This is a genomic window from Pseudoalteromonas sp. S554 (assembly GCF_005930865.1).
Taxonomy (GTDB): Bacteria; Pseudomonadota; Gammaproteobacteria; order Enterobacterales; family Alteromonadaceae; genus Pseudoalteromonas; species Pseudoalteromonas marina.
In genome coordinates this window covers 57,672-99,032 of record NZ_PNDV01000038.1, presented here as the reverse complement: position 1 = coordinate 99,032, position 41,361 = coordinate 57,672, and the positions used below count along the sequence as shown (strand labels likewise).

At 39.5% G+C, this 41,361-nt stretch carries 38 protein-coding genes, 1 tRNA gene and 1 pseudogene (1 of these 40 cut by a window edge); 24 read left to right on the top strand and 16 right to left on the bottom strand.

Annotated features, from left to right (window positions below):
* Positions 1-202 precede the first annotated feature (202 nt).
* From tsaE to CWB65_RS10075, 10 genes are all read left to right on the top strand, one after another.
* The gene (gene tsaE, locus CWB65_RS10120; protein WP_008128374.1) at positions 203-667 is read left to right on the top strand and encodes a tRNA (adenosine(37)-N6)-threonylcarbamoyltransferase complex ATPase subunit type 1 TsaE; all 465 of its coding nucleotides are present in this window, start codon (positions 203-205) and stop codon (positions 665-667) included.
* Positions 668-746: 79 nt separating this feature from the next.
* Positions 747-2,042, top strand: a complete 1,296-nt coding sequence (locus CWB65_RS10115) for an N-acetylmuramoyl-L-alanine amidase (RefSeq protein ID WP_008128378.1) — start codon at positions 747-749, stop codon at positions 2,040-2,042.
* Between the two features lie 36 nt (positions 2,043-2,078).
* Complete coding sequence (gene mutL, locus CWB65_RS10110; RefSeq protein WP_138740509.1) at positions 2,079-3,917, top strand: DNA mismatch repair endonuclease MutL; 1,839 nt, start codon at positions 2,079-2,081, stop codon at positions 3,915-3,917.
* A gap of 10 nt (positions 3,918-3,927) precedes the next feature.
* Complete coding sequence (gene miaA / locus CWB65_RS10105) at positions 3,928-4,845, top strand: tRNA (adenosine(37)-N6)-dimethylallyltransferase MiaA (RefSeq protein WP_008128382.1); 918 nt, start codon at positions 3,928-3,930, stop codon at positions 4,843-4,845.
* Between the two features lie 81 nt (positions 4,846-4,926).
* Positions 4,927-5,190 carry an RNA chaperone Hfq gene (hfq, locus tag CWB65_RS10100; protein WP_006791241.1) on the top strand — a complete coding sequence of 88 codons (264 nt, stop codon included), beginning with the start codon at positions 4,927-4,929 and terminating at the stop codon, positions 5,188-5,190.
* 15 nt (positions 5,191-5,205) lie between these two features.
* Positions 5,206-6,495, top strand: a complete 1,290-nt coding sequence (hflX, locus tag CWB65_RS10095) for a ribosome rescue GTPase HflX (RefSeq protein ID WP_008128385.1) — start codon at positions 5,206-5,208, stop codon at positions 6,493-6,495.
* Between the two features lie 100 nt (positions 6,496-6,595).
* A complete protein-coding gene (gene hflK / locus CWB65_RS10090) occupies positions 6,596-7,756 on the top strand; it encodes an FtsH protease activity modulator HflK (protein WP_006791239.1) in 1,161 nt (386 codons plus the stop codon).
* A 14-nt stretch (positions 7,757-7,770) separates the two neighbouring features.
* A complete protein-coding gene (hflC, locus tag CWB65_RS10085; protein WP_006791238.1) occupies positions 7,771-8,649 on the top strand; it encodes a protease modulator HflC in 879 nt (292 codons plus the stop codon).
* Between the two features lie 211 nt (positions 8,650-8,860).
* A complete protein-coding gene (locus tag CWB65_RS10080; protein ID WP_008128387.1) occupies positions 8,861-10,174 on the top strand; it encodes an adenylosuccinate synthase in 1,314 nt (437 codons plus the stop codon).
* 111 nt (positions 10,175-10,285) lie between these two features.
* Positions 10,286-10,924, top strand: coding sequence for a tetratricopeptide repeat protein (locus CWB65_RS10075; protein WP_138740508.1), 639 nt, complete (start codon positions 10,286-10,288; stop codon positions 10,922-10,924).
* A 100-nt stretch (positions 10,925-11,024) separates the two neighbouring features.
* On the opposite strand, the gene CWB65_RS10070 is transcribed toward CWB65_RS10075, so the two are convergent.
* Entirely contained in the window at positions 11,025-12,866 is a 1,842-nt protein-coding gene (locus tag CWB65_RS10070; RefSeq protein ID WP_138740507.1) for a cation:proton antiporter, read from the bottom strand.
* An 831-nt stretch (positions 12,867-13,697) separates the two neighbouring features.
* Here CWB65_RS10070 and proB point away from each other — a divergent pair.
* Positions 13,698-14,804 (top strand): glutamate 5-kinase, encoded by a 1,107-nt coding sequence (proB, locus tag CWB65_RS10065; protein ID WP_006791232.1) that lies wholly within the window; start codon positions 13,698-13,700, stop codon positions 14,802-14,804.
* Complete coding sequence (locus CWB65_RS10060; protein WP_138740506.1) at positions 14,801-16,048, top strand: glutamate-5-semialdehyde dehydrogenase; 1,248 nt, start codon at positions 14,801-14,803, stop codon at positions 16,046-16,048. Before proB ends, CWB65_RS10060 begins: the two co-directional genes overlap by 4 nt.
* 58 nt (positions 16,049-16,106) lie before the next feature.
* On the opposite strand, the gene CWB65_RS10055 is transcribed toward CWB65_RS10060, so the two are convergent.
* From CWB65_RS10055 to CWB65_RS10040, 4 genes are all read right to left on the bottom strand, one after another.
* Complete coding sequence (locus CWB65_RS10055) at positions 16,107-18,314, bottom strand: two-component system response regulator (RefSeq protein ID WP_138740505.1); 2,208 nt, start codon at positions 18,312-18,314, stop codon at positions 16,107-16,109.
* A gap of 46 nt (positions 18,315-18,360) precedes the next feature.
* On the bottom strand, positions 18,361-21,222 hold the full coding sequence (locus CWB65_RS10050; RefSeq protein WP_138740504.1) for an ATP-binding protein: 2,862 nt from the start codon (positions 21,220-21,222) through the stop codon (positions 18,361-18,363).
* Positions 21,222-22,484, bottom strand: coding sequence for an ABC transporter substrate-binding protein (locus tag CWB65_RS10045; RefSeq protein ID WP_008128248.1), 1,263 nt, complete (start codon positions 22,482-22,484; stop codon positions 21,222-21,224). The genes CWB65_RS10050 and CWB65_RS10045 overlap by 1 nt, the downstream gene beginning before the upstream one ends.
* 151 nt (positions 22,485-22,635) lie before the next feature.
* Positions 22,636-22,711, bottom strand: a tRNA-Ala gene (locus tag CWB65_RS10040).
* A gap of 166 nt (positions 22,712-22,877) precedes the next feature.
* On the opposite strand from CWB65_RS10040, the gene CWB65_RS10035 reads away from it, so the two are divergent.
* Complete coding sequence (locus CWB65_RS10035) at positions 22,878-23,273, top strand: putative periplasmic lipoprotein (protein ID WP_039037961.1); 396 nt, start codon at positions 22,878-22,880, stop codon at positions 23,271-23,273.
* Between the two features lie 2 nt (positions 23,274-23,275).
* On the top strand, positions 23,276-23,776 hold the full coding sequence (locus CWB65_RS10030) for a prolyl-tRNA synthetase associated domain-containing protein (protein WP_008128252.1): 501 nt from the start codon (positions 23,276-23,278) through the stop codon (positions 23,774-23,776).
* Here CWB65_RS10030 and CWB65_RS10025 read toward each other — a convergent pair.
* The gene (locus tag CWB65_RS10025) at positions 23,743-24,891 is read right to left on the bottom strand and encodes an MFS transporter (RefSeq protein WP_008128254.1); all 1,149 of its coding nucleotides are present in this window, start codon (positions 24,889-24,891) and stop codon (positions 23,743-23,745) included. The two genes, CWB65_RS10030 and CWB65_RS10025, sit on opposite strands and share 34 nt — an antisense overlap.
* Before the next feature lie 196 nt (positions 24,892-25,087).
* Here CWB65_RS10025 and CWB65_RS10020 point away from each other — a divergent pair, with 196 nt between their 5' ends.
* From CWB65_RS10020 to CWB65_RS10005, 4 genes are all read left to right on the top strand, one after another.
* Positions 25,088-25,627 carry a DUF2058 domain-containing protein gene (locus CWB65_RS10020; RefSeq protein WP_006791224.1) on the top strand — a complete coding sequence of 180 codons (540 nt, stop codon included), beginning with the start codon at positions 25,088-25,090 and terminating at the stop codon, positions 25,625-25,627.
* A 180-nt stretch (positions 25,628-25,807) separates the two neighbouring features.
* Entirely contained in the window at positions 25,808-26,131 is a 324-nt protein-coding gene (locus CWB65_RS10015; RefSeq protein ID WP_008128263.1) for a c-type cytochrome, read from the top strand.
* Positions 26,132-26,271: 140 nt separating this feature from the next.
* Positions 26,272-27,039 (top strand): class II aldolase/adducin family protein, encoded by a 768-nt coding sequence (locus CWB65_RS10010; protein ID WP_006791222.1) that lies wholly within the window; start codon positions 26,272-26,274, stop codon positions 27,037-27,039.
* A 26-nt stretch (positions 27,040-27,065) separates the two neighbouring features.
* The gene (locus CWB65_RS10005; protein ID WP_008128266.1) at positions 27,066-28,241 is read left to right on the top strand and encodes a mandelate racemase/muconate lactonizing enzyme family protein; all 1,176 of its coding nucleotides are present in this window, start codon (positions 27,066-27,068) and stop codon (positions 28,239-28,241) included.
* A 72-nt stretch (positions 28,242-28,313) separates the two neighbouring features.
* Here CWB65_RS10005 and CWB65_RS10000 read toward each other — a convergent pair whose 3' ends face one another.
* From CWB65_RS10000 to CWB65_RS09965, 8 genes are all read right to left on the bottom strand, one after another.
* Positions 28,314-28,682: a hypothetical protein gene (locus CWB65_RS10000; RefSeq protein WP_008128270.1), complete on the bottom strand. Its 369-nt coding sequence runs from the start codon at positions 28,680-28,682 to the stop codon at positions 28,314-28,316.
* 51 nt (positions 28,683-28,733) lie between these two features.
* A complete protein-coding gene (locus CWB65_RS09995; RefSeq protein ID WP_008128271.1) occupies positions 28,734-29,573 on the bottom strand; it encodes an amidohydrolase family protein in 840 nt (279 codons plus the stop codon).
* The gene (locus tag CWB65_RS09990) at positions 29,570-30,298 is read right to left on the bottom strand and encodes an SDR family NAD(P)-dependent oxidoreductase (RefSeq protein WP_008128273.1); all 729 of its coding nucleotides are present in this window, start codon (positions 30,296-30,298) and stop codon (positions 29,570-29,572) included. The genes CWB65_RS09995 and CWB65_RS09990 overlap by 4 nt, the downstream gene beginning before the upstream one ends.
* Before the next feature lie 20 nt (positions 30,299-30,318).
* On the bottom strand, positions 30,319-30,807 hold the full coding sequence (locus CWB65_RS09985) for an FKBP-type peptidyl-prolyl cis-trans isomerase (protein ID WP_008128275.1): 489 nt from the start codon (positions 30,805-30,807) through the stop codon (positions 30,319-30,321).
* 66 nt (positions 30,808-30,873) lie between these two features.
* Positions 30,874-32,361: a LysM peptidoglycan-binding domain-containing protein gene (locus tag CWB65_RS09980; protein ID WP_033025226.1), complete on the bottom strand. Its 1,488-nt coding sequence runs from the start codon at positions 32,359-32,361 to the stop codon at positions 30,874-30,876.
* A gap of 55 nt (positions 32,362-32,416) precedes the next feature.
* Positions 32,417-33,439, bottom strand: a complete 1,023-nt coding sequence (locus tag CWB65_RS09975) for an MBL fold metallo-hydrolase (RefSeq protein WP_008128279.1) — start codon at positions 33,437-33,439, stop codon at positions 32,417-32,419.
* Positions 33,440-33,501: 62 nt separating this feature from the next.
* The gene (locus CWB65_RS09970) at positions 33,502-33,807 is read right to left on the bottom strand and encodes a cell division protein ZapA (protein WP_138740503.1); all 306 of its coding nucleotides are present in this window, start codon (positions 33,805-33,807) and stop codon (positions 33,502-33,504) included.
* A complete protein-coding gene (locus CWB65_RS09965) occupies positions 33,807-34,037 on the bottom strand; it encodes a cell division protein ZapB (protein ID WP_006791213.1) in 231 nt (76 codons plus the stop codon). Before CWB65_RS09965 ends, CWB65_RS09970 begins: the two co-directional genes overlap by 1 nt.
* 448 nt (positions 34,038-34,485) lie before the next feature.
* Between CWB65_RS09965 and CWB65_RS09960 the strand changes: the two genes are divergently transcribed.
* Positions 34,486-35,325 (top strand): 23S rRNA (adenine(2030)-N(6))-methyltransferase RlmJ, encoded by an 840-nt coding sequence (locus CWB65_RS09960; RefSeq protein WP_008128280.1) that lies wholly within the window; start codon positions 34,486-34,488, stop codon positions 35,323-35,325.
* A gap of 94 nt (positions 35,326-35,419) precedes the next feature.
* On the opposite strand, the gene CWB65_RS09955 is transcribed toward CWB65_RS09960, so the two are convergent.
* Together CWB65_RS09955 and CWB65_RS09950 are read right to left on the bottom strand one after the other, a co-directional pair.
* A complete protein-coding gene (locus CWB65_RS09955) occupies positions 35,420-35,986 on the bottom strand; it encodes a PhnA domain-containing protein (protein ID WP_008130442.1) in 567 nt (188 codons plus the stop codon).
* Between the two features lie 74 nt (positions 35,987-36,060).
* Entirely contained in the window at positions 36,061-36,810 is a 750-nt protein-coding gene (locus CWB65_RS09950) for a substrate-binding periplasmic protein (protein ID WP_008130444.1), read from the bottom strand.
* Positions 36,811-36,963: 153 nt separating this feature from the next.
* Here CWB65_RS09950 and CWB65_RS09945 point away from each other — a divergent pair, with 153 nt between their 5' ends.
* From CWB65_RS09945 to CWB65_RS09925, 5 genes and pseudogenes are all read left to right on the top strand, one after another.
* A complete protein-coding gene (locus CWB65_RS09945; protein ID WP_008130446.1) occupies positions 36,964-38,229 on the top strand; it encodes an EAL and HDOD domain-containing protein in 1,266 nt (421 codons plus the stop codon).
* A 2-nt stretch (positions 38,230-38,231) separates the two neighbouring features.
* A complete protein-coding gene (locus CWB65_RS09940) occupies positions 38,232-38,849 on the top strand; it encodes a paraquat-inducible protein A (RefSeq protein WP_006791208.1) in 618 nt (205 codons plus the stop codon).
* 59 nt (positions 38,850-38,908) lie between these two features.
* Positions 38,909-39,283, top strand: a complete 375-nt coding sequence (locus CWB65_RS09935) for a hypothetical protein (RefSeq protein WP_008130448.1) — start codon at positions 38,909-38,911, stop codon at positions 39,281-39,283.
* A gap of 149 nt (positions 39,284-39,432) precedes the next feature.
* Positions 39,433-40,800, top strand: a pseudogene (locus CWB65_RS09930) (TolC family protein).
* Positions 40,790-41,361: the 5' end (the start) of an efflux RND transporter periplasmic adaptor subunit gene (locus CWB65_RS09925; protein WP_008130455.1), read on the top strand. It continues 922 nt past the right edge of the window; 572 of the gene's 1,494 nt are visible here — the first part of the coding sequence; its start codon is at positions 40,790-40,792; its stop codon lies off the right edge, out of view. Before CWB65_RS09930 ends, CWB65_RS09925 begins: the two are co-directional and overlap by 11 nt.

Here is a 41,361-nt window from a genome sequence, read left to right as displayed (position 1 = left end):
ACGCATTAAGCTAAAACTAAAAGGCCTGAGTCCGATACAATATCGAAATCAGGCCTTGGTTGCCGCTTAGAAATGAGTCCAACTTATTGGGGTCACTTCATTTTGCCGGTTTTTTTATGCCTGAAACTTCAATTTATCGCCATAAATAAATAATCTGGTATGATTAGCTAATATGCGCTTTTAAGTTAATTTTGAGGTAATAATGACCCGTAGTTTTGAATCTCACTTAAATGATGAACTTGCAACTGTTGCAATGGGTGAGCAAGTAGCAGCAATTATTGAGCAAGGTGCTGTGATTTATTTACATGGTGATTTAGGCGCTGGTAAAACAACGTTTACACGTGGTGTGGTGCAAGGCTTTGGTCATACAGGTAAAGTTAAGAGTCCAACATATACACTAGTTGAACCCTATGAGCTTGACCGTGCAAACGTTTATCACTTTGACTTGTATCGCTTAGGTGATCCAGAAGAACTTGAATTTATGGGTATACGCGATTATTTTTCACCGCAGGCTATTTGTGTTGTTGAGTGGCCAGAAAAGGGGGGGGAGTTTATTCCTGTACCCGATTTAGATATAACGCTAAGCTATGTAGGTGACGAGCGTAAAATTGTGTTCAAAAGTACCAGTGAACGTGGTGCAGCAATTGTCGATAAACTAAAAAAATAAATAATAAAATAGTGAAGGCAGTAATTATCAAATGAATCGAGGCGCAGTTAAACTCTCAGTTTCTCTTATGATTTTCATCATGAGCTTTTCTTTGTGGGCACAAAACACGATAAATAGTGTGCGTGTGTGGCCATCTCCAGATAGTACACGCGTTGTATTTGATTTAGACGATAAACCCGATTTTAGTTATTTTATGCTAAAAAACCCAAGCCGCTTAGTGGTTGACCTAGAAAACACCAAAGAGCTTAAAGTACTACCCGGTGTGCCACCTAAGCACCAAATTGTTAGCAAATTACGTTACTCAAAGCCCAAAAATAAGCAAAGCGTTCGTTTAGTATTTGAGCTAAGCGCACCCGTAAAACCAGTGCTATTTGCGCTTGCGCCTACTGGTCCATACAAAAATAGGCTTGTGGTCGATTTATATAATAAAAGTGAACCAGAACCAGTGGCTTCACCTGCACAAAAAGCGGCAAAAAAACGTCAACTTAGCCAAGAACGCGATATTGTAATTGCTATCGATGCGGGGCATGGCGGAGAGGACCCTGGCTCAATAGGGCCATCAGGCACGTATGAAAAAACGGTTACGTTGCAAATAGCTAAGCGTCTTGAGCGAATGATAGACGCTGAGCGGGGCATGATTTCGCGTATGGTACGAAGTGGCGATTACTTTGTAAAACTTAATACGAGAACAAACAGAGCACGAGAGAAAAAAGCCGACTTTTTTGTGTCTATTCACGCAGATGCATTTACAAGCCCTGGTCCTAATGGTGCATCGGTATGGGTATTATCATTACGAAGAGCTAATTCTGAAATAGGTAAATGGATAGAAGATAAAGAAAAACATTCCGAGTTACTCGGTGGTGCAGCCGATGTAATGAAAGATGCGGCTAACGAAAAATACTTAGCGCAAGCATTACTTGATATGTCGATGGATCATTCAATGAAAACCGGCTTAAACGTTGCAGAAGAAGTAGTTAAAGAGCTACGAAAAGTTGCAAAGCTTCATAAAAAAGACCCGCAACATGCTAGCCTTGCGGTTCTTAAGTCGCCAGATATTCCCTCTATTTTGGTCGAAACGGGGTTTATATCTAACCCGCGAGAAGAAAAATTATTGAAAAGTGCAAATCATCAAGAGCGTTTAGCCAAGGCTATGTTCACTTCAATTAAAAATTACTATTTGAAAAACCCACCAGATGATTCGTTGTTTGCAAAATTAAAGTCGCAATACCCTACAAAACATAAAGTACGCCCAGGTGAATCTTTAAGTATGTTGGCAAGCCGTTATGGGGTCAGCATAAGTAAAATAAAAAAAGTAAATAAACTAAATTCAAACACGCTTTTTATTGGTCAAGAGCTCGACATACCACAGAGTTAATTACATAAATCTGCACGCAGTTTGCTAGGAAATATCATGAATATTGAAATACTACCTGCCCGTTTAGCCAACCAGATTGCCGCAGGTGAAGTGGTTGAGCGTCCAGCGTCGGTAGTAAAAGAGCTTGTTGAAAATAGCCTAGATGCTGGCGCTACTCGTATTCAAATAGAGATAGAGCGTGGTGGCCATAAGCTTATTCGTATTCGTGATAATGGCTCGGGTATAGGTAAAGAAGAGCTCACACTTGCGCTTTCTCGCCATGCGACAAGTAAGTTAAAGTCGCTTGATGATTTAGAAAATATTTGCTCACTAGGTTTTAGGGGCGAGGCATTAGCTTCAATTAGCTCAGTATCGCGATTAACCCTCAGCTCCAAACCAAAGACTCAAGACGCTGCTTGGCAAGCATTTGCAGAAGGCCGTGATATGGCTGTGCAAGTTAAGCCGGTTGCTCACCCTGATGGCACCACCATTGAGGTTAAAGATCTATTTTTTAATACCCCTGCACGGCGCAAATTTTTACGTACCGAAAAAACAGAGTTTACCCATATTGATGAGCTCATTAAGCGTATAGCGCTTAGCCGGTTTGATGTATCGATTACGCTGACTCATAACGAAAAAGTAGTTAGGCAATACCGCGCCAAAACAGATCCCGCTCACGCCATAACTCGCGTTGCACAAGTTGCAGGTAAGGCGTTTGCAGAGCAAGGACTTCATATTCAATCAGGGGAAGCAGGGCTTCAACTACATGGCTGGGTTTTACCGGTAGGCTCTGTAAATACAACGCAGTACACGTATGTAAATAATCGTATGATGCGCGATAAGCTCATTTTACACGCTATTCGTCAGGCATTTGAAGAAGTTAGTGGGGTACAAGAGCTACCAGGGTTTGTAATTTATATTGATATTGACCCACGCCAAGTTGATGTAAATGTACACCCAGCAAAGCATGAAGTACGTTTTCATCAAGGTCGCTTAGTACATGACTTTATTTTACAAGCCATCAAGCAAGTTGTGGTGCCATTGCAAGGTGAGTTTAACAATGAAGCGGTAACGACAGCTGATGATCATTTACCTGCATTTACTCATGCCATGCATCCGTCGACATCTAAAAATGAGACTAGCGGCGGTTACGATTATCCTAAATCTCAGTTACAACCAAATTACTCAGGTAGTTCAAGTTCAAGTACGGCTGGTGCGAAAAGTAGTGGTGGCGAATACAGAGCATCATCAAGTGCAAACCATCAAGACGTGAATGCGTTTTATCAGGGAGTGAGTGAACAACATGCTGCTCACTTTGATGTCGTGGCGCAAACCACTCAGCAAGATTCATCAGTACCTGATCAAAGTGCTGTGAGTATGGTGTCTATTATTAGTTTGCATGATGGAAACTGTGTCTTTAGTGCGCAGCAGCAGCTATTTTGCTCACATTTTAAATACGCCATAGTTGATGATTGGCATGAGCAAATTAAAGAGCAAGGTAGCCTTGAAGGTAAAGCATTGTTATTACCTGTCAGGGTTAATTTATCAAAAGAAGACTGTTTGCTAATCGAAGGGCAGCAATCGTGGTTCACGCTGCTTGGCTTTGAATTGGTGATAGAGAAGCAGTTTGTCATGGTTAAAAAGCTGCCTTCATGTTTGTATTTACTTGATGTAAGTAATGCTGTTAACGAGTTACTAAGCGCGTGTAAAAGGCAGTTTGAGAACATAGAAGATTGGTTAAAATGGCAGGCCGAATGTATACCGCCGCGCTTTTATGCTAGCAACGTATTTATAACTCAACAAATGCGCTTACAAAATAATGCGCAAACTATTGAACGCTTGCGTGAAAAAGCAGTTAAAATAGAGCTAAGTCAGTATTTAGCGCAATTAAATTAGGGTGTTCGTGTTGAGTCAATTACCAGTTATATTTTTAATGGGTCCCACTGCTGCAGGTAAAACAGCATTGGCTATTTCTTTGTGCGAGCATTTAAATACAGAGATAATCAGCGTCGATTCAGCATTAGTGTATAAAGGTATGGACATTGGCACTGCAAAACCTGATTCAGAAGAATTGGCTCGCGCTCCACATCATCTTATTGATCTGCTTGACCCGAGTGAAACGTATTCTGTTGCAGATTTTAGACGTGATGCAATAAAAAAAATTGATGAATTTCATCAACAAGGTAAAGTACCTGTATTAGTTGGAGGTACAATGCTGTACTTCAAGGCACTTATTGACGGTTTATCGCCTCTGCCTGAGGCAGACCCAGCTATAAGGGCTCAACTTGAAGCAGAGGCTAGTGAGTTTGGCTGGCCACACTTGTATCAAGAACTCGTAAAAATAGATCCACAAGCGGCACAAAAAATGAGTGAAAACGACTCCCAAAGAATTAACCGTGCGCTGGAGGTATATCGATTAACCGGTAAAACAATGACTGAACTGCAAAAGCAAAAGCAGCCACCTTTACCGTATACTTTTCATCAATTTGCCATCGCGCCGCAAGAGCGAAGTGAATTACATCAACGAATTGAAGAAAGGTTTAAAATAATGATAGATCAGGGGTTTGAAAATGAAGTTTCGGCCTTATATCTACGTAAAGATTTACATCACAATATGCCTTCTATTCGTTGTGTGGGCTATAGACAGATGTGGGATTACCTTGCGGGTGAAGTAAGTCATGATGAAATGGTATTCCGAGGTATTGCAGCAACCCGGCAATTGGCTAAACGTCAATTAACTTGGTTGAGAAGTTGGCCTGATGTTACTTGGTTAACAACCGGCGATGAAGAAAACTTGCATCATGTAGTAAGTTCGCTAAGCTAGTAGTAGTTGGATATGATTTAGCTTTATTAAATGAGTTCAGCCACTTAATTATAATAACACCTAGAACGAAGGAAGAATAACATGGCAAAAGGCCAATCGTTACAAGACCCATTTTTGAATGCACTACGTCGTGAGCGCATTCCGGTATCAATCTTTTTGGTTAATGGCATAAAATTACAAGGTAAAATCCAGTCATTTGATCAATTTGTTATTTTACTTGAAAACACGGTAAACCAAATGGTTTACAAACACGCAATTTCAACAGTTGTACCTGCTCGCGCAGTCAACTTCCAAGGTGTTCAAGGGAGCGATGACACTGAAGAACCAGAAGCTGGAAACTTTTAATTAGGAGCGTAATGCTTGTTTGACCGCTATGAATCCGGCGAACAGGCAATTTTAGTTCATATCGACTTACCTAAAGAAGGGGATCGTGAAGATCTTCATGAATTAGAGATGTTGGTATCTTCTGCTGGTGTTAGTAGTTTGGCGGTTGTGCAAGGCAGCCGTCAAGCACCACATCCGAAACTATTCGTCGGTACCGGTAAAGCAGAAGAAATAGCTGAGATTGTCAAAATCCACAATGCAGATGTCGTTATTTTTAATCATCAACTCAGACCGTCACAAGAACGCAACTTAGAGCGCGTTTGTCAGTGCCGTGTGCTTGATAGAACGACCCTTATTCTTGATATTTTTGCTCAACGTGCACGTACCCATGAGGGTAAATTGCAGGTTGAATTGGCACAACTTCGTCATATGTCTACTCGGCTGATCCGAGGTTGGACTCACCTTGAGCGTCAAAAGGGTGGTATTGGTCTACGTGGACCTGGTGAAACTCAATTAGAGACCGATAGGCGTTTACTGCGCGTACGTATTCAAAGTATTCGTGCACGACTACAAAAAGTGGCTGTCCAGCGTGAGCAGGGTAGACGCGCGCGTAACCGTAATGAAATTCCAACGGTGTCGTTAGTTGGTTACACTAATGCGGGTAAATCTACATTATTTAATCGTATTACAGATTCTGAGGTTTATGCTGCCGATCAGCTTTTTGCGACGCTTGACCCAACACTGCGTAAACTGGAGTTGGGTGATGTTGGTCAAGTGATTTTAGCCGATACCGTGGGTTTTATCCGTCATTTGCCTCACGATTTAGTGGCTGCATTTAAAGCAACATTGACCGAAACACGTGAAGCCGATTTGCAGTTACACGTAATAGATGCTGCTGATTCGCGAATTAAAGAAAATATTGAACAAGTGCAATCTGTGCTTAAAGAAATTGAAGCCGATGACGTTCCACAGCTATTAATTTATAATAAAATTGATGCGCTTGATAATGTTGCTCCGCGTATTGATCGAGATAGTGAAGGTCAACCTATAAGAGTATGGTTGTCTGCACAAACGGGTGAAGGGTGTGAATTACTAAGCGAAGCCATTAGCGAGTTGCTTGCTAAAAAAATGTTTAGTGAAACGCTTTTATTAACCCCTTTATACGGGCGTTTAAGGGCTTCACTTTTTAGCTTAAATGCGGTGCATGAAGAGCGATTTGATGAACAAGGCAATTGGCTACTAGATGTAAGAATGCCAATGGTTGAATGGAATCGCTTAATTAAAGAATTTGGTCCTGAAATTGTTGGTTTTATCAACCAAGATTAAAAATTGACGTTTAAATGTCGGTTTTTGTATGAGAAACGCAGTAGATTTGATAGATTTAACACAATTTCCTAATTTATTTAGATAACAATGGAGTATAGCTATGGCCTGGAATGAACCGGGTAATAATGGCAATGACAAAGATCCGTGGAACAATAAAGGCGGACGTGATCAAGGCCCACCTGATTTAGACGAGGTGTTCCGTAAGTTTAGTAACAAGTTCGGCGGCTTATTTGGCGGTAAAAAATCCGGCAATGGAAGCGGTGGCGGACTTGGCGGAGCCGGTATTTCATTTATCCTCATTATCGCCGCTATTGTGTGGGCGTTAAGTGGTATTTATACGGTTAAAGAAGCCGAACGTGGTGTTGTTTTGCAGTTTGGTAAATATGACCGAATTGCTGAACCAGGCCTGCGTTGGAAAATGACGTTTATTGAAACGGTTATCCCAGTTGATATCGAAGCCGTTCGTTCACTGTCGGCGTCTGGCTTTATGCTTACTGAAGATGAAAACGTGGTAAGTGTTGAGTTTCAGGTGCAATACCGTGTTATTGACCCATACCTTTACAAGTTTAGCGTAACGAATGCTGATAGCAGTTTAGAAGAAGCGCTAGACAGTGCACTGCGTTATGTTGTGGGTCATGCAAAAATGGACCAAGTTTTAACGAACGGCCGCGAAGAAGTGCGTCAAAACACATGGGATGAGCTTAACAAGGTAATCGAACCATACAATCTTGGTTTAATTGTTACTGATGTTAACTTTAAAGATTCTCGCCCACCTACTGAAGTTAAAGATGCGTTTGATGATGCGATTGCAGCACAAGAAGATGAAGAGCGTTTCATCCGTGAAGCAGAAGCGTATGCGCGTGAAATTGAACCGCGTGCACGTGGTCAAGTAACACGTATGACACAAGAAGCTGAAGGTTACCAAGAGCGTATTACACTGGAAGCGCAAGGTGAGGTTGCTCGTTTTGAAAAGCTATTACCTGAGTATTTAGCGGCTAAAGAAGTAACGCGTGAACGCTTATACATTGATGCAATGGAAGAAGTGTTAGGTAGCAGTTCTAAGGTGTTGGTTGATGTGAAGGGTGGTAATAACATGATGTACTTACCTCTTGATAAAATCATGGAAAAGCAAGGCACTGCAACACGTGTTGCGTTACCAAGCTCAAGTGACATTCAAGACTTAAGAAACAAAGTAAATACATCACGTAACAGCACCGTTAATAGCAGCAACGACCGCTTTAACAACGATCGCTTTAACTAGGGGAGATAAGCATAATGAAAAATTTTAGTTTAGTAATACTACTAGTTGCCATTGTGATGTCTTTCTCATCGGTATTTGTTGTACCTGAAGGGCAAAAAGCAATTGTGCTATTGTTCAGTAAAGTACAAAAAGATGACGATGATCAAGCGGTTGTTTATGGCCCAGGTTTGCATTTGAAAGTCCCATTTTTTAGCCAAGTACGTCGTATTGATGCACGTATTCAAACGCTAGATGGAACGCCAGATCGTTTTGTGACAAGTGAGAAGAAAGACTTAATTGTTGATTCGTTTGTTAAATGGCGTGTTAACGACTTTAGTGCTTTTTACTTACGTGCACGTGGCGACAAGCAATATGCTGAAACGTTACTTGAGCAAAAGGTTAATAACGGACTTCGTACTAACTTTGGTACACGCACAATTCGTGAAATTGTATCAGGTGAGCGTAGTGAGCTTATGGAAGAAGCATTAGTTCAAGCATCTGAAAGTGCCCGCGAGTTAGGTATTGAAGTGCTAGACGTACGTGTTAAGCAAATTAATTTGCCTCAAGAAGTAAGTAGTTCGATTTATCAACGTATGCGTGCTGAGCGTACTGCCGTTGCTAAAGAGCACCGCTCTGAAGGTCAGGAAAAAGCGGAGACTATTCGTGCTAGCGTTGACCGTCGAGTGACAGTTATGCTTGCAGACGCTGAACGTAACTCACGCTCAGTACGTGGTCAAGGTGATGCAGATGCTGCCGCTATTTATGCAAATGCATATAATAAAGATCCAGAGTTTTTCAGCTTTGTACGTTCTTTAGAAGCGTATAAGAAAACGTTTAAAGGTAAGCAAGACGTGATGGTACTTTCACCAGACAGTGACTTCTTCCAATATATGAAAGGCGCTAAAGCGCAGTAGACTATATTTATACTTTTAAATTTTAAAGCCCCGCACTTGCGGGGCTTTTTGTTGAATACAATCTACAACTTTAAATCACTGTTATATATGTGGTTATTTACTCATATTTTAATTTAATAATTCTTCGCAGAAAAAATAAGCTGAACAGGGGTGATCTTTGCTTGGGTTTTCTGGTAAAATCTCGTCCTAATTTTCTCTAAGTGAATTTACAATGGGTAAAAACGTTGTTGTATTAGGCACCCAATGGGGTGACGAAGGTAAGGGTAAGGTAGTTGACCTCCTTACGGACAAAGCATCTTTAGTAGTTCGTTATCAAGGTGGCCACAATGCAGGTCATACTTTAGTTATCGAAGGTAAAAAGACGGTTCTACACCTTATTCCATCGGGTGTATTACGTGACAATGTTAAATGTGTGATTGGTAATGGTGTTGTTTTATCACCAGAAGCGCTAATGAAAGAAATTGGCATGCTTGAAGAGCGTGGCGTACCAGTACGCGAACGTCTTTTAATAAGTGAAGCATGTCCGCTAATTTTGCCTTTCCATGTTGCATTAGATGTAGCCCGCGAAACAGCTCGTGGCGACAAGCCAATTGGCACAACTGGCCGTGGCATTGGTCCTGCGTATGAAGATAAAGTAGCACGTCGCGGTTTACGCGTAGGCGACTTATTTAATCCTGAATTATTTGCAGCTAAACTAAAAGAAGTTCTTGAGTACCATAACTTCACATTAGTTAATTACTACAAAGTAGACGCTGTAGATTTCCAAAAAACGTTTGATGATGCAATGGCTGTTGCAGATATCTTAAAAGCAATGGTTGTAGATGTAACTGAGCTTTTAGACCAAACACGTTTAGCAGGTGAGCACATTTTATTTGAAGGTGCGCAAGGTACATTACTTGATATCGATCACGGTACTTATCCTTATGTAACTTCGTCAAACACGACCGCTGGTGGCGTTGCAACTGGTGCTGGTTTTGGTCCACTAAACCTTGACTACGTGTTAGGTATTATCAAAGCGTACACAACACGTGTTGGTTCGGGCCCTTTCCCTACAGAGCTTTACGATGGCCTTGATAAGCAAGACCCAGTTGGTAAGCACTTAGGTGACAAAGGTCATGAGTTTGGTGCTACTACAGGTCGTCTTCGTCGTACTGGTTGGTTAGATGCAGTGGCAATGCGCCGTGCAGTTCAAATCAACAGTATTTCAGGTTTTTGTTTAACTAAGCTTGATGTTTTAGATGGCTTAGAAACATTGAAAATCTGTACTGGCTACCAGCTTGAAGATGGCACTGTTACAAACGTAACACCATTAGCTGCTGAAGGTTACGAGAAAGTAACACCGGTATATGAAGAGATGCCGGGTTGGTCTGAAAATACTGTGGGTGTAACTTCACTTGAAGGCTTACCGAAAGCTGCAATTGATTACATCAAGCGTATTGAAGAAATCACTGGTGTTCCAATTGATATTATTTCTACAGGTCCAGACCGCGTAGAAACGATGGTACTTCGCAACCCGTTTGCTTAATTACCATAAATATAAAAAAAGCTGCTAAATGCAGCTTTTTTTGTGTCTAAAATTCACCTTGGAACGATCTTTGTATATTATTTAGTAAGATAATTTTTGTACGTGGTGAACATGCGCCTATTTTTAAAAAGTTCGTTATTAGCTGTGCCCTTAGTGTCAGTGTCTTTATTTATATCTTCCAATACGTTAGCAGATGAATCACCTGCTGCAGTACCGCTATACACTGAATCAGAGCTTATCGCGTTAATAAATAAAAATGTGCATTTGCAGCGTGTAAAGGCAGATGATTGCCAGCTAGTTCAAGATATTGAAGCGCGAGCCAATAAAATGGCATTGCCATCCTATCAATTTTTATATGGCGATATGCTTGCTTATAATGTGTGTGTTGAGCGAAATGTAGAGCTAGGCGTGTATTATATGAGAAAGTCTGCTGAGCAAGGCTTAGCGGCAGCGCTTGAGCAGTTAGGTCGCTATTACGATACCGGAAGGCTAGTTCAACAAGATAAAGCCATGGCTATTACGTATTTACGTGAAGCTTCTACACAAGGTAACTTAAAAGCGCAGTTACGTTTAGTGAAGTTGTTCAATGATGGCTACGGTAGCCCACGGGATTTTGAAGATGCATACCGTTGGTTGTTTAATGCAATGGTAGCAGATAAAGCAACGCATAAAAAAATTGAAAACGCCCTAACTAAGCTTGCGCAAAAAATGCCTGATAGTGTCGTAGAGCGCGCTCGGTTACCTATGTAATACTAATCAAGAATAAACTTTAACTAAGCGAGTTGCTGTAAATTTAGAAAAAAGCCCTAATAAAATTAGGGCTTTTTTGTGAGCGTTATTTTAATTAACTTTATTCTTTGTCTTTAAGTTGTGGGTCTTTTAATAACGACATTTTTGGGGGGTGCAGTGCCACAATACGCTCACCTTCTTGAGGTGGTTTGTCCATATTAAGTGTGAATGGTGTTACTTTAGCTGGTGTATCGTCATCGTTGTCTTTATCTCCTTTGAGAATAAATAAAGGGATAGCCTCAGGGTTCATTTCTAAGTATTGCTCCCAGCTAAACTCATCTGAAATACGTGTAGCACTTACTTTTCCGCCTTTAGCAATGACACTGCTTAAGCGAGCGTACGAACCTTCATCCCCAAATAATATTTGACGCGATAAAAAGGTCGCACTGTCTTTATTAGCTTTAGCGTGTGTTGTTGATGAGCGTAGCGAAAACACGTTTTTTTCATTGAGTAAATGTGAAAAATACTGCACACCTAATGCATTGTGATGCCTGTTTGGTGAAAGCGCTAAAACACTTCGGACAGTTGTAAGCGGTAAGTATCGTTCAGCATGCTCTGATTGCGGATTACCATAATAGCAAGGCAAGCCATCCATACGTGCCATTTTGCAGTTTTCCCAAGCAGGATCTGAAAGGTGGACAGGAATATTTTGCTCTTTTAAACCTCGCCCTATTGCACGTGACACATGGTTAGCCCCAATAATTAAAATAGTATTAGGTGATGGTTGACGTACACCTAGTAACTTTGCCACGGGGATTGCGGTTAAGCTTTGTAGTACAACAGTTATAATAATAACTGTAAAAATAAGTGGAACCATTTTTTCTGCATCAGCCACACCCGCTTCCATCATACTAAGTGCAAACACTGAACCAACAGCGGCTGCTACAATACCCCTTGGCGCAATCCAGGCGAGTACTAAGCGAGATTTAATTGGTAAGTCGGTACCAAAGGTAGAGATAGCAATACATAAAGGGCGGGCTACAAATAACACAATCGCTAAAAAAATAAATACATCACTGTCTAACATCATTAAGTCGGAAAGCTGCAAACGGGCTGCGAGTAAGATGAAAAGCGTTGATATAAGAATCATCGACAAGTCTTCTTTAAACTCTAAAACAGAGTCTATTTCTAGGTCATCTTGATTCGCAAGCCAAATACCAAATACCGTTACGGCCAATAAGCCTGACTCATGGCTTAAGTAGTTTGATACAGAAAAGCTAATTAATACCAGCGCTAAAATACCAAACTTATGTAATTCAAATGGCAACCATTCTCGGCGCATTAATTGAGTTGTAACCCAGCCTGCTGCTACCCCTATTGTTAGACCAACTCCAACAGTTTTAACTAAAGCAACAATAGTATGGCTTAGTACCTCGCCTTGGCCTACTAACATTACTGCTTCAAATACCAGTACAGCAAACAATGCCCCGATAGGGTCAATAACAATCCCTTCCCAGCGTAGAATGCGGTCTATGTCTTGTGTGGGGCGCATGGAGTTTAGTAAAGGCGCTATTACTGTCGGGCCTGTTACCACAAGCACTGCGCCGAGCACAGCAGCAACCCGCCAATTGAGTTCAAGTAACCAATAGGCACTTAAACTAATTACAACACAAGTTGCAATCATACCAATGGAGCATAGGTTTCTGACTACTTTACCAATTCCCTTTAACTCCCTAAAGTGAAGGGTAAGGGCGCCTTCAAATAAAATAACAGCCACACTTAATGATACGACAGGGAAGAGTAAGTCGCCTAAAAGTGCATCAGGGTCTAAAACACCACTAAATGGCCCAAGTAACAGGCCAGTGAGCAATAAAAAAAGAATAGCGGGTACTCTAAATGCCCACGCTACCCATTGGGCAAGCACTGAGCAGAGTGCGATACCGGCTATGTAAATTGCTGACATAGATTAAGAATTCCTTATTATGATTTTATTTAAAGTATAACGATTTTAGTTGTTATTAAAGGGGTATACACGGGAAAATCAACTATTACTATTTAATTTTAGCCGCTAACAAAATATTAGTACGTATTAATTATGGTTAGCGTTGCTAAATATTTTATAAATTATCAATAACACCTTCTATCTTCATGATTTGAAAGTAAAAAAGTTTGTTACTAAACGCTTTTTAATATGGTCGTTTGAATTTTAGCCTTGATCTTACGACCTAATTTAGCGTATTATACTTCGAGTTCGAATAATTAGGTGTCTAATTAAATTATCTGGGAAATAAATTCGTCATTAATGTTACGGTCATATTTGCTAGGTATAATCGTTATTTAGAAGCTGGTTCAGTATTTGAACGTCTAAAATATAATTTATTTGATTACTTGATACGGTTTATCTCAAGCACTTAAAGTTTGAGTTGAATTGATATCTTTCAATGTTTAACCCCCATCGTGGCGGTTAAATCTCGGTCCTTTAGTCTTCACCCTATCTGTTGGTGTACCAGACTTTAGAGGCTCTATGTATGTTGTTAATAAAAAAGTCACCAAGGCTTTTTACAGCGATGCATAAACAACACTTTTTAAACTTTCTTATAGGCATTACTTTCATTGCAAGGTATCTGCTTTTTATATCTGAGCTTAAATTTAAAGCCTTGCTTTTAGATTTTGGCTTTCTTGTGTGTGTTTAAAAGTGTTGCCAAAAAACACAAATTCGAAGCTACATATATTGGTAGCTATTTAGTTTAGCTCATTAACACTGAGCACCGATAAAATGGAAAGTAGAAGACTTATGCAAAAGTTAAATTGGCGACGCATTGTTTTAAAAGTAGGTAGCGCACTTATTGCTCCAGATCAAGACGGTTGTCGTTCTCGTTACATACTTACTATCGCACAGTTTATTGTTCGTTGTCGTGCTCGCGGCATTGAGGTCATTTTAGTTTCATCAGGCTCTGTTGCGGCAGGTTCGCACCTATTCCCTTCGGACCAACCCCGTTCAGTTGTATTAAAAAAAGCAATGGCCGCCGCTGGTCAAACTGAAATGATTGCTATGTGGGACCGCTTTTTTGATTTTCCATCTGCCCAGCTTTTGCTAACTCATGGTGATTTGCGCGACCGAGAGCGTTATCAAAGTATTCGTGAAACCGTGTTTACATTATTAGAGCATGGTGTTTTACCTATCATTAATGAAAATGATGCGGTAACTACCGATGACCTTAAAGTAGGTGACAACGATAATTTATCAGCAATGGTTGCAGCAGCGGCTGATGCAGACGCTTTACTCATTTTTTCAGACGTAGATGGTTTATACGATAAAAACCCAAATCTTCATGACGATGCTGTTTTATTACCTGAAATAAAATCAATTGATGATTCTATTTACGCCATGGCAGGATGTGCTACTAGCGCGGTAGGTACTGGCGGTATGAAAACTAAAATAGAAGCGGCAGAAAAAGCAACATCACACGGAATCGCAACATATATAATTAATGGTTTTAAAGAAGAGACATTTAATCGTTTATTAGAGGGTGACAACCCTGGAACAATATTTTTACCATACGAAAAACCAATGCAAGATTCTGTGCATTGGATGACACACACTGCGAATGAGCAAGGTGAAGTTGTGGTAGATGGAACATTTGATGAATCAATCGAAGGTGAAACAGGCATAATTCGCGGCGATGAAATTGTTGAAGTACATGGTGAGTTTGCAATTGGCGACACCATACTCGTTAGAAGTGAAGATGGTACGCGTTTAGCTAAAGCGACCGCAAATTACAGTAGTTGTTTGTTGAATTTCATTGCAGACAACGAACAAAGTGAATTTAGTGAAAAAATGCAGGATTCTATTGGACCTGTTATTTCAGAAAAAGATATCGCATTATTGGAGAAGTCATGAGTTTAATTACGGATATTTCGCGTCAGGCAGCTAAAGCTGCAAATACACTTGCTTTACTCGACACCGAGACAAAAAACCAAGTGTTAACAGAAATGGCTGCGGCATTAAGAGAGCAAAAAGCATTTATAATTCAAGAAAACGAAAGTGATTTAAGCGCTGCGCGCGACAACAATTTGCCAGCGGCAATGGTTGATCGTCTAACTCTGAACGATGAACGCATAGAATCGATGGCTGAAGGGATAGAAGTTATAGTAAGCCTGGATGATCCGGTGGGTCAACTTCGTGAAATCACCGAACGACCTAATGGTATTAAAATTCGTAAAATGCGCGTACCACTTGGTGTTGTTTGTATGATTTATGAAGCACGCCCTAATGTGACCGCAGACGCTGGTGCTTTGTGCTTTAAATCGGGTAATGGCGTTATTTTACGCGGTGGTAAAGAGGCGCTCAAAAGCTCACAAGCGATTGCCAGTGTAATGCACAGCGTACTTGAAAAGCACAACTTACCCGTTTCATTAATCTCGGTTATTCCAGATCCCGATCGTGCACTTCTTATGGAGTTGATGCAGCAACGTGATAGCATCGATTTAATCATTCCTCGCGGCGGTGAAGGGTTGATTAACTTTGTTACCGAGAACAGTACCATTCCTGTTATTCAGCATTACAAAGGCGTATGTCATTTGTATGTCGATAAAGACGCAGACCTAGAGGTTGCGATTAATTTATTACTTAATGGTAAAACACAACGAACGGGTGTATGTAATGCACTTGAAGGTTTGGTTGTACATGAAGATATCGCAGATGAGTTCCTAAATTTATGTGCGGTAGTACTTCGTCAAGAAGGTGTAAAGATCAATGCTGATAGCTTTGCTGCCAAATACTTTGATGATGCAACTGTTTTAGCTGATGATGAGTTTGGTGAAGAGTACCTAGACTTAGAAATCGCGATACGCGTAGTACCTACATTTTCAGCCGCTGTTGAGCATATTGCTCAATTTGGCTCAAATCACACAGAAGTGATTTGTACTAAAAACCAAGCCGCAGCTGAGTTATTTCAACGTAGTGTAGATGCGTCAGTTGTGATGGTGAATGCATCGTCTCGTTTTTCTGATGGTTCACAGTTAGGATTGGGTGCAGAGATTGGCATTGCTACATCTAAGCTTCATGCGTATGGCCCTATGGGGCTTGAATCACTCACAACAGAAAAATATTTAGTGAATGGCGAAGGCCAAGTTCGCGAATAAATTTTATATTAATTTTACAAAAGCCGAGCATAGCTCGGCTTTTTATTTTTGATAAAAATCACTTTAATTTAGCTAGCCAATCGTTTACTGGCTCAGGTTTATGCAAGTGATAACCCTGTAGTATCACCTCCGGGTATTCCTGTAGTAAATCGAAGTGTGATTGGTTTTCGACACCCTCTGCAACAACGTCTAATTCAAATAAACGTCCCAAACTCACAATCATATCAATTATTAACTTATCATTTTTATTTGTTGGCGCTTCGAGCACAAAAGAACGGTCTATTTTAAGCTCTTGAATTGGTAATTGCTTTAAATATGTGAGGCTTGAATAGCCAGTTCCAAAATCATCAATTGAGACTTTTACACCCAACTTTTTGAGGTTATGCACAGCTTCAATAGCAGAGTCCATATTATTTAGTAGCGTACCTTCAATAATCTCTATAGTGAGTTGCGACGCAATAACATTATTAATTGTTAGCTGTTCAACTAAAAAGGCTAAAAAGCGTGGCTCATGGAAATGTCGACCACTTATGTTTATTGATAAACTTAAGTGAGGGTGTGTTTGATTAATCTTAGCTAATGTTTTTAAGGCATTTTCACATACCCAGCAATCTAAGTCATAAATAACGTCAGACTCTTCAGCAATAGAAATAAACTCACCGGGGCTAATAAAGCCTTTTGTCGTGTGTTGCCAACGAAGTAAAACCTCAGCTCCTTTTAAAATTTGATCATTATCATATTGAGACTGTAAATGAAGCGATAACTCGTTATAAGCGATTGCTTTGCGTAGATCTTGCTCAATTTCGAAACGTCTTTTTGCTTGTTCACCAAATGAGGTGTCAAAAAATGTAACTCGGTTACCCCCTTTCTCTTTTGCTTTATAGCAGGCAGCTTCACAGTTTCTGATAGTCTCGATAGCGCTTTCCCATTGCCCATGTTGCGGGAATATGTACATACCAATACTTACTGTTAGGCTAACTTCCTTTAAATCAACAAAAAAAGGCAGTCTTACGGATGTAAGAATTTCTTGTGCTTTTTTCTCTGCAATAATTTGAGCTCTTGCTCTGCCAATGCCTTTATCTAGGACAGACAACGTTGCAAAGGCATCGCTTCCCAAGCGAGCAATAATATCATTATTATCAGTATTTGTATGGATACGCTTAGTTAGTTCTTTTAGGACATGGTCACCGGCTAGCAGGCCCATTCCATCATTAAACGAGTGAAACCCATCTACATCGATAATAAAAATATAGGCAAAATTTTTGTCAGTGGAACAGCTTTGTAATTGCTGCTCTAACTGCTTTAAGAAGCTGTTACGGTTAGGTAGGGCGGTTAATTCGTCATGCCAAGTTAAGTAATCTATTCGCTCCTGGGTCACTTTTAGGCTTGATATATCGCTAAATACACCGATGTAGTGATCGTTGGTATCGTGTTCATTTTTTACAAGGCTCAACGTTAGCAATTCAGGGTATAACTCACCACTTTTGCGTCGGGTAACTAACTCACCACTCCAGTAGCCGGCTTCACTTGCGTGTTGCCATACTTGTTCAAAGTTTATATTTGGCTGGTTATTTTGTTTGATATCGTGAATATGCATATTTAACGAATTAGCTTCATCGTAACCCGTGATGCGGCAAAAAGAAGGATTAACCGCGATGATTTTGCCTGTACTGTTAGTTATCACAACACCGTCAGCTGTACTCGTTAGTGCGTGAAAAAAGAGTTGATGTTTAGATGATAACTGCTTTAATTCTTTTTCTCTAACATCCAGCTCCATTGCTAAAGATTTTATTTCAAGCAGCTTGTCATGTAGGTCAAAGTTTTTCTCTATTAATCGGTCTAGCATACCTTGTGCTGTTATATGTGTACGAATGCGAGCTCTGACCAAGGCTAATTTATAAGGCTTGTGAATATAATCTATGGCGCCCATAGCAAAGCCTTTTTCTTCAGACTCTTCTTCTGTAAGCGCCGTAACAAAGATGATGGGAATGCCTTTTGTTTTGGGTTTCCCTTTTAGTATAGTGCACACTTCATAACCATTCATTCCCGGCATCATTATGTCGAGTAAAATTAAATCTGGACGGGTAGACTCAATAAACGTTAGAGCTTGCTCTCCACTTGTCGATATTCGAACATCGTAGTCGGTTGAAAGCCCTTCTACCAAAATATGTAAGTTACTTGGTTCGTCATCAACAATTAGAATTAAAGGCTTTTGTCGCTGCGCTTTTTGTTCACTTTTATTTATGGTGGAATGAGTTAAATGCACTGTTAATCCTTTTTACATAGTATTTAAATTCTGAATCACTCAATCATTAATGCTTTGTGTCTGCTTTATATGTTTCAATAATCGAAATTACAGACGGATAGTCGAAACTATTAATCGCCTCTATTAGTTTTGATAAGCCGTGTTCAGTATCATAGCTATTCGCTTCTAAATGCCTTTTTAGGTCGTTTGGGATAGGACGAGACGCTAATGCTAGTGAGTGAATCTCATTTATAACTACCAGCTCATCTTCGAGATTGTGTCGTTTCGGCTCTATATTTTCCAAATTGAGTGTCGCTAATAATTCTTTAATAGAAAAAAGCGTTGCTGCCAAATTTTCTTTTAATAAATCTATATTAAGCGAACTTTCCTCAAGTAGTGCTTTTTCAGTCTCTAATGCACACTTTTGCAGCTTCTCTAGCCCTAATGTACCCGCTAACCCCTTCAGTGTATGCACCGTTCGCTTTAAAGTAGCAACATCATTATTGTTTATTAATAAATCAGCCTTCGCTGAAAAGTTATTATTATCATCTATAAACCGAGTAAGCAATGTCATGAGTAAGGTTTCATTGTTATCAACGTTTTGCTTTGCTTTTACTAAATTTATTGTTTGCAAATTATCTCTACTTTTTAGGTGTTTATCTAAGCTTCCGTAAAGCGCGTCAAATACAATGGGTTTAACCAAAAAGTCATCCATACCTGCATCAGCGGCTGCTTTTCTATCTCTGGGCTCTACAGCGGCACTTAAAGCAATAATAGGCATATTGTAGCCTTTAGCTCTTAGCTCTTTTGTTGCTTCAAGGCCGTCCATATTGGGCATTTGTATATCCATAAATACAATATCAAAATGTTGAGCCGATACTTTATCTATAGCGTCTAGCCCATCGTTTGCAATTGTTGTATTAAGATCAAATTTACTTAGCATTGCAGAGGTTATTTCTTGGTTAAGTTTATTATCATCTACAACAAGTGCCTGATAGGCCGCTAGTTTTGGCAGGTCTACCGTTGCAGGTAAAGGGGCCTTTTTGTTATTAGTGTGAGCAGCGCGCTGTTCAGCAATGGTGAATGGAAGGGTAAATAAAAACTCACTCCCTTTGCCAAGTTCGCTTTTTACTTGTATGTCACCACCTAATAATTTGGTTAGCTGTTTGCTAATCGTTAGACCAAGCCCTGTGCCTCCGTACTTTCTTGTTGTACTTGAGTCGCCTTGAGCAAATGATTCAAACACCCTATCAGATTGGGCTTGCGTCATACCAATTCCGGTATCACTAATGCTAAAGCGCAACTGTACTTTGTTTTCTTTTTGAAAAATGATTTCTATGGTTAATGACACCTCACCCTTATCGGTAAACTTAATGGCATTACCAATACAATTATTAATTATTTGATTTAGCTGTATAGGATCGCCCAACAGAGTCAGGTGTCTGTCGGCATGCACAACACAATTTAGAGCTAGTCCTTTTTGTTGTGCATTAATCGAAAATAAATCTTCAACGTTAGATACGATCGTATCGAGTGTAAAAGGAATTTTCTCAAGTTTGACGTTATTAGAGTCGAGTTTTGAAAAGTCTAAAATATTGTTTAAAACTTGCAGCAGGCTCTGCGCACTAGAAAATGCTTTTTTAGCATATTGTTCCTGCTTTACTGGCATATTGCTTGTTTGTAGCAGCTGAAGCATACCCAATATGCCGTTCATTGGTGTGCGAAGTTCATGGCTCATATTTGCCACAAAGTCGATTTTTGTTTTATTAGCCTTGTTTGTTTCCTCTATTGCTTGAGTAAGCTCTGTATTCATGGCTTCCATTTTTACATTTAAAGCGCGTGTTTCATCAAGTAATTGCTTCGTTTCCTCACTTTTTAAATAAAGTGTATTAGCCGCTTTTAACACAGATGCAATTTCGCTCAGCTTTGTATGCTTATTTTTTAGTGTAATTGGCTCACCTTCATTCATACTATTAAGTAGCAAGGTAAGCTGTGATAGGGGTTTAATAACAAAAGCAACAATAAAATAACAAAGCAGCAAAATAATAATCAGAATTAGAAAGGTAAATAGGCTGCTTTGCTTGGTTTTTTTCGATAATTCACTATTAAATTGCGACTTAACCAAATTTAATTTTTCTTCTTCAGCGCTTTTAATTTTATTAGTTAGGTATAAAAGTTCGTTTTCGATCCCTGTCAGCACAACATTCACAGAGTAGGTGTAACTACGTGTTAGCAGTATTAGTTGGTTATGTGTTTTTTTAAGATTAATTGTTTTATCAAGCAAGGAGTCATTAATAGCTGACATACGGTTAATTTTTGTGTGCAAAAACGCTAGATTTTGCTTCACATTTTGAGCTTCATCAAAATTAGGTTTATAAAGGTAGCTGACAGCTGCATGCTTAAGGTTACTAATGGTTAGTAAAATATCATTGTATAGAATTTTTTTATCTTCATTTGATAGTGACTCAAGTGCCATTACCTTTTTTTGTAGCGCTTCAATGGGCTGTTTAAATCCAGATGAGTATATTTGCTCGCGCTTTTGTCTGTTAATAACTACTTTTTCAAATGTTGTTTCATAGTTTTTTAGGTGCTCGCTGAGGCGAGTAAGCATATTTTTATATTCAGGGGTTTTGTCTAGCGTGTTTAATGTTAATTGGCCTAAATGAATATTTGCTTGGTCTAAATATGTTTTAAACTTTGCAATATTATTTTTATTAGCGTCATCAATAAATGCAACGGCATGGCTTTGTAAGGCCATTACATCTCTTTCTAGTTTTACTACAGCCTCACTTTGGCTAATTGCATTGTTTTGAATGTTTTGTAAGCTGGTTAACGATTTTTGTAAGTGATTAAATAAATAGCTTTGTATAAAAAGCAGTCCAGCTAATACCGCTAAGGTCGCAATTATTTTTGATTTAATAGAACGCATTAGCGACTTATCAACTCATACCACTTTTGTAAACTGTAGTCGTATGTTGGCATAACGGTATTCCATACTGCAACATTACTGAAGCGTTTAGTGTAACTTCCACCATTTCTTTGCTCGCCTTTTCTAACCGCAATATTACCATTTGTTTCTAGTAAATCAGTGCTTGCGATTTTGCCGTCATACCAATAGTCCCATTCATTCTGTGAAAGTAATGGTTTAGAACGCTGCGGATTGCTTATGTAATAACCTTGGCGAGCAATAAACGCACCTGGCCAGCCAGATAACCACCAATTCATATAATCGTAAGAAGCATCTTTCACACTATCATGCGTTTGTGATGACAAACACATTACACCATGCCAGCCTCTGTAGCCTTCTTTAGGTGCTGCAAAGCGCACATTTATGCCTTGGCCATTTAGCGCAGATACCGCAGGTGAAAACATGCTTTCAATATGAACGCGTTCATCTTTCATATACTGAACAGATTCAGGCACTGAGTTCCAATAACCGCTAAAGTGGCCTTGGCGTTTGAGCTCAAGTAGTACCTTAAATAAGTTATCCAATTCAATACGAGTCATTGCCCCTATATTGTTAATTTTCACAAGCCCTTTAGCTTTAGCAGCAAGCGCTAAGTCAAATAAACCAATAGTAGGCGCATTTACAATACCTACTTTTCCTCTATGTTGCTCATCCAGTAACCATCCCCAACTTTCAGTTTCATAGGCAATTCCGGGTTTAATAAATTTAGTGTTATAACCAAAGGAGTCTACATTGTGCACGTAGGGTAAAAAGCTTATTAAGTCGCTTTCTTGCTCACTGAGTGTGCCATCGGGTTGTACGTTTAATATTTTAAAGGGAGCGTCACCTGCACCAATATTGGCATCTTCTGATAACTTTCCTGTTTTTGTAAGGCTATTTATTTCGTTAAAATAAGTAAGGCGTTTTTTTTCTATGGGTTGTATTGAGCCTGCATTCCACAACACATTAATACTGTTTGACCACTGCTCGTATAAATCAAATGAGCTGGGGTCCATTGAGGCTCTTTGCAAAACAGCGGCACTACCAGCGGGCGTAAATTCAATATTAATGCCTAAATCACTCATGGCTTGCTTACGAATTGCGTCCTGTAAGGTTACATGTGTGCCAAGCACTCTTATTGTGACCTTGTTACGAGCAAAAACATAAGGAACATGCGTTATAGCGCCTGCAGTTAAGCCTATAGCTGCAAGCTTTTTAAGTGTTGAGCGTTTTGGAGAGTCCATGATTTACCTAAGGCATTAATAGATATACAAGTATGTATAGCTAATAATTGATAAAGACTCAAGATAATAGAGATAAATGAAAAACAAAATAAAATGAATGAATTAGGGGGTTTTTGAAGTAAAGAATATATTTGAGAAAGGAGTAGGAAAGTGGTGGAGCTAAGCAGGATCGAACTGCTGACCTCCTGCGTGCAAGGCAGGCGCTCTCCCAGCTGAGCTATAGCCCCACATTCCTAGTTTATGCATAACATAAACGCTTGGCTGCTGAGTTCCAAGCGGGACGAACTTTAAGTTTTTTTATAAATTTGGTCAAGTATTTTTTCGCTAATTTTCACAGTTTAGATGAATTTTTGATAGACTCGGCTTAATTACTCATTAAAACGACAGAAAATAATGAAAAAAAGCGTTTTGGTACTGATGGTTTTACTTTCGGGTTGTGCATCAAATGAAGAGCCGCCTTTTGAAATAAACAACAAACAGTTTTTTGAAAAACAAGATGAGCAAGGAAATAATGTATTTGCTTATGTTGTATCAGTTAAAGCTAAGCACCGTGAGAACTTTAATCTCGATCGTGGACGTAATAACAGACCTTCTCGCAGTGAAGTTAAGGAATATATTGAGCAAGAACACTTTGAAGAGTCGAGTGTGTTAAAACTAAAACTAGAAGATCGGGCCGTTGAATTATTAAAGCAAGAGCTTACAACGCGTGAATACTGCGCTAATAATCATGAAATAACAGACGTTCTGTGGCGAGATCTAAGCGTGCAATTAAGAGGGCGTTGTTTGTAACTATGTTAGCGGACAAAACAAAATTAGAGGCGTGTTTAGCGCATTTAAATATTAATTACGATGTTATCGAACACCCACCTTTACATACTAGCTTAGCAGCGGATGAATTATTGCTTGAACGTCCAGGTACCCGTTTAAAAAATTTATTTTTGCGTGATAACGAAGGTAAACGTCATTTTTTAGTTATTACAGCTCATAATAAGCAGTTGGATCTAAAAGCGCTTTCAAAACAGCAAGGGTTGTCGCGTTTAGGGTTTGCTTCAAGCGAGCGTTTAGCAACCTATTTAAAAGTTGCGCCAGGGTGCGTATCAATGCTTGCGTTACTTAACGACAAACAAAATGCGGTAACAGTGTGGTTAGATCAAGATATTTGGTTTGGTGAGTTATTTCACTGCCACCCCTTTGAAAATACGCTGACATGGATTTTGAGTAAATCAGACCTAGAAACCTTTTTTAAGCATACGGGTCATCAACCGCGTGTCATGTTTTTACCGTCAAGATAAGCCCAGGTAATAAGAAAAAAGCCGCACAAACAAACAACAAGTAAGGTAAACATAAATGCTGTTTGTCCGTACTGTTGATAAACTAAACCCGGTAATAGCGAGCCACAAGCCCCGCCACTGTAATAAAACGAGACATACCCTCCGTTTGTGACGCTTGGTGGTGCTTTACTTATTTGATTGACCAGTGGAGCTGCGGTTGAATGAATAATAAACATAGCCGCACAAAATAGCGTGAATGCAGTTAAAAATACGCTTAGCTGGTGGCTTATTAGCGCAACAATACTAAGGCTATAAAAAATGAAAGTCGCTGCTAATACGTGCCAAGCGGAAGGTGCTTTTTTTAGTAGCCAAGGCGTCGCAATAGATGCCAAAGCACCAATTAAATAGCCGCTATAAACTAATCCAATATCACGGGTGTTGGTAATTAAAAATGTTTTTTGCAGTATAAAAGGCAAATAATTAAGTAAAGCAGCAAAACAAAAAAACATACAAAACACAGCGCTGTAAACTTTTAAAAGAGGGCCTTCCTTAAGTTGTTTGATGTAATCTAGAGGTGATTTTGGAGCATGGGTGCTAAGGTTGTTGAATTTCTGGGGCTTTATTAATATGGCTAAAAAAACAAGCATAAAAGCAATTAAGTAATAAAAGCTTTGCCAATGCCATAAGTCACTAAACAGTGCAGCAAGTACTCTTCCAAAGTAACCACCTGCAATACTGCTGCCTATATAAAGTGTCATATTTTTTTGAAGTGTATCAGCGCTAAAGCTTATCCCTATGAAACTGGTCATGGCGGTTAATGCTGCGGGAAGAGTAAGGCCTTGTAAAAACCTTACTAACAGCAAGAGCTCAAAACTAGGCACCCATATAAATAGCAAGCAGCTAAAGCTCAGTATTATCATTGCAATGCGAAGTATTTTTAAAGGATTCTGTTTAGCTAAAAACAAGCCGTATACTAATGGTGCAATAGCGAGTGGCAGCATGGTTGCCGTCATAAGGCTACCAGCAACGGCAGGCGATACATTATATTCACTCGCAAATAAGTTCAGTAACGGTTGAGGTGCATAAAGCACAAAAAATATAACAATGGAGCAAGCAAGTAGATGAATTAAGCGCATTATTTGGCTTATGAGTTAGCTAGTTGGCTACTTAATTGTATTGAAAGTTAACTCTAATTGATAATTAAAAGTACGATTATTGCTTTATATCATGCTTAGTATGAAGGAGTTTGTTAGATTAATACCAATAGCACTGTTATTTAAACGCGTTGATGATTAAAATGAGCGTAATATTAGTTTTTACTGGAACAATGCCATGGGTTCATTACAAGACCAATTGCTTCAAGCAGGGTTAACAACATCGCATAAAGCTAAAGTTGCTAAATCAGAAAAACGTAAGCAACAAAAAAAACAAAAAAAGGGGGCGACAAGTAACCCTAGTGATCTGCAAAAGCATATTCAACAAACTAAACTTGAGCAGCAGAAAAAAGCAGAAGAGCTTAACCAAGTTCGCCAAGTTAGCCTTAAACAGCGTGAGCAAGAAGCGCGCGTTAAACAAATTTTAGAGCACAACAACCAAGATGCTATTCGTGGTGAGCGAACCTTTAATTTTACTTACGACAAAAAAGTTAAAAGTATTGAAGTGAATGAAAACACTCAAAAAGCATTGTCGGGTGGTCGTTTAGCAATTTGTGTCCTAGAAGGGCAGTTTTATGTATTAGAAGACGAACCCGCTCGCAAGGTGGCTGAAGTTGACGAAAAATACATTGTTTTTCATGTTGAAGCTGAAAATAAACCAAAAGATGAAGACGATCCGTACGCAGATTTTGAAGTGCCAGACGATTTAGTATGGTAACAATCAGTTAAGCGTCTGCTCATATTTATTTGCTAAACTAATTATGAGCATAAAACGAGCTAGCAGTGTAGGATTAAGTTGATCGTCTAGCATCGTTTCTAACGTATGCTTTTTATTTGATTGTTGACTACAATCAATTGAACAGTTTTTTCTAACCGTCAAAAAAGAAGAGTAAATACAATGAGCAAGATGAAAACACTAATACTAGGCGCGGGCATTAGTTTAGCCGCAAGTTTCTCGTTTAATGCAGCTGCTGCCGATGGCGCCGCTCTTTACACTGCAAAAAATTGTCAAACCTGCCATGGTGCAGATGGTAAAGCACCAATTATGGGTATGTACCCTAAACTTAATGGCCAAAACAAAGATTACCTAGTTGCGCAAATGAAAGACATTAAGTCGGGTGCGCGTAATAATGGTATGTCTATGGCGATGAAAGCAATGGTTGCTACAGTAACAGACGAAGAGTTTGAAGCTATTGCAGACTACTTATCTAAAGTAAAATAACGCAAAGCAGTTATTCGCCCTTTAAAAACAGCCACACACGTGTGGCTGTTTTTGTTTGTTGATTGCTATAAAGAACAGAGTGTTTTAGACTTCTAAACATCTATTCGCACTTGTTATGTGTGTATTTTAAAAGGCTTACTATGTTTGATTTACCCCAACTCGATTTAAAAAATAAAGTATCTGCTCAAGAGTGGCAACTTCGTGTCGACCTTGCTGCCTGTTACCGGCTAGTGGATCACTTTCGCTGGGGAGATTTAATTTATACGCATTTATCAGCGCGTTTGCCGGGCACTGACCATTATCTTGTTAATGCTTTTGGATTAACATTTGACGAAGTAACCGCGTCAAACTTGGTTAAGGTAGACTTAAACGGGAATATAATCGACGACACTCCGTTTAGCATTAATCCTGCTGGTTTTACTATTCATAGTGCAATACACGAAGTAAGAGAAGATGCGCATTGCGTTATTCACCTGCACACCAAAGAAACCATTGCTGTGGCTACGCAAAAAAAGGGCTTATTACCATTGAGCCAGTATTCTATGTTTTCATTGCCGTCGCTTTCATATCACGGTTACGAAGGCCTTGCAGTTAATGATGATGAGCGCAAAGTCCTTCAGGATGATCTAGGCTCAACTAATCACATGTTATTAGTTAACCATGGTGGGTTAACCGTAGGCCCTACTGTAGGCGATGCGTTTATGCGTTTTTACGACTTACAGCGCGCCTGCGAAATACAATTAGCGCTGCAAGCTAGCTCGCAAGAGGTAATTCCCGTGCCTCAACCAATTATCGACAATATTTATAATCAAGCCAATGTGGTTCATAGCGGCAGCACCGGAGGCCAGCTTGCTTGGCCTGCTATGCTACGTAAAGCGTATCGGCTTGATCCCAGTTTTGCAAAATAACCTTAACAGGTTAATAAGGAATTTTTATGAAGGTAAATCGCGTAGAAGTATTTGATATTCATTGTCCAGCGCGCCCAGCATGGACACCTGTATTCGTTCGCATTCATACTGATGAAGGCATTAGTGGTGTGGGTGAGGCGGGTCTTGCTTATGATTTAGGTCATAGCGCAGCTGCCGCCATGATCAAAGAAATGGCAGATGCTTTTTTAATTGGGCACGACCCGTTTCAGACAGAAAAGCTATGGTCTCGCATGTTACGAGAAAGCTTTTGGGGTTTAGGTGGTGGACCCGTTGTGTACGCTGCAATGAGCGCAATTGATACTGCGCTTTGGGATATTAAAGGTAAGGCGCTTGGGTTACCGGTATATCAATTACTTGGTGGTAAGGTTAACGACAAGCTTCGTACTTATGCATCGCAACTGCAGTTTGACTGGGATAGCGAATTTAAAGCGCTCGTTCAGCCACAAGAATATGCAGAGGCAGCATTAAAAGCCATAGCTGAGGGTTACGATGCAGTAAAGGTAGATCCAATTCAATATGATAAAGACGGTAATACCTATTACGACCGAACTAATATTATTTCACGCCCAGAAATGAAGTTGTATCGCGCGCGTATGCAAGCTATTCGTGAAGCCGTGGGTGATGAAGTGGATATTATTTTTGAATGCCATAGTTTACCGGGTGCTACATCTGCTATTCAAATTGGTGAAATAGCCGAAGAATTTGATTGTATGTACTTTGAAGAGCCTGTGAACTACTTAAATCACTCATTGCATGCCAAAGTAGCAGATAAAGTTAATGTGCCAATTGCAGGTGGTGAGCGCTTGTATAACCGCTGGGGGGTTCGTCCTTATTTAGAAGATCAGAGTATTGACGTACTTCAGCCCGATATCGGTTTATGTGGTGGTTTTACTGAAACTAAAAAGGTATGCGATTACGCTGATATTTTTGATGTACGCATTCAGGCGCACGTATGTGGTGGGCCAGTTGCAACGGCTGCATCACTGCATTTAGAAACAGCTATTCCTAACTTTTTAATTCATGAGCATCACACGTACGCAATTAAAAAGTGGAACCGCGAGTTGTGTTTACAAGACCCACAACCTAAAAATGGTTTCTTTGAAGTATCTGAAGAGCCAGGTTTGGGTATTGAGCTAAACGATGAGATTGTAATGCGGTCGCAACGTGTAGAAATAAAATAATAACTAAGCTTGTTATTATAACAGCCGGTAAGTGACTATTCACTTACCGGCTTTTTATTAGCAGAATTAAGGTCATTCGTTAATTACGCACTCAACACCTTTGAGCTCTTGAGTTGCTTTGCTATCTACGTGCCGTATAAAGCATTGTTTGTTTTTTATCATCAGCTCAAATTGGTCGGGTGGATTAAGCTGATGACTTTTTATTATGTTATTTTCGTTTAAATTATTTAGCGTAACCACACTGTTTATTGTAAATACATCGTCATCTAACGTTATATTTTGCATATTCATAAGGGTATTGATTACTTTGTTAACTGCGCTTTGATTAGGCGCTAAAAGTAATGCATGTTGTAATTTTGGAGTGGGTTCAGCGTGTTGCGATACACAGCCACTTAATAAAGCGCACAAAGCTAAGCTCGAAATGAATAATGTGTTTTTCATAAAACCTACGCCATTTTAAGCATAATAAAATTTAAATATAACGACTTTTACTTACACTTGGTAGTAGTGCTTTGCATTTGCGTAGCTGAGCTTATGCCATAGGCTATGGCTATTACATAACGCATAATGCTGATGCCATAGGGCATTGTAATGCGTGTTTATTTGGCATACCGGAAAGTTACTAGCAAACATAATACGCTGCTCGCCAAAATGCTGTAAAAGCCACTTAAAGCAGGTTTCTTGTTGTGCTTGTGTCAGGTCTAATAATTCAAAGCCAGAAAACTTAATGGCAATATTGCTATATTGGGCAAGTAGTTCAACGCCTTTTTGCCAAGAGATCAAATCATCAGGCAACCCTGCATGGTTAAGAATAATTTGTAGGTGAGGTAATTGTTTTGCACAGTGAGCAATATGATTGGCCACACTAATATTGTGTAACTCAAATTGCGCTTCAAAATGCAATTTGTTTGCTGCTAATAAGTCAAGATTATGAATACAACGAGGGCTTTTTAGCCTTAATGCGTCATCCCCTTCGGTTATATCTCTAATACCACATAAGCTTGAATGAGCAAGCGCATTTAGTGCATTACTAAATTGCTCAGCAGGGGCATTTATTTGGTTAAAGCTAATGGCTTTAAATGGCATTTCACTTAAGTGCTTACTTAGCCAATTTAGCTCCTCAATTGGGGCTGAGTTATCAAAGCCTGCTTCTATGTGTACAAGGCCTTTTAATTTAAAGTCGGTACTGTTGGCAAGTTGTTGTGCGCTAATAGGCCGTTTTATTTTTTCTAAATTGGGCCACGCAGGAGGGTTACTTCCTTGTAGCCAAGTGTATTGACCATCAAGTAAATTAAAAAAATGAACATGCGGGTCAATTATATTTGTACTCATTGGGCTGTATAGCCGCCATCAATACTTTGTAAGCTGCCAGTAATAAAGCTTGCATCGTCACTTGCTAAAAAACTCACAAGAGCGGCTACTTCATCGGCTTGACCTAATCGGTTTAGCGGTTGAAGACTGGCTTCCTCTGCCACTATATCGGCTTTGTTTGCACCGCTTTTATCGCAGTAAGCGTCTATTGCGTTATGAAATAAAGGGGTTTCAATGGTGCCTGGACACACTGCATTAGCACGAATATTAAAGCGTGCATAATCAAGTGCCGTAGTTTTTGCCATTGAGGCGAGGGCATGTTTAGTGAGGTTGTAGGCAAATGAATTTTGCTTGGCAATTAATGCTTGGTCGGATGCTATTAATATAATAGAACCCGCATTATTTGCCTTCATCGTTGGGAGTACGCTTTGTACTGCCGCATAGGCGCCTTTTACATTAAGCGCAAATAGCGCATCGAGCGTTTGCTCATCAGTGCTTTCTATATTTGCGCTTAAGTGTTTTCCAGCATTAGAAACCAGTACGTCAATACGTTGAGATTGTTCATGTATCGTGTTTATCGAGCGGCGGACAGCCTCTACATCACTTACATCGCAATGATGAAAAACACCTACATCACTTGGTGTGATATCAAGGTTATGGACCTCATAGCCACTGGTTAGTAAGCGTTTTACTACCGCTAGGCCAATCCCTTTTGTACCACCTGTTACAATTGCAACTTTTGACATACTTGTTCCTTTTTCGCTAATTAGTGAGCGTGGCCACAACCGCCTTCAGCGTGAACATGGCCATGCGAAATCTCTTCGCTGGTTGCTTCGCGTACCGATACAACTTCAACATCAAATGTCAGAGTTTTACCTGCAAATGGGTGATTTAGGTCACAATCGGCATTAAAACGACCAACTTTAACAATAGTCACTTGATGACGGCCTTGGTTAGATTGAACCATTGCGGTCATACCTGGTTTCCACACTTTAACATCGCCTTGTAAATGCTTTAGTGGAATGCGTTGAATTAAGTCATCAACTCGCTCACCATAAGATTCACTCGGTTCAAGTGTTACACTAAATTTATCGCCGGCACTTTTATCTTCAAGGGCTTTTTCTAAACCCGCAAGCATACCTTCGCTACCATGGATGTAGCTAAGTGGTGCATCATTTACACTACTTTCAATTTTCTCACCCGCTTCACTGAGTGTGTAGTGAAACTCTACTGCCGAATTTTTACTAATTTGCATGCTGATCTCTTTCAATAATAACTATGTTAGGGCGTGATTTTACGCGAAATAGATTGGTTTATAAACTTAACGTGGTTGATTTAGTGTTTTTTGCAGATCAAGCAGTAGGTCTTTTTTGATTGGCTTGGCTTTAGGTTTTTCAGCTTGAGGAATAAAAAGTACTAGCTGACTGCCGGGCTTTAAAATACTTGAGGCTGATAATTTATTCCACTTAGCTAAATCGCTATGTGGTACGTCGTAAAGTTGGCTAATGCTCCACAGGCTATCTCCAGTTTTTACGGTGTAGTCGATTTCTATTGTTGGGATGACAATATCTTCTTGAGGTTCTAGATAAGGGCTTATTTTGTAATCTATGGTTAAAGAGCTTGGTAAGGTTTTGGGTTGCCCAACCAATAACTTTTCGCCTATACCAATAAAGTTATTGGCTTTGTTATTAAGCTGTTTAAGCGCTTTGACCGACATACTATAACGCTTTGCAATGCCATAAAGTGTATCGTTTTGCTTTACTATGTATTCACCAGCAAAGTTAGATTTAAAAAACTGACTTTTTAAAAGTGCCTCTTGGCCTATTGGCAGTAGTAAGGTATGTGGTCCGTTTGGCGAACTTTGATTTTTTAAATACCCTTGGTTAATTGCATGTAACTGCTTTGAGCCAATTCCAGACAGCTTAGCAATAACTGAAAAATCGAATTGCTGACCTATATTCATTTGTGTGGTGAGTGGTTTATAAGCAAGTTTTGGTTGCTTCATGCCTTTTTGTGGATGCTTAACTAAATAACTTAAAGCGAGTAATTTTGGTACGTAATCAGCAGTTTCTTTTGGCAAGCTTAGCGACCAAAAGTCAGTGCTTTTTCCTCGTTTTGTATTTTTCTCTATGGCCCGCTTTACGCGTCCTTCACCGCTATTGTAGGCGGCTAATGCATGTAGCCAGTTACCATTAAAGCGTTTATGTAAATAACTCAGATAATCCAGCGCGGCATCGGTTGAAGCAAGTACATCTTGGCGTCCGTCGTACCATTGATCTGACTTTATACCAAAGTGATACGCAGTTGCACCGACAAGTTGCCATACGCCAACAGCTTGCTGCGATGAGGCAGCTGTAGGTCTAAAGTCACTTTCCACAAAAGGCAGTAACGCTATTTCCATAGGGAGGTTTCTTTGCTCTATTTTTTTTACAATGTGGTATAAATAGGGTGCTGCACGCTTACTTACCGTGGTTAGGTATTTAGGCTGTTTTAGATACCACTTAATGCGTTTTTTTAAAGCCCGATTTTGATAAACCGTAAAGTGTAAGTTGTTAGCAATGTGCACCCATAAATCAGTCGTTTTTGGTGGGCGCTTTTTTACGACTCTATTTTTAACCTTTAGTGGCGTGCTTTGTTCTTCAATAAGCAGTGCTTGTTGCTTTTGGGGTATCGGTTCATCTACGTTTTGGTGATTAGCGTAATCAGGCTCAAAATGAGTAAATATTTGAGGTGCCTCAGCCTGCTTTTGCTCAGTTGATTCACAACCAAACAAAAAAAGTACTAAAAAGCATAATATCAAACTGCGCATAGTGATCACTTGAATAAATTCCTTTTATTATTTTAACACAATCCGTTGTGTTGGGTTATTGTGAGCTTTTAGCGCGATTGAGTCCTGCTTGTAAAAAAAACTGGCTCGACTTTTGGTTTAGTGTGTCTTGTTGATAAGGAGCGAGCACATTTTGTGGAAAAGATTCTATGAGTGCTTCAGTTGTTAGGTTTTGATTACTTTTGACGTGTTCAGTCAGGGCATTTAAAAATGCCAGTGGTTGCTTTAGTTGTTGTTTATTTAGAGTATCACCATGGCCTGGTATAATGAGTGATAGCTTTTCATTACTTATGTATTGTTTAAGCAACGTTTGCCAGCTTTTAAGTTCACCGTGGCCTGGGTAAGGCAGCCAATCAACAATATCACCACCAATTAACGTGCTCCCATTGTTTGTAGTAATGGTTAAATCACCCGTAGTATGCGCTTTGTGTGGTGTGATATTTATTTCAAAGTTCCCTAAATTAAGCGTTTTACTTACTGCTAATGCTATTTTTGGTGGATTAAGCTTATATTCGCGCCAGCGAAAAAGTCGTGCTTTAGCCAGTTCTAGCTTTTCTCGCCATGCTGTTTGTTCTTCTTTGGGAATTGAAGCTAAACGCTGATAACTCAGTTCAATGCTTTTTTCATAGCTGTCGAGTTTATTGATGTAGGCTTTTTGATAGGTTTTAAAATCAGCGCTCACTTGCTGGTGGGTAATGAGTTTAGCGTTTGGATAGTAGTGTTGAACCACCGCCATGCCCAGTAAGTGATCGTCGTGATAATGAGTTGCAACTAAATAACAAAGAGGCGTTTTAAGACGTTTTTTTAGTTCAACAACTAGTTGTTCAACACCGGCAAAATTCCCGCTGGTATCAACAAGTAGGGCGCATTCAGCGCCTTCAATCAAAACTTGGTTTGAGTCGTAAAAGCGTAAATCGTCCTGTTGTTTTAAAAATTGGATATTGTTATTAATAGTTTGCCAGCTAATAGCTGCATTTGAATTGGCTGTGGCAAAAAGTAAACCTATCATCAGGAGTGTATATTTTAACGATGAGTGAATAGTGAGTAAGGAGTACTTCATTTGCGATCTCTTGCAGGCCATTTATTACCCTAATGATAAACAAAAAGCGCAGGTTGCGCTTTTTATTTTTTTTGTTCGGGGTCACTTGCCAAATGTTGGCTGAGTTTATCAACAAGTTGGTATTGGTGTTGCTGCTCAACAGTTGCTTGTGTTTTTGCTTCAAGCAAATCGTGGCTTAAATTAAGTGCTGCCATAAGCAATGCTTTTTGATCGTTTCGAACGGTTGAACGCTGTTTCATTTGTTCAACTAAGTCGTTTAGATTTTTAGCTGCTGCTATCAATGCCTCTTCTTGTCCTTGCGGACAAGCAAATTGCTGCTCTTTACCTAGCAACTCAACAGTGACCCGCTGGTTTTGCAGCTCAGACATTAGCTAGCCTGTTGTGCGCTTTGTAATTTATCAAGCAAGCCAGTTAATGTTGTGCTGGCATCTTTTTGCTTTTCTTCGTTTTCAAGCGCTTCTAGTTGTAAAAGCTCATTATCATCAGCAAGTTTGCTGTTTTGTTCTTTTAAGCTAGCAACATCAGTTTGTAATTGATTATTGCGTTCAATAAGTGAATCGATCAGTTGTTCGAGTTGTTGAAGAGTATTGTTGTCCATAAGGCGCTCATATAACTGTAATTAATGTCTTGCAAATGTAAAGCAAAGTACATTAATTTACTAGCATTTACGCGAGTTTTAGCTGATTTTTCTTCTTTGTTAAGGGATAATTCATACAACGTGCTTTTTTGTTCATATATGGTTCATTTAAACACCCTTTATCCAAGAGGTTGTTGAATTTTGCGGAATAAAGTTTGTTCAAACTAGGGGGTATTTAATCGTGGCGCGAGGTTTGTAACTTAGTGGACTCGGTAACTGCTCCCGCGTTATTCTACCGGCTTAAATTCATGTAAGTATAACCGCACTATGTAGGCTCTACTTTGCCTAAATATCAAACAGGCCGCTTAAACTTTAACCTCGAACGGTTAACAGACCCTAGTGCAAGTTGCTAAAGCCCAGTGCTTATGGTTCACTTGCGATATTAAATTGCGTATGGCGAAAATAAATAATGCTTAGTTACAGACACTCATTTCATGCGGGTAATCCGGCCGATGTTCTAAAACATCTTGTATTGGCTGAGGTGCTTAAATATCAAACAGTTAAGGATAAGCCGCTAGATTACATTGATACGCACTCTGGCGCAGGCTTTTTTGAACTCGCAGCAGCTGATGCTCAAAAAACGCAAGAATACCAAGACGGTATTGAAAAGTTGTGGGCGCACACAAGTGAGCATGAGGCACTTAACGAATACATTGACCTAATTAAATCGTTCAATAATACGAGTGACCTCGATTTTTATCCGGGTTCACCAAAAATTGCTGAACATTATTTACGTCGTCAAGATAAAGGTTGGTTTTTTGAATTGCACCCAAGAGACTTAGTCTTGCTAGAAAGTAATATGCAGGGTAAGCGCTCTATTCGAGTGCGCGGTGAAGACGGGTTCACTGGTTTGGTAGGGCTACTGCCACCTGCGTCTCGAAGAGCGTGCGTATTAATCGACCCACCATACGAAATTAAAGATGATTATGAACGCGTTGTAAAAACATTAATTAAAGCACATCAACGATTTGCAACGGGTACTTATATGATTTGGTATCCAGTTGTTGATCGGGAGCGCATTAACAATATGGAGCTGGGTTTAATTGATTCCGGTATGCGAAATATTCAGTTATTTGAGCTGGGAACCGAGGCCGATACTGACGTTCATGGCATGACTGCATCAGGTATGATAGTGATTAATCCGCCATGGAAGCTTAAACAAACTATGGATAATGTATTGCCTGAGCTAGTGTCATTGTTAAGTGAACCTACTGGCTTTTATAGGTGTGAGCAACTGGTTGACGAATAACCACTACTTACAAAAATGCCCAGCACTGCTGGGCATTTTTGTTCTAACTTATTACTCACAGTTAAAAGCGAAGATAGCGTGAGTTATTGACTGCCTACTTTTTAACAAACTTAGTTAAAATGACAATGCGCTGGCCATCAACACGCCCTTCAATGTGCTCAGGGTTACTGGTTAAACCAATGTTGCGCACCGCAGTACCACGTTTTGCTGTAAGGCTACTGCCTTTTACATCTAAATCTTTTATGAGTGTCACGGTATCGCCAGCTTGAAGAACCACGCCATTACTATCGACATGTTTAACATCGTCATCTTCAGCAAGTGCTTTATTAGCCCAAGCCAGAGTCTCTTCTTCTAGATATACCATGTCTAGCGCATCTTGTGCCCAACCGTTATCAGGTGCTAAGCGCGATAGCATTCTATAGGCAACAACTTGAACCGCAGGTGTTTGGCTCCACATGCTGTCATTTAAACAATGCCAATGCGTCGGCGTTACATCTACGGTGTTTTCAATTTGTTCTTTGCATGTTTTGCAAGTGTAAATGCATTTGTCTGAATGTGTTTCGGTTACAGGTGGAACTTCATAAACAGATAAGTCATTGGTAGCTGCACACAATTCACACTGGTTGTTGCTGCGTTCAATTAAGGCTTTTTCAATACTCATAGGACTACTTTTTTGGTCGGGTTAATATTTTTGCATAGTATAACTCAGCGCACTGGGTGTGTGTTATAAATCCCTTAATTTTGTATGGGTATTTCTTTCATGTATTTTTCAGCTATGTTGTTTATATAGCCAATGCTGTGGAGGTTTTTTATTACTTTATTAATGATAGGCATTAAGTGCTTATGTTTGCTAAGTAGGCGAATTCTCAAAAAACCATGAGAATATTGAGCACCAAAACCAATGTTGATATTAAGTTTTTGTGACCAATATAAGGTTGGCAACTCACCTATTATGGCAACATCTACTCTTTTTCGAACTAGCGCCTCTATGAGTTCTTTTTCCGAAGGAAAATCAACGCGTTTAAATGTATCAGCATTGTGATAATAATAACCTAATACTGTGCCTACATTTTTACCCTCCATGTTGGACACATGTTGCCATTTTTTTGTGTTTTCGGGCAGCGTTACAAGCATTTCTGTTACTGTAATTAATGGGTCAGAAAATACATATTTGGTGTTGGTTCTTTCACTTTGAGGTAGCCAATCAAGCGAGATCACATCAAAGTCAATAATCCCTTCATTAAGGTATTTAGTGATTCGCTTTGCAGGTAGCGATTCATGAGAAGCAGAGATATTAGCGTCAATCAGTACTTTTTCAATGATTTCTGGTAACACTCCCGGGCGTTTAGGATTGTTGGTGTAGAAAGGGTAATGACTTCCAGATGAGCTAATGTTGTACTTTAGGGTATTGTTGCTTTGTGCTGCAATATTAGGAAGCGAGCTCAATGCTAAACATAATATCAATAACCACTTTAAAATAAGCAAACCCGCTCCTGTACTACGAACTTTTTTATTAGTTTTATTTACTTTGCAAAATTTTGCAACGATTAAGATGCATTTACTATACTTTTAATCTCTAACATAGATTAGACTCAAAAGATTAGCTTTAATTTTGCACAAACTTATAGGTGAATTCTATTGAACGTGTCTGACACCCCGTCGTTAACACCTACGTTGACACAATATGTTGCTAGGCAACCAATATTTGATGCTGACAAAGCTGTGTTTGCTTATGAGTTGCTTTACCGAAACTCCGCAAATAATGCGTTTCCTGTAGGCACTAGCGATGAGCACGCGACCAGCCGTTTGTTTTTTAATACCTTAATGCTAGTTGGCGCAGAAAAGCTTACAGCTCACCAACTTGCTTTTGTAAATCTTTCTACAGACGCCTTACTGGATGAATTCCCCAAACTATTAAACGCTGAACATACTGTAATTGAAATTGTTGAGCGCACGGTAAACATTGCAGCGGTTGCTAGTCGTATTAAAGCGCTGAAAGGTCAGGGTTATGTATTTGCACTGGACGATTATGACGGCGATGAAAAATGGGAGCCGTTACTCGCCCTTGTTAGTTATATAAAAATTGAGGCTGAAGAGCCTATTATTAAAACTAATATGCGGGTTAAAAAGCTGAAACGAAGTTACCCTCATTGCAAAATAATAGTAGAGCGAATAGAAACTTACGATCAGTTTATAAACTTACGTGATGCAGGTTGTGATTATTTTCAGGGATTCTTTTTTGCCCGCCCAGAAATGCTAACTTACAGTGGGGTCGATCCTTCAAAAGTTACCGTTTTCGAACTCCTTAAAGCAATAGCAAAAGAATCGTTATGCTTTGAAGAAATTCATCAGCGTGTAGCTAAAGATGTAGGAATAACGGCGCGAATTTTACGTTTGGCAAATGCACGTTCTAATAATAGTAATTTAGTTATTACGTCCATATCGCAAGCTGTTGTTTATTTAGGTGAGGACGTAATTCGTCAATTTGTGCGTGTATTAGCTGTTAGCGATTTAGGAATAGATAAACCAACAGAGTTGACTAAATTTGCTCTTGTACGCGCTCGGTTAATAGAGCTTATATTAGCTGAAACAAACAAAAATTTATCTCAGCAAGGTTACTTAGTGGGTTTGTTTTCGATGCTTGATGCGATATTAGATATTGAGCTAGCAACTATTGTAAAAGAGTTTACGCTAGATAAAAGCATAACAGATGCTTTGCTACTGCAAACCGGTTTGCTAGGCGATTGCTTATTACTGGCAAAAGCGATTGAAACTAAAAACTGGGCAGTGGTTGAAACACAACTTAAGTTGGTTAACCCAGAGATGGAAATAGAAAAAATATACAGCTTTATATTAGAGTCAATGCTTTATAGTGATGATGTAATAGAAGTTATGAGCGAATAAGTATGCGTAATTTTTTATCTGTTGTAAGTGTAGTTATTGCTTTATGTTTGTTATTTCCGGGTATTACAAAACCCGTGCTAACAATTGAAGGGAATATTGATAAATCAAAACTTGCTCAAGCGGGGATTGAAATGTTAGCTGAAGAGGGCGATGGCCGAACGCGCAGCATGCTAATGATGTTTTCAAACATGTTGGGCCTGGATAAGTTAGACGGTGAGATTAGCGCTTATAGCAAAACGCAAAGTATTTACGGCACTATCACAGACCTAGCAAATAATAATAATTTACTTGTGGCTGCCTTGGTTGGTCTTTTTTCAGTTGTGGTGCCAAGCTTAAAGCTATTATTACAGCTACTGTATTGCTGCTTACCAGTTAATAGACTTAAGCAAGTATGTGGCAATATTGTTTGTGCACTCAGCAAATGGAGTATGGTTGATGTATTTGTAATAGCATTAATTGTTACGTATTTAGCGGGCAATGCACACGGTAAAAGTGGTGAATTGCTTGTTATGAATGCACAATTTGGTGAAGGGTTTTGGTATTTTAGTGGCTATTGTATATTTACAGTAATTGCCAGTTATTTAATTAAACCCCAAACCAAACTACAAAACACGCCCTAAATTATTTGTAGTCGTTTATAAGTTACTTTAAAATCCCCTTTTTTGATTGAGGTACTATTTTGCAACGCTTGTACACTATTTTACTTACGCTTACTTTACTGCTCACGTTCGTGGGTCAGTCTTTTGCGTCTGTAGCAAGTGAATGTGAAATGCCCCATCAGTCTAATGCTCACGTTAATATGCATTTGGGCAATAGTAGCGCAGAGAATAACAGCGCTCACCATTCCATGATGCAAATGGATTGCTGCGATGATGAAGCGACTGCTCAAAATGAATGCAGTTGCCCTGTTAATGGCTGTACGGCTAACTCAATGCTTAATGTCGATATTCTAATACTTATTACAGTTACAAGTACTGAAAAAGTTAATACATGCGAATCGCGTGCTCAAACAACCTCTCCCAAATCACTTTACCGACCTCCAATGTTTGCTTAAATAGCAGGATAGGTGTGTTTAAATTTTATGGAACCTCAAGCTGATTTTTATCTTTTGAAAACGTGATTAGTTTTCGTATTAGGTGCGGCTGATATAAACACCTTTCTTGCCAATTTAAATTTTTTATTAATTTTTAAATGGAGCAAGTGATGAATTACGCTTTAAAAATAAATGCAGTGCTATGTTGTTTGACTTTGTTCAGCAGTGCGGCGAATACCCAAGAAGAAAAAACGACTGGCGCAATAGATGAGTATAGCTCTGTACGTACGCTAAACTTATCTCACGCCCTTACCTATGCACTTGCAAATGATCCGTGGTTATCGGCAAGCCGCCACCAAGAGCAAGCCATTATGGCGCAAAGTATTATGGCGGGTACTTTACCCGACCCAACACTAACGCTTGGTCTTATGAACTTACCAACAAATGGTTATGCGTTTGACCAAGAAGGGATGACTCAATTTAAAGTGAGTCTAAACCAAAAATTTAGCCGCGGTGATAGCCTGTCACTGAAACAAAAGTCGCTTTTTCAGTCGTCTAAGTAATATCCATGGCAGCGAGCTGATAGGCTGGCTCAAGTCAAAGCGATGGTTACTGAGTTTTGGTTAAATGCTTATAGGGCTCAGTACAGTATTAATTTGATTGAGAAAGACAAAGAGTTATTTACTCAGCTTATTCAAATAACTGAGGCCAGCTATGCAAGTACGCAGGGTAAAACACGCCAGCAAGATATTATTCGTGCTCAGTTAGAGCTTACCCGCTTAGAAGATAAGCTACTCATACTTGAACAGCAACTTCACAGTGCTAAAAACCGGCTAGCGCAATGGTTACCCATAACAATGTTAGTAAAATCTTTAGACGATAAATTTATACCTCCTGTGGCGCTTACTGATTTTAATACCCTTGAATTTAGTCAACTTATGCAATTACTTATGGCTCATCCAGCTATTGTTGCTATAGAGCAAAGTGTGTTGGCAAAGCAAACACAAGTGAGCTTAGCGAAACAAAGTTATAAGCCACAGATAGGGGTTAATGTGGGGTATGGCTATCGAGCAGACACCCCAATGGGCCAATCAAGAGCCGATTTACTTTCTGTGGGAGTTAGCATTGATCTCCCTTTATTTACGGATAACAGGCAAGACCAACACGTTAAATCGGCTATATCTATTACGGAAGCGACTAAAACACAAAAAAGGGTCGCTTTGCAAAAGCTCAAAGGTATGTATTTTAAAGAATATAGTCAGCTATCCCAGTTACAAAAACGAAATACGCTATATCAAAATATTTTATTAGTACAAATGGCTGAGCAATCACAAGCAAACTTGAATGCTTATACGCGTGATGACGGTGACTTTTCTGATGTTATGCAAGCACGTATTAGTGAGTTAAATGCCAAAATTGACGCGCTCAATATCCAAGTCGATCAACACATTATTATTGCACGCTTAAATTATTATATGAGTAGCTTAGATTCTCAAGTTATGGGCGAACTACGTGAGGAGCAGCCTGATGAACACTAATTTGAAACTATTCATTGCCGCTATTGTAGGGGCTGGTTTATGGGCTGCTTTTACGCAAATTATAATTGATGAAAAACCGGCCGTAAAACAACCCTTATATTGGGTGGCGCCCATGGACAGCAATTATAGGCGTGACGCTCCAGGTCTCTCTCCTATGGGGATGGGTTTAGTGCCCGTTTACGACGAAGTTGGTAATAGTGAAAGTGAAAAAGGAGCGATTACTATTTCGCCAGTGGTGATTAATAATTTAGGAGTGAAAACCACTAAGGTGCAGTTAAAAACACTGCAAAGTAACATCAATACAGTGGGTTATGTGCAATATAACCAAGATAAAATTACTCATATTCACCCTCGTGTAGAAGGGTGGCTTGAGGATTTATATGTAAAAGCGCAAGGCGATAAGGTAAACGCCGGCGAACCTTTGTATACCTTATATTCACCGCAGCTAGTTAATGCACAAGAAGAGTTTTTATTGGCAGTAAATAGAAATAACAATGTACTAATTCGTGCTGCAAAGGCACGTTTAGAGTCGTTAAATGTATCTGCTGAATTTATTGAGCG

Bases quoted from the DNA above. Each gene is read 5' to 3' on its own strand.
- tsaE (WP_008128374.1), top strand. From the start codon at position 203: ATGACCCGTAGTTTTGAATCTCACTTAAATGATGAACTTGCAACTGTT.
- CWB65_RS10115 (WP_008128378.1), top strand. From the start codon at position 747: ATGAGCTTTTCTTTGTGGGCACAAAACACGATAAATAGTGTGCGTGTG.
- mutL (WP_138740509.1), top strand. From the start codon at position 2,079: ATGAATATTGAAATACTACCTGCCCGTTTAGCCAACCAGATTGCCGCA.
- hfq (WP_006791241.1), top strand. From the start codon at position 4,927: ATGGCAAAAGGCCAATCGTTACAAGACCCATTTTTGAATGCACTACGT.
- hflK (WP_006791239.1), top strand. From the start codon at position 6,596: ATGGCCTGGAATGAACCGGGTAATAATGGCAATGACAAAGATCCGTGG.
- hflC (WP_006791238.1), top strand. From the start codon at position 7,771: ATGAAAAATTTTAGTTTAGTAATACTACTAGTTGCCATTGTGATGTCT.
- CWB65_RS10080 (WP_008128387.1), top strand. From the start codon at position 8,861: ATGGGTAAAAACGTTGTTGTATTAGGCACCCAATGGGGTGACGAAGGT.
- CWB65_RS10075 (WP_138740508.1), top strand. From the start codon at position 10,286: ATGCGCCTATTTTTAAAAAGTTCGTTATTAGCTGTGCCCTTAGTGTCA.
- CWB65_RS10070 (WP_138740507.1), bottom strand. From the start codon at position 12,866: ATGTCAGCAATTTACATAGCCGGTATCGCACTCTGCTCAGTGCTTGCC.
- proB (WP_006791232.1), top strand. From the start codon at position 13,698: ATGCAAAAGTTAAATTGGCGACGCATTGTTTTAAAAGTAGGTAGCGCA.
- CWB65_RS10060 (WP_138740506.1), top strand. From the start codon at position 14,801: ATGAGTTTAATTACGGATATTTCGCGTCAGGCAGCTAAAGCTGCAAAT.
- CWB65_RS10050 (WP_138740504.1), bottom strand. From the start codon at position 21,222: ATGCGTTCTATTAAATCAAAAATAATTGCGACCTTAGCGGTATTAGCT.
- CWB65_RS10045 (WP_008128248.1), bottom strand. From the start codon at position 22,484: ATGGACTCTCCAAAACGCTCAACACTTAAAAAGCTTGCAGCTATAGGC.
- CWB65_RS10035 (WP_039037961.1), top strand. From the start codon at position 22,878: ATGAAAAAAAGCGTTTTGGTACTGATGGTTTTACTTTCGGGTTGTGCA.
- CWB65_RS10030 (WP_008128252.1), top strand. From the start codon at position 23,276: ATGTTAGCGGACAAAACAAAATTAGAGGCGTGTTTAGCGCATTTAAAT.
- CWB65_RS10025 (WP_008128254.1), bottom strand. From the start codon at position 24,891: ATGCGCTTAATTCATCTACTTGCTTGCTCCATTGTTATATTTTTTGTG.
- CWB65_RS10020 (WP_006791224.1), top strand. From the start codon at position 25,088: ATGGGTTCATTACAAGACCAATTGCTTCAAGCAGGGTTAACAACATCG.
- CWB65_RS10015 (WP_008128263.1), top strand. From the start codon at position 25,808: ATGAGCAAGATGAAAACACTAATACTAGGCGCGGGCATTAGTTTAGCC.
- CWB65_RS10010 (WP_006791222.1), top strand. From the start codon at position 26,272: ATGTTTGATTTACCCCAACTCGATTTAAAAAATAAAGTATCTGCTCAA.
- CWB65_RS10005 (WP_008128266.1), top strand. From the start codon at position 27,066: ATGAAGGTAAATCGCGTAGAAGTATTTGATATTCATTGTCCAGCGCGC.
- CWB65_RS10000 (WP_008128270.1), bottom strand. From the start codon at position 28,682: ATGAAAAACACATTATTCATTTCGAGCTTAGCTTTGTGCGCTTTATTA.
- CWB65_RS09995 (WP_008128271.1), bottom strand. From the start codon at position 29,573: ATGAGTACAAATATAATTGACCCGCATGTTCATTTTTTTAATTTACTT.
- CWB65_RS09990 (WP_008128273.1), bottom strand. From the start codon at position 30,298: ATGTCAAAAGTTGCAATTGTAACAGGTGGTACAAAAGGGATTGGCCTA.
- CWB65_RS09985 (WP_008128275.1), bottom strand. From the start codon at position 30,807: ATGCAAATTAGTAAAAATTCGGCAGTAGAGTTTCACTACACACTCAGT.
- CWB65_RS09980 (WP_033025226.1), bottom strand. From the start codon at position 32,361: ATGCGCAGTTTGATATTATGCTTTTTAGTACTTTTTTTGTTTGGTTGT.
- CWB65_RS09975 (WP_008128279.1), bottom strand. From the start codon at position 33,439: ATGAAGTACTCCTTACTCACTATTCACTCATCGTTAAAATATACACTC.
- CWB65_RS09970 (WP_138740503.1), bottom strand. From the start codon at position 33,807: ATGTCTGAGCTGCAAAACCAGCGGGTCACTGTTGAGTTGCTAGGTAAA.
- CWB65_RS09965 (WP_006791213.1), bottom strand. From the start codon at position 34,037: ATGGACAACAATACTCTTCAACAACTCGAACAACTGATCGATTCACTT.
- CWB65_RS09960 (WP_008128280.1), top strand. From the start codon at position 34,486: ATGCTTAGTTACAGACACTCATTTCATGCGGGTAATCCGGCCGATGTT.
- CWB65_RS09955 (WP_008130442.1), bottom strand. From the start codon at position 35,986: ATGAGTATTGAAAAAGCCTTAATTGAACGCAGCAACAACCAGTGTGAA.
- CWB65_RS09940 (WP_006791208.1), top strand. From the start codon at position 38,232: ATGCGTAATTTTTTATCTGTTGTAAGTGTAGTTATTGCTTTATGTTTG.